Origin of the sequence: Nocardioides sp. zg-DK7169 (assembly GCF_013155365.1) — a bacterium.
Lineage (GTDB): Bacteria > Actinomycetota > Actinomycetes > Propionibacteriales > Nocardioidaceae > Nocardioides.
In genome coordinates, this window is record NZ_JABJRA010000013.1 from 55,696 (window position 1) to 109,796 (window position 54,101).

General features: G+C 73.6%; 56 protein-coding genes (2 of these 56 only partly in view). 16 read left to right on the top strand and 40 right to left on the bottom strand.

The genetic code is table 11. From position 1 onward, the window contains the following. On the top strand, positions 1-257 hold the 3' portion of the coding sequence (locus tag HOQ23_RS18020) for a cyclopropane-fatty-acyl-phospholipid synthase family protein (RefSeq protein ID WP_172216451.1). It extends 490 nt beyond the left edge of the window; only the last 257 of its 747 coding nucleotides appear in the window; its start codon lies off the left edge, out of view; it ends in the stop codon at positions 255-257. Positions 258-516: 259 nt separating this feature from the next. On the opposite strand, the gene HOQ23_RS18025 is transcribed toward HOQ23_RS18020, so the two are convergent. From HOQ23_RS18025 to HOQ23_RS18035, 3 genes are read right to left on the bottom strand one after another with little or no spacing between them, the layout of a single operon-like run. Next, the gene (locus HOQ23_RS18025) at positions 517-1,983 is read right to left on the bottom strand and encodes an MFS transporter (RefSeq protein WP_172216453.1); all 1,467 of its coding nucleotides are present in this window, start codon (positions 1,981-1,983) and stop codon (positions 517-519) included. 7 nt (positions 1,984-1,990) lie between these two features. After that, on the bottom strand, positions 1,991-2,617 hold the full coding sequence (locus HOQ23_RS18030) for a PaaI family thioesterase (RefSeq protein ID WP_172216454.1): 627 nt from the start codon (positions 2,615-2,617) through the stop codon (positions 1,991-1,993). A gap of 1 nt (position 2,618) precedes the next feature. Next, positions 2,619-3,491: a MaoC/PaaZ C-terminal domain-containing protein gene (locus HOQ23_RS18035; protein ID WP_172216455.1), complete on the bottom strand. Its 873-nt coding sequence runs from the start codon at positions 3,489-3,491 to the stop codon at positions 2,619-2,621. Positions 3,492-3,736: 245 nt separating this feature from the next. Here HOQ23_RS18035 and HOQ23_RS18040 point away from each other — a divergent pair, with 245 nt between their 5' ends. Further along, positions 3,737-4,660 (top strand): SDR family NAD(P)-dependent oxidoreductase, encoded by a 924-nt coding sequence (locus tag HOQ23_RS18040; RefSeq protein WP_172216456.1) that lies wholly within the window; start codon positions 3,737-3,739, stop codon positions 4,658-4,660. A 31-nt stretch (positions 4,661-4,691) separates the two neighbouring features. Here HOQ23_RS18040 and HOQ23_RS21340 read toward each other — a convergent pair whose 3' ends face one another. Further along, positions 4,692-5,288, bottom strand: a complete 597-nt coding sequence (locus tag HOQ23_RS21340; RefSeq protein WP_172216457.1) for a TetR family transcriptional regulator — start codon at positions 5,286-5,288, stop codon at positions 4,692-4,694. Positions 5,289-5,546: 258 nt separating this feature from the next. On the opposite strand from HOQ23_RS21340, the gene HOQ23_RS18050 reads away from it, so the two are divergent. From HOQ23_RS18050 to HOQ23_RS18060, 3 genes are read left to right on the top strand one after another with little or no spacing between them, the layout of a single operon-like run. Beyond that, the gene (locus tag HOQ23_RS18050) at positions 5,547-6,710 is read left to right on the top strand and encodes a Rieske 2Fe-2S domain-containing protein (RefSeq protein ID WP_172216458.1); all 1,164 of its coding nucleotides are present in this window, start codon (positions 5,547-5,549) and stop codon (positions 6,708-6,710) included. After that, a complete protein-coding gene (locus HOQ23_RS18055; RefSeq protein WP_172216459.1) occupies positions 6,710-7,027 on the top strand; it encodes a ferredoxin in 318 nt (105 codons plus the stop codon). Before HOQ23_RS18050 ends, HOQ23_RS18055 begins: the two co-directional genes overlap by 1 nt. Beyond that, complete coding sequence (locus HOQ23_RS18060) at positions 7,024-7,821, top strand: SDR family oxidoreductase (RefSeq protein ID WP_172216460.1); 798 nt, start codon at positions 7,024-7,026, stop codon at positions 7,819-7,821. Before HOQ23_RS18055 ends, HOQ23_RS18060 begins: the two co-directional genes overlap by 4 nt. Before the next feature lie 287 nt (positions 7,822-8,108). Here the strand turns inward: HOQ23_RS18060 and HOQ23_RS18065 are convergent, their stop codons facing one another. The 6 genes from HOQ23_RS18065 to HOQ23_RS18090 form a co-directional block, all read right to left on the bottom strand. Further along, positions 8,109-9,560 (bottom strand): FAD-dependent oxidoreductase, encoded by a 1,452-nt coding sequence (locus HOQ23_RS18065; protein ID WP_172216461.1) that lies wholly within the window; start codon positions 9,558-9,560, stop codon positions 8,109-8,111. After that, positions 9,557-10,477: a VOC family protein gene (locus HOQ23_RS18070; RefSeq protein WP_172216462.1), complete on the bottom strand. Its 921-nt coding sequence runs from the start codon at positions 10,475-10,477 to the stop codon at positions 9,557-9,559. Before HOQ23_RS18070 ends, HOQ23_RS18065 begins: the two co-directional genes overlap by 4 nt. Before the next feature lie 98 nt (positions 10,478-10,575). After that, a complete protein-coding gene (locus tag HOQ23_RS18075) occupies positions 10,576-11,760 on the bottom strand; it encodes an acyl-CoA dehydrogenase family protein (RefSeq protein WP_172216464.1) in 1,185 nt (394 codons plus the stop codon). Between the two features lie 136 nt (positions 11,761-11,896). After that, positions 11,897-12,922, bottom strand: coding sequence for a ferredoxin--NADP reductase (locus tag HOQ23_RS18080; RefSeq protein ID WP_172216466.1), 1,026 nt, complete (start codon positions 12,920-12,922; stop codon positions 11,897-11,899). A gap of 6 nt (positions 12,923-12,928) precedes the next feature. Further along, positions 12,929-14,647, bottom strand: coding sequence for an FAD-binding protein (locus tag HOQ23_RS18085; protein WP_172216468.1), 1,719 nt, complete (start codon positions 14,645-14,647; stop codon positions 12,929-12,931). Beyond that, positions 14,644-15,513: an alpha/beta fold hydrolase gene (locus HOQ23_RS18090; protein WP_172216470.1), complete on the bottom strand. Its 870-nt coding sequence runs from the start codon at positions 15,511-15,513 to the stop codon at positions 14,644-14,646. The genes HOQ23_RS18085 and HOQ23_RS18090 overlap by 4 nt, the downstream gene beginning before the upstream one ends. A gap of 245 nt (positions 15,514-15,758) precedes the next feature. Between HOQ23_RS18090 and HOQ23_RS18095 the strand changes: the two genes are divergently transcribed. Then, positions 15,759-16,301 carry a flavin reductase family protein gene (locus HOQ23_RS18095; protein ID WP_216654400.1) on the top strand — a complete coding sequence of 181 codons (543 nt, stop codon included), beginning with the start codon at positions 15,759-15,761 and terminating at the stop codon, positions 16,299-16,301. Between the two features lie 125 nt (positions 16,302-16,426). Here the strand turns inward: HOQ23_RS18095 and HOQ23_RS18100 are convergent, their stop codons facing one another. Further along, on the bottom strand, positions 16,427-17,314 hold the full coding sequence (locus tag HOQ23_RS18100) for an IclR family transcriptional regulator (protein WP_216654401.1): 888 nt from the start codon (positions 17,312-17,314) through the stop codon (positions 16,427-16,429). Between the two features lie 202 nt (positions 17,315-17,516). Here HOQ23_RS18100 and HOQ23_RS18105 point away from each other — a divergent pair, with 202 nt between their 5' ends. From HOQ23_RS18105 to HOQ23_RS18115, 3 genes are all read left to right on the top strand, one after another. Further along, positions 17,517-18,374 carry a TIGR03619 family F420-dependent LLM class oxidoreductase gene (locus HOQ23_RS18105; RefSeq protein WP_172216472.1) on the top strand — a complete coding sequence of 286 codons (858 nt, stop codon included), beginning with the start codon at positions 17,517-17,519 and terminating at the stop codon, positions 18,372-18,374. 63 nt (positions 18,375-18,437) lie between these two features. Beyond that, the gene (locus HOQ23_RS18110; protein ID WP_172216474.1) at positions 18,438-18,932 is read left to right on the top strand and encodes a nuclear transport factor 2 family protein; all 495 of its coding nucleotides are present in this window, start codon (positions 18,438-18,440) and stop codon (positions 18,930-18,932) included. Continuing rightward, positions 18,929-19,720: an SDR family NAD(P)-dependent oxidoreductase gene (locus tag HOQ23_RS18115; RefSeq protein ID WP_172216476.1), complete on the top strand. Its 792-nt coding sequence runs from the start codon at positions 18,929-18,931 to the stop codon at positions 19,718-19,720. Before HOQ23_RS18110 ends, HOQ23_RS18115 begins: the two co-directional genes overlap by 4 nt. An 88-nt stretch (positions 19,721-19,808) precedes the next feature. Here the strand turns inward: HOQ23_RS18115 and HOQ23_RS18120 are convergent, their stop codons facing one another. From HOQ23_RS18120 to HOQ23_RS18130, 3 genes are all read right to left on the bottom strand, one after another. Further along, entirely contained in the window at positions 19,809-21,476 is a 1,668-nt protein-coding gene (locus HOQ23_RS18120; protein WP_172216478.1) for an AMP-binding protein, read from the bottom strand. A 71-nt stretch (positions 21,477-21,547) separates the two neighbouring features. Beyond that, complete coding sequence (locus HOQ23_RS18125) at positions 21,548-22,981, bottom strand: MFS transporter (protein WP_172216480.1); 1,434 nt, start codon at positions 22,979-22,981, stop codon at positions 21,548-21,550. A gap of 106 nt (positions 22,982-23,087) precedes the next feature. Continuing rightward, the gene (locus HOQ23_RS18130; RefSeq protein ID WP_216654402.1) at positions 23,088-24,683 is read right to left on the bottom strand and encodes an ABC transporter substrate-binding protein; all 1,596 of its coding nucleotides are present in this window, start codon (positions 24,681-24,683) and stop codon (positions 23,088-23,090) included. A gap of 68 nt (positions 24,684-24,751) precedes the next feature. Between HOQ23_RS18130 and HOQ23_RS18135 the strand changes: the two genes are divergently transcribed. Next, positions 24,752-25,768, top strand: a complete 1,017-nt coding sequence (locus HOQ23_RS18135) for an alpha/beta hydrolase (RefSeq protein WP_172216482.1) — start codon at positions 24,752-24,754, stop codon at positions 25,766-25,768. Positions 25,769-25,793: 25 nt separating this feature from the next. Here HOQ23_RS18135 and HOQ23_RS18140 read toward each other — a convergent pair whose 3' ends face one another. The 12 genes from HOQ23_RS18140 to HOQ23_RS18195 are packed head-to-tail and all read right to left on the bottom strand — an operon-like array spanning position 25,794 to position 37,675. Further along, positions 25,794-26,618, bottom strand: coding sequence for an SDR family NAD(P)-dependent oxidoreductase (locus HOQ23_RS18140; protein WP_172216484.1), 825 nt, complete (start codon positions 26,616-26,618; stop codon positions 25,794-25,796). Continuing rightward, positions 26,615-27,220 carry a PaaI family thioesterase gene (locus HOQ23_RS18145; RefSeq protein WP_172216486.1) on the bottom strand — a complete coding sequence of 202 codons (606 nt, stop codon included), beginning with the start codon at positions 27,218-27,220 and terminating at the stop codon, positions 26,615-26,617. The genes HOQ23_RS18140 and HOQ23_RS18145 overlap by 4 nt, the downstream gene beginning before the upstream one ends. 1 nt (position 27,221) lies before the next feature. Continuing rightward, complete coding sequence (locus tag HOQ23_RS18150; protein ID WP_172216497.1) at positions 27,222-28,361, bottom strand: steroid 3-ketoacyl-CoA thiolase; 1,140 nt, start codon at positions 28,359-28,361, stop codon at positions 27,222-27,224. Next, on the bottom strand, positions 28,358-29,488 hold the full coding sequence (locus HOQ23_RS18155; protein WP_172216499.1) for an acyl-CoA dehydrogenase family protein: 1,131 nt from the start codon (positions 29,486-29,488) through the stop codon (positions 28,358-28,360). The genes HOQ23_RS18150 and HOQ23_RS18155 overlap by 4 nt, the downstream gene beginning before the upstream one ends. Before the next feature lies 1 nt (position 29,489). After that, on the bottom strand, positions 29,490-30,743 hold the full coding sequence (locus HOQ23_RS18160; protein ID WP_172216501.1) for an acyl-CoA dehydrogenase family protein: 1,254 nt from the start codon (positions 30,741-30,743) through the stop codon (positions 29,490-29,492). A gap of 51 nt (positions 30,744-30,794) precedes the next feature. Beyond that, positions 30,795-33,056, bottom strand: a complete 2,262-nt coding sequence (locus HOQ23_RS18165) for an acyl-CoA dehydrogenase (protein WP_172216503.1) — start codon at positions 33,054-33,056, stop codon at positions 30,795-30,797. Between the two features lie 47 nt (positions 33,057-33,103). Continuing rightward, entirely contained in the window at positions 33,104-34,243 is a 1,140-nt protein-coding gene (locus HOQ23_RS18170) for a steroid 3-ketoacyl-CoA thiolase (RefSeq protein ID WP_172216513.1), read from the bottom strand. Continuing rightward, the gene (locus HOQ23_RS18175; protein WP_172216515.1) at positions 34,240-35,091 is read right to left on the bottom strand and encodes an SDR family oxidoreductase; all 852 of its coding nucleotides are present in this window, start codon (positions 35,089-35,091) and stop codon (positions 34,240-34,242) included. Before HOQ23_RS18175 ends, HOQ23_RS18170 begins: the two co-directional genes overlap by 4 nt. Before the next feature lie 16 nt (positions 35,092-35,107). After that, positions 35,108-36,289 (bottom strand): lipid-transfer protein, encoded by a 1,182-nt coding sequence (locus tag HOQ23_RS18180; RefSeq protein WP_172216517.1) that lies wholly within the window; start codon positions 36,287-36,289, stop codon positions 35,108-35,110. Further along, positions 36,286-36,705: a MaoC/PaaZ C-terminal domain-containing protein gene (locus HOQ23_RS18185; RefSeq protein WP_172216519.1), complete on the bottom strand. Its 420-nt coding sequence runs from the start codon at positions 36,703-36,705 to the stop codon at positions 36,286-36,288. The genes HOQ23_RS18180 and HOQ23_RS18185 overlap by 4 nt, the downstream gene beginning before the upstream one ends. Further along, complete coding sequence (locus HOQ23_RS18190; RefSeq protein ID WP_172216521.1) at positions 36,702-37,124, bottom strand: Zn-ribbon domain-containing OB-fold protein; 423 nt, start codon at positions 37,122-37,124, stop codon at positions 36,702-36,704. The genes HOQ23_RS18185 and HOQ23_RS18190 overlap by 4 nt, the downstream gene beginning before the upstream one ends. After that, positions 37,121-37,675, bottom strand: coding sequence for a MaoC family dehydratase N-terminal domain-containing protein (locus HOQ23_RS18195; RefSeq protein ID WP_172216523.1), 555 nt, complete (start codon positions 37,673-37,675; stop codon positions 37,121-37,123). Before HOQ23_RS18195 ends, HOQ23_RS18190 begins: the two co-directional genes overlap by 4 nt. A gap of 306 nt (positions 37,676-37,981) precedes the next feature. Between HOQ23_RS18195 and HOQ23_RS18200 the strand changes: the two genes are divergently transcribed. Beyond that, a complete protein-coding gene (locus tag HOQ23_RS18200) occupies positions 37,982-38,566 on the top strand; it encodes a TetR/AcrR family transcriptional regulator (protein WP_172216525.1) in 585 nt (194 codons plus the stop codon). 48 nt (positions 38,567-38,614) lie between these two features. On the opposite strand, the gene HOQ23_RS18205 is transcribed toward HOQ23_RS18200, so the two are convergent. Further along, positions 38,615-39,400: a hypothetical protein gene (locus HOQ23_RS18205; protein WP_172216527.1), complete on the bottom strand. Its 786-nt coding sequence runs from the start codon at positions 39,398-39,400 to the stop codon at positions 38,615-38,617. Between the two features lie 187 nt (positions 39,401-39,587). Between HOQ23_RS18205 and hsaA the strand changes: the two genes are divergently transcribed. After that, positions 39,588-40,754 (top strand): 3-hydroxy-9,10-secoandrosta-1,3,5(10)-triene-9,17-dione monooxygenase oxygenase subunit, encoded by a 1,167-nt coding sequence (gene hsaA / locus HOQ23_RS18210; RefSeq protein WP_172216529.1) that lies wholly within the window; start codon positions 39,588-39,590, stop codon positions 40,752-40,754. Between the two features lie 81 nt (positions 40,755-40,835). Here the strand turns inward: hsaA and HOQ23_RS18215 are convergent, their stop codons facing one another. Beyond that, positions 40,836-41,720 (bottom strand): IclR family transcriptional regulator, encoded by an 885-nt coding sequence (locus tag HOQ23_RS18215; RefSeq protein ID WP_216654403.1) that lies wholly within the window; start codon positions 41,718-41,720, stop codon positions 40,836-40,838. A 142-nt stretch (positions 41,721-41,862) separates the two neighbouring features. Here HOQ23_RS18215 and HOQ23_RS18220 point away from each other — a divergent pair, with 142 nt between their 5' ends. Together HOQ23_RS18220 and HOQ23_RS18225 are read left to right on the top strand one after the other, a co-directional pair. Continuing rightward, positions 41,863-42,756 (top strand): CoA transferase subunit A, encoded by an 894-nt coding sequence (locus tag HOQ23_RS18220; protein ID WP_367650570.1) that lies wholly within the window; start codon positions 41,863-41,865, stop codon positions 42,754-42,756. Beyond that, positions 42,753-43,526, top strand: a complete 774-nt coding sequence (locus tag HOQ23_RS18225) for a CoA-transferase subunit beta (RefSeq protein ID WP_172216531.1) — start codon at positions 42,753-42,755, stop codon at positions 43,524-43,526. The genes HOQ23_RS18220 and HOQ23_RS18225 overlap by 4 nt, the downstream gene beginning before the upstream one ends. Positions 43,527-43,638: 112 nt before the next feature. Here HOQ23_RS18225 and HOQ23_RS18230 read toward each other — a convergent pair whose 3' ends face one another. The 3 genes from HOQ23_RS18230 to HOQ23_RS18240 form a co-directional block, all read right to left on the bottom strand. Next, a complete protein-coding gene (locus tag HOQ23_RS18230; protein WP_216654404.1) occupies positions 43,639-44,409 on the bottom strand; it encodes an SDR family oxidoreductase in 771 nt (256 codons plus the stop codon). A gap of 68 nt (positions 44,410-44,477) precedes the next feature. After that, on the bottom strand, positions 44,478-44,912 hold the full coding sequence (locus HOQ23_RS18235) for a ribonuclease H (RefSeq protein WP_172216533.1): 435 nt from the start codon (positions 44,910-44,912) through the stop codon (positions 44,478-44,480). Between the two features lie 81 nt (positions 44,913-44,993). After that, a complete protein-coding gene (locus HOQ23_RS18240; protein ID WP_172216535.1) occupies positions 44,994-45,494 on the bottom strand; it encodes a pyridoxamine 5'-phosphate oxidase family protein in 501 nt (166 codons plus the stop codon). 42 nt (positions 45,495-45,536) lie between these two features. Between HOQ23_RS18240 and HOQ23_RS18245 the strand changes: the two genes are divergently transcribed. Continuing rightward, positions 45,537-46,142, top strand: a complete 606-nt coding sequence (locus tag HOQ23_RS18245; RefSeq protein ID WP_172216537.1) for a TetR/AcrR family transcriptional regulator — start codon at positions 45,537-45,539, stop codon at positions 46,140-46,142. A gap of 16 nt (positions 46,143-46,158) precedes the next feature. Here HOQ23_RS18245 and HOQ23_RS18250 read toward each other — a convergent pair whose 3' ends face one another. The 9 genes from HOQ23_RS18250 to HOQ23_RS18290 all read right to left on the bottom strand — a co-directional run bounded on the left by HOQ23_RS18250 (position 46,159) and on the right by HOQ23_RS18290 (position 53,744). Then, on the bottom strand, positions 46,159-47,127 hold the full coding sequence (locus HOQ23_RS18250; protein WP_172216539.1) for an aldo/keto reductase: 969 nt from the start codon (positions 47,125-47,127) through the stop codon (positions 46,159-46,161). Between the two features lie 20 nt (positions 47,128-47,147). Next, positions 47,148-48,017: a fumarylacetoacetate hydrolase family protein gene (locus tag HOQ23_RS18255; RefSeq protein WP_172216541.1), complete on the bottom strand. Its 870-nt coding sequence runs from the start codon at positions 48,015-48,017 to the stop codon at positions 47,148-47,150. Between the two features lie 103 nt (positions 48,018-48,120). Beyond that, positions 48,121-49,182 carry a 1,2-phenylacetyl-CoA epoxidase subunit PaaE gene (gene paaE / locus HOQ23_RS18260; protein ID WP_172216543.1) on the bottom strand — a complete coding sequence of 354 codons (1,062 nt, stop codon included), beginning with the start codon at positions 49,180-49,182 and terminating at the stop codon, positions 48,121-48,123. Next, the gene (gene paaD / locus HOQ23_RS18265) at positions 49,182-49,679 is read right to left on the bottom strand and encodes a 1,2-phenylacetyl-CoA epoxidase subunit PaaD (RefSeq protein WP_172216630.1); all 498 of its coding nucleotides are present in this window, start codon (positions 49,677-49,679) and stop codon (positions 49,182-49,184) included. Before paaD ends, paaE begins: the two co-directional genes overlap by 1 nt. A 5-nt stretch (positions 49,680-49,684) precedes the next feature. Continuing rightward, positions 49,685-50,557: a 1,2-phenylacetyl-CoA epoxidase subunit PaaC gene (paaC, locus tag HOQ23_RS18270; protein ID WP_172216545.1), complete on the bottom strand. Its 873-nt coding sequence runs from the start codon at positions 50,555-50,557 to the stop codon at positions 49,685-49,687. After that, a complete protein-coding gene (paaB, locus tag HOQ23_RS18275) occupies positions 50,541-50,828 on the bottom strand; it encodes a 1,2-phenylacetyl-CoA epoxidase subunit PaaB (protein ID WP_172216547.1) in 288 nt (95 codons plus the stop codon). The genes paaC and paaB overlap by 17 nt, the downstream gene beginning before the upstream one ends. Then, on the bottom strand, positions 50,825-51,739 hold the full coding sequence (gene paaA / locus HOQ23_RS18280; RefSeq protein ID WP_172216550.1) for a 1,2-phenylacetyl-CoA epoxidase subunit PaaA: 915 nt from the start codon (positions 51,737-51,739) through the stop codon (positions 50,825-50,827). The genes paaB and paaA overlap by 4 nt, the downstream gene beginning before the upstream one ends. A gap of 168 nt (positions 51,740-51,907) precedes the next feature. Further along, a complete protein-coding gene (locus HOQ23_RS18285) occupies positions 51,908-52,456 on the bottom strand; it encodes a hypothetical protein (protein WP_172216552.1) in 549 nt (182 codons plus the stop codon). A 118-nt stretch (positions 52,457-52,574) separates the two neighbouring features. Next, complete coding sequence (locus tag HOQ23_RS18290; RefSeq protein WP_172216554.1) at positions 52,575-53,744, bottom strand: DUF4185 domain-containing protein; 1,170 nt, start codon at positions 53,742-53,744, stop codon at positions 52,575-52,577. A gap of 37 nt (positions 53,745-53,781) precedes the next feature. Here HOQ23_RS18290 and HOQ23_RS18295 point away from each other — a divergent pair, with 37 nt between their 5' ends. Further along, positions 53,782-54,101: the 5' portion of a hypothetical protein gene (locus tag HOQ23_RS18295; RefSeq protein WP_172216556.1), read on the top strand. The gene runs 682 nt beyond the window's last position; the window shows 320 of its 1,002 coding nt (coding positions 1-320); it begins with the start codon at positions 53,782-53,784; the stop codon falls past the right edge of the window.

Here is a 54,101-nt window from a genome sequence, read left to right on the forward strand (position 1 = left end):
TCTCGCCCCTGCACGGGCTCATCGAGCAGTTCGGCGCCCTCGGCTACGACGTGGTCGAGATGGTGCTGGCCAACCAGGACGACTGGGACCGATACACCGCGGCCCAGTGGCTCACGATGCGGCGATGGCTCGACCAGAACCCCGACGACGAGCTGGCAACGGAGGTACGGGCCGAACTCACGAGCGAGCCCGCCCGCTACACCCGCTACCTGCGTGAATACCTCGGGTGGGGAGTCTTCGCCCTCATGAAGCGCTGACAGCGACGACACCACCAGAGCCGTCAGGGGCCATGGGTCGCTCTCCAGGGCGCCCCGTCGGGTTCCAGGCGCCGCCACGTCGCTGCTCAGCGGCTTCGTCCACGTCACTCGCGGCTGCTGCGATGGGCGCGTCGACTGCCGCTTCGTCCAGGTCTGAAGGGTCCCCCAGGGAGCGGCCAAGGCCGAGGTCGACGCGCCCGGGGTGCAGCGCGTCGAGCACGAGGATCTGCTCGGGGACCAGGAGAGCCTCGCCCCGGGCTCAACGCCCCGCCGCACCCGCCACCACCGCGCCGGCGCGCGGCACCCGCCAGGCGCAGACGACGACCAGGAGGGCGGCGAGCAGGGTGACCCCGTAGCTCAGCTGGAGCGAGGACAGCGAGGGGTACGTCGCGCCTCCGGCCTCGACCGTGGAGGTGGCCAGCACGATGCTCACCACCGCACCCGAGACCGCGAGGCCCAGGGAGCGCATCAGGGCGTTGACGCCGTTCGCGGCGCCGCTCTCCCCGACCGGGACCGCGGACATCACCAGCTGCGGCAGCGCGCCCATCCCGAACGCCAGGCCGCCGCACATCACGATGCTGGCGAGCGCGAAGTGCCACGGCTCGTCGTGCCAGACCAGCGGCAGCGCGTAGGACAGCGCGGCGAGGCAGCCGGCGACGGCGAGGCTCGCCCGCGCGCCGCGTACGACGATGAAGCGGGCCGCGAGCGGGGCCATCAGCAGCATCGTCAGCCCGCCGGTGCCGATCACGAGGCCGGCGACGACCATGTCGACGCCGAGGCCGTAGCCGGTCGAGGTCGGTGCGTTGAGCATCTGGGGGAAGGCCAGGCCCTGGGGGTACATCGCGAAGCCCAGCGCGAGGGCGGCGAGGTTGGCCCACACCATCGTCGGGCGGGCCGAGACCCGCAGGTCGACCAGCGCGTCGCGGGTGCGCAGCTCGAAGCGGACCCACCAGCCGAGCACCACGACGACGGTCACCGCGAGCCCCACGATGCGCGCGCTCCCCCAGCCCCACTCCGAGCCCCGGGTGACCACGAGGAGCAGCGAGACCAGGACCACCGCGAGCCCGAGCGCGCCCACGAGGTCGAAGCGGCCGGGGGTGGTGACCCGGGAGGGCGGCACCACGAGGAGCACCGCGAGCGCGCACACCGCGCCGAGCGCGCCGACCAGCAGGAACATCATCTGCCAGGAGGCGACCGCGAGGACGAGCGCGCTGAGCGGCATGCCGATCGACCCGCCGATGCCCATCGTCGCGCTCATCACCGCGATGCCGGTGGCCATCTGCCGGGCGGTCAGCTCCTCGCGCATGATGCTGATGCCCAGCGGGATGGTGCCCATCGCCAGGCCCTGGAGCGCCCGGCCGGCGACCATCGGCAGCAGGCTCGAGGACGCCGCGCACAGCAGCGAGCCGAGGACGAGGAAGCCGAGGTTCGCCAGCACGACGCGGCGCTTGCCGACCATGTCGCCGAGCCGCCCGCTCACCGGCGTCGCGACCGCGGCGGCCATCAGCGTCGCGCTCACCACCCAGGTCGCGTCGGCGGCGCTGGTGTCCAGCATCCCGGGCAGCGAGGGCACCAGCGGGAAGATCATCGCCTGCACCAGCGCCACGCAGATCCCGGCCGCGCACAGCACGGTGATCATCGCCCACGGCGCCGGCGCGCGCCGTACCCCTGAAGCGGTGCCGCCCGACGCCCGTCGGGCGCGGGGGCGGGCGCTGCTGGTGCTCACTCCCGGCTCACCGGGGGCGCGGCATCAGGGCGTCGATGAACAGCCCCTCGGTGCTGACCAGCACCTCTCCGTCGCGCTCGATGGTGCCGACGGTCCAGATCTTGCGCCCCTCGACCCGCTCCTGGCGCCCGCGGACGACGAGGTCCTCGTGCAGCGGCACGGGGGCGTGGTAGCGGACGGTGAGGGTGCCGGTCATGCCGGCGGCACCCGCCCAGGCGTTCGCGACGCCGAGGGTGTGGTCGAGCAGCAGCGCGCTGACGCCGCCGTGGACGCAGCCGGGCGGGCCCTGGTAGAGCACCCCGAGCCGGACCGTGCCCGACACCGAGCCGTCCTCCTGGCCGACGAGGTGCAGCGGGGGTGCGAGGGCGTTCTCGGGACCGGTGACCGGGTCGTGGCGGGTGGCGCCCTCGCCGGACCACATGTCCACCATCCGGGTGTCCAGCGCCGGGGTGTGCTGCTCGACCTCCTCGCTCAGCGCGTCGATGCGGCGCGCGACGTCGTCGAGGTCGACCGCGGTGCCGCCCCCGGTGCGCAGCAGCGCCTCCGCGAGACGTCGTACGGCGGCGACGGCGGCGTCCACGCCCTCGTCGAGCGAGGCCGCCGAGCACTCGCGGAAGTCCTCCCCGGCGACCACGTCAGCGCACCCGGGCGGTGGCGTGGGTCAGGACCGGCTGGTCGTCGCGCTCGGGGCAGGTCGCGGAGAGCAGGAGCTCCTGGCCCTCGCGCCACACGGCGGTGCGGATCGTCTCCCCCGGGTGGAGGGAGCCCGAGAAGCGCACCGAGATCGACTCCAGACGGGCGGCGTCCCCGTCGAGGAGGCCGTCGACGATCGCCTTGGCGACGATGCCGTAGGAGGCCAGGCCGTGCAGGATCGGGCGCTCGAACCCGGCGCTCTGCGCGAACGCGGGGTCGATGTGCAGGGGGTTGAGGTCACCGTTGAGCCGGTAGAGCAGCGCCTGGTCGGGGCGGGTCGCGGACTCCAGGACGTGGTCCGGCTCGCGCTCGGGCGCGGCCCAACGGGTCTCCGGTCCGGGCTCTCCGCCGAAGCCGCCCTCGCCGCGGGCGAAGATCTGCATGCGGGTGGTCCACAACGGCTGGTCCTGCTCGTCGCGGGCGTCGTGCTCGAGCACGATGACCGCGGCCTTGCCCTTGTCCCAGACCTCGGCGACCCGGGTGAACTGGCGCGCGCTGCCCTCGGCGGGCAGCGGGCGGTGGACCGTGAGCGCCTGGCCGCCGTGCAGGATCCGGCGCAGGTCGATGTCCATGCCGGGCAGCCGCAGCTCGGGCGCGCTGGCCTCGTCACCGGCGGAGACCCCCTTGCCTGCGACCATCGCGAAGGTGGGCAGCACCTGCAGCCCACGCTCGAAGGTGTAGGCCAGCTCGGGGTCGCTCGCGGCGTCGCGGCCGGCACCCAGCGAGAGGTGGTAGAGCAGCACGTCGCGGGGGGTCCAGGAGATCTCCCGGACCGTGGGCTCCGCGCCCAGCGCGGTCGCGAGGTCGATGGGCACGGCTCAGCCCTCCGCGCGCGCGGAGGAGGCGGCCCCGGCCTCGAGCAGGGGCGCGAGGTTCGGCGTCATGGGGCTACGGCACCACCCCGGGGGCGGCCGGGTCGACCGGTGGTCCCACTGACTGGACCCGCGGCCCGCTCAGCGGGATCGTCCCCGGGGCGCGTGCACCGCTCACTCCTAGGGTCGCCACGACCCGGGGGCCGGGCAGCGCCCGCCCCGACGAGCATCAGAACAGGAGTGTGTCGATGGGCAACACCGACCTCACGGGGCGCACCGCCGTCGTGACCGGAGCGGGTGCCGGGCTGGGCCGCGCCGAGGCACTTGCCCTCGCGGCACGCGGCGCCGACGTCGTCGTCAACGACATGGGCGACGCCGCCGACGACGTGGTCCGCGAGATCGAGGAGCTCGGGTCGCGCGCGCTCGCCGTCAAGGGCGACATCGGCACCTGGGAGATGGGCCAGCAGCTCGTCGACGCCGCCGTCGACACCTTCGGCGGCCTCGACATCGTGGTGAACAACGCCGGCATCACCCGCGACACGATGCTGTTCAACATGTCCGAGCAGCAGTGGGACGACGTCATCCGGGTGCACCTGAAGGGCCACGCCTCGCTGTCCCGAGCGGCCTCCGTGCACTTCCGCGCCGCCTCCAAGGCCGCCGGCGGCCCGGTCTACGGCCGGATCATCAACACCGCCTCCGAGGCGTTCCTCTTCGGTGCACCGGGCCAGTCGAACTACGCCGCCGCCAAGGCCGGCATCGTCGCCCTCACCCTCTCGACCTCGCGCGGGATGGCCCGCTACGGCGTCACCGCCAACGCGATCTGCCCGCGGGCGCGCACCGAGATGACCTCCCGCGTCTTCGCCGAGGACCCGGAGAGCCGCGAGCTCGACATCCTCGCCCCCGAGCGCATCGGCACGTTCGTCTCCTACCTCGCCTCCGAGGCCGCGGCCCGGATCAGCGGCCAGGTCTTCGTGGCGTACGGCGACTTCGTGGCGCTGATGGCGGCCCCGACGGTGGAGCAGAAGTTCACCGCGGCGGACGGCACCTTCTCCGTCGAGGAGCTCGACGAGCAGCTCACGTCGTACTTCGCCGACCGCTCCGAGCACCAGACGTACGCCGCGTACAGCGTGGCGAAGCTGGACACCACCGGCGTGGAGAGCCTCAACGGCTGACGCCGGCGACCCCGGGGGCGGCTCCGGACGGTCAGCGGTCTGCGAACAACAGGCCCGCGGCCATCCGGATGTCGCCCTCGGCCTCGTCCATGCCCATGCGGCCGTTGAGGACCGACACCAGCACGCCGTACCAGCAGTGCACGATCAGGCGCACCCGTCGCTCGTTCTCCTCGGACTCGTCGGCCAGGCCGGCCGTGTCGGCCACGACCTTCTGGAACACCGCGTCGTTGATCGCGGCGGCCGGGGCCGCCGCCATCTGGGCCTGGTTGTTGGCCTGGATCATCGCCAGCGAGAGCTTCGGGCGCCGTGCCATCTCGTGGGTCATCTGCACCAGCAGCGACTCCACCGCCTGGGCCGGCGACGCGCCCTCGGGCAGCGAACCGGTCAGGGAGAACCGCTCGACCTGGTAGTTCATCACCGAGGCGAACAGGTGCGTCTTGGACGGGAAGTAGCGGTAGAGCGTCGCGATGGCGACCCCGGCGGCCTTGGCCACATCGTGCATCTGGACCTGCTCGAGGCCGTGCTCGGCCCCGAGGCGGGACGCGGCTCGCAGGATGCGCCGGTGGCGCTCCTTCTGCTCCGCGGAGCTCGGCTCGGCGGCCGGACGACTCTCTGCGATGCGCGGCACGGGTCCTCTTCCTTCTGCGTCTGGGGCCGACGTGACGGTCGTGGCCGGCGTCCCCGGTCCCACCGATGCTCGGCTGTTGCCGTCGGCAACCGGGTTCGAGGTTACCGGTGAGTGGGACGAGCGCCCTGCGGGCGGCAACCTGTCGCAGCGTTTCGATGAGTGGGACTTCGCCGCGAACCCCGGTGTGGCTGCAACCACACTCGGAGGTCCTCAGATCTGCCGCTCGTGCGGCTCGACACATGAGAACGGAGAAGCGCAATGACCGCAGTCGAGGACGAGGTTCGCCACATCGAGACGGGCCCGGCTCCCACCCGCTACGCCCGAGGCTGGCACTGCCTGGGTCTCATCCGGGACTTCACCGACGGCAAGCCTCACCAGATCAAGGCCTTCGGCCAGAAGCTGGTCGTGTTCGCGGGTGAGGACGGCAACGTCAACGTCCTCGACGCCTACTGCCGCCACATGGGCGGCGACCTGTCCCAGGGCGAGGTCAAGGGCAACGAGATCGCGTGCCCCTTCCACGACTGGCGCTGGGGCGGCGACGGCCGCTGCAAGTCCATCCCCTACGCCCGCCGCGTCCCGCTGCGTGCCCGCACCGCCGCGTGGCCGACGATGGTCCAGGACGGCATGCTCTTCGTGTGGAACGACCCGGAGGGCAACCCGCCGCCGGCCGACGCCGCGATCCCGAAGATCGCCGGCTACGAGGACCCCGAGTGGACCGACTGGGTCTGGTACACCACGACGATCGAGGGCGCGAACTGCCGCGAGATCGTCGACAACGTGGTCGACATGGCGCACTTCTTCTACGTGCACTACTCGTTCCCGACGTACTTCAAGAACATCTTCGAGGGCCACGTCGCCACGCAGATCATGAACGGTGTCGGCCGTGAGGACGTCGCCCGCCCGCAGGCCGCCGGCAGCGACGCCCCCAAGAACAAGGGCACCAGCTCCACCGCGAGCTACTACGGCCCGTCGTTCATGATCGACGACCTGACCTACCACTACGAGGACGGCAACGACGTCCCGTCGGTCCTGATCAACTGCCACTACCCGATCGACGAGAACTCCTTCGTCCTCCAGTACGGCGTGATGGTCAAGAAGCTGCCGGGTCTCGACGACGAGGCCGCGACCGGGATGGCGCGCAAGATGGGCGACTTCATCCGCCTCGGCTTCGAGCAGGACGTCGAGATCTGGCGCAACAAGGCCCGCATCGAGAACCCGCTGCTGTGCGAGGAGGACGGGCCGGTCTACCAGCTGCGTCGCTGGTACGAGCAGTTCTACGTCGACGTCGGCGAGGTGCAGGCCGAGATGACCGACCGCTTCGAGTTCGAGATCGACACCACCAAGCCGAACGCCGCCTGGCGTCGCGAGGTGGAGGAGAACATCGCTCGTCGCAACGCGGCCCAGCAGGAGCAGCCGGTCTGATGGCGGTGCGCCCCGACGTCCGCCTGGACGACGCCCCGATGCAGCCGGTGTCCTGCACCAGCTGCGGGGTGAGCGTCCAGGCCCGCAAGAGCAGCTGGGACCAGACCACGCTGCAGTGGAACGACGCGGCGCTCGAGGCGTGCGTCGAGCGTCGTGCCAGCGTGCCGCGCCCGGGACCGAACGGCGCGACCTTCGTCGGCTGCTTCGCCCTGCGCGACTCGGTGCGCGCTGCCGCCGTCCGTGGTGACCTCGACGTCCTCTCCGACGAACCGCTGCCGTCCAACCCGGCGGCCCTGAACGAAGTGAGCAACGCATGATCGACCCGTCCCGCTACGGCCCGTGGGCCGTCATCGCCGGCGGCTCGGAGGGGGTGGGCGCCTCCTTCGCGCACCAGCTCGCCGACGCCGGGCTCAACCTCGTGCTCCTGGCCCGCAAGCCGGGCCCGCTCGAGGAGACCGCCGAGGCGGTCCGGGCCAAGGGAGTCGAGGTGCGCACCCTCGCGGTCGACCTCATCGACCCCGACTCGGTGAAGCGGATCCAGGAGGCGACCTCGGACATCGAGGTCGGCCTGCTGGTCTACAACGCCGGCGCGAACAGCTACGGCCACGAGTTCGTCACCGGCGAGCTGGACCGGTTCCAGAACGTCATCGACCTCAACATCACCGCCCAGATGGCGCTCGTGCAGCTCTTCGGCGCGCCCATGAAGGAGCGTCGCCGCGGCGGCCTCCTGCTCGTCGGCTCGCTGGCCGGCTTCATGGGCTCCTCGCAGATCAGCGTCTACTCGGCGGTCAAGGCGTTCTGCCGGGTCTTCGCCGAGGGCCTGTGGCTGGAGATGACCGAGTACGACGTGGACGTGCTCGAGTTCATCCTCGGCGTCACCCGCACCCCCGCCATGCAGCGCGCCGGGCTGAACTTCGACATCCCGGGCATGCACGTCTCCGAGCCCGACGACGTCGCCCGCCAGGCGCTGTCGCAGCTCTCGGAGGGCCCCGTGCAGGTCGCCGCCGGCAACGAGCGCCTCGTCGAGATCCGCAGCGGCCACGACCGCTCGGCCCTCCTGCGCGGCGCGCTCGAGCAGTCCCGCAAGCTCCTCCCGCCCCCGACCGAGTAGTCCCCGGGCACCCGCAGCAACCGCGAGCCGGCCATCCCCCAGGGGGTGGCCGGCTCTCGTCGTACTGGTCGAGTCGAGACTTCTGACGCTCGAGTCGAGGGTTGTGACGCTCGAGTCGAGACTTCTGGACCGGTACGCCGCCACGAGCGCCGACTCGGCGCACCACAAGGGCCGACTCGACGCACCACAAGCGCCGACTCGGCGAGAAGCACGAGAGCCGGCCCGCGCGAAGGGTGCGCGGGCCGGCTCTGGTGGTGCGTGGTGCGTGGTGCTGGGGTGCGGGGGGCTCAGGTGGCGGCGGCGCTGCGGCCGGCGCGGCGGCCGAAGAACGTGCCGTCGCCCAGGGAGGTGCCGGAGACGTAGCCGCCGCCGTGGACGCCGGAGGTGGCGCGCCCCGCGGCGTACAGGCCGGGGACCGGCTCACCCGCCACGGACAGGACCTGGCCGTCGACGTCGGTGTGCAGGCCGCCGAGGGTGAAGCCGCGGAAGCCGGTGTTCTCCTGACCGGTGGTGGTGCCGAAGCCCGCCCGCGGGTCGACCGCGGCGAACGGCCCGGTGAGCGGGCGCAGCCAGCGCGCGTTCTTGTGGAAGTACGGGTCCTCCCCGCGCGCGGCGTGCTCGTTGTACGCCGCGACCGTGTCGCGCAGCGAGCCCGGCGGCATGCCGAGCTCCTCCTCGAGCTCCTCGAGGGTCTCCGCGGCGTGCGAGGGGCGCACCCCCCACAGGTCGTGCGCGGGGATGGACTCCAGGCCCTCCTCGTCGATGATCACCCAGCACGGACCCGGCTGGTGCAGGGCCGCGTGGCTGTAGACGCCGGGGTAGACGTCCTCGTTGACGAAGCGCCGGCCGAGGGCGTTGACGAGCATGCCGCGCACCGCCATCACCGGCAGCGCCGTGTAGGCGACCTCGACGGCGCCCATCCGGCGCGTCGCGGCGCCGAGCGCGGCGGCCATCTCGATCCCGCTGCCGTCGTCCAGGCCGTCGCTGACCTTGTCGTGACCGATCAGCTCGGGGGCGTGCTGCTCCAGCATCCGCTCGTTGTCCACGAACCCGCCGGTGCTCAGCACGACGCCGCGCCGGGCCAGGTAGGTGACGTCCTCACCGAAGCGGCGAGCGGTGACGCCCACGACCCGGCCGCTGTCGTCGACCACCAGCGCGGTCGCGCGGTTGTCGGTGTGGGTCTCCACTCCCGCCTCCGCGCAGGTGGCGGTGAGCCGCTCCATCAGCAGCCAGCCGCCGAAGCCCTCGGCCGAGGGCCGGTGGCCGCGCGGCACCGGGCGGGCGACCTGGTCGTAGGGCCAGGCGTTCTCCCCCAGCCACATCAGCCCGTCCCGCGTCGGCGGCATCCAGCTCGGGACCTGGTAGAGGCTCTCCTCGAAGGTGATGCCGAGGGAGCAGAACCAGTCGTAGTGCTCGAGGCTGCCGTCGCAGTACAGCCGCAGCTTCTCCTCGTCGGCGTGCGGGCCGAGCGCGGCGCGCAGGTAGGCGAACATGTTGTCCGCGTCGTCGTCGAACCCGACGGCCTTCTGCACCGGGGTGCCGCCGCCGAGGTAGAGCTCGCCGCCGGACTGCGCCGAGGAGCCGCCCGCGCCGCTGGCGCGCTCGAGGACGACCACCTCGGCACCGGTACGCCGCGCCTCCAGCGCCGCGGCCCCGCCCGCGCAGCCGAAGCCGACGACCAGGATGTCGGTCTCGTGGTCGACCTGGGGGAGGTCGGCGAGACGCACCGGAGCGGTCATGCCGGCGGAGGGGTGAAGGCGGCGAGCGGCTCGGAGCCGGCCCAGTCGTGGCCCCAGTAGCTGTCCGCGGTGATCTCCTCCGCGGTGTAGTGGTCCTCGTCGACCAGCATGCCCTCGCAGCCGTACTCGAGGTCCCAGCCACCGGGCGCCCGCACGTAGAACGACACCATCTTGTCGTTGGTGTGGCGGCCCAGCGTGGAGGAGACCGAGAAGCCGTGCTTGTTGACCTTGTCCAGGGCACGGCCGACGGCGTCGAGGTCGCTGACCTCCATCATCAGGTGCACCAGGCCGGGCGCCTCGCCGTGCGGGGCGGGGCAGACGGCCAGGCTGTGGTGGCGCTGGTTGACGCCCATGAAGCGCACCCGGCGCGCCGGCGAGACACCGGGCGGGGTCACGCGGATCGCGCCGCGCGGCAGGAAGCCGAGCACCTCGGTGTAGAACGCGACGGTCTCGTCGGGGTTGGTCGTCGGCAGCACGACGTGGCCCATGCCCTGCGCGCCGGTGACGAAGGTGTTGCCGTGCGAGGTGAGCACCGGGCTGTGGTCGAGCACCGGGCCGAAGAACACCTCGGTCGGGGTGCCGGCGGGGTCGTCGAAGCGGATGCCGGCCTCGAAGCGGCGCAGCTCGCACTCCTCCTGGGAGAGGACCTTGACCGCGGTGCCGGCGGCCTCGACGGCGCGGCCGACGGCGGCGAGCGCGAACTGGTCGCGGACCTCCCAGCCGACGGCGAGCACGCGGTCGGTGTCACCGGGCACGACGACGAGGCGCGCGGCGCGCTCGTCCATGCGCAGGTGGAGCCCGTCCGCCTCGGGGCCGGTGGTCTCCTGGAGGCCGAGGCACTCCACGGTCAGCTCGCGCCACCGCGGGATGTCCTGGCTCTGCACCTTCAGGTAGCCGAGTCCTCGGATCTGCGTCATCTCTCCTCTTTCCTGGCTGGCTTCGGGGCCGGGCGGCGTACGCCGGGCCGGTGCGGCCGGGCCGGTGGCCCGGCCGCACGGGTGGGACCGCGGGTCCCTCAGATCATCGACAGCATCGGGCCGGGCGGCGGCGTGACGTCGAGCGACGTCAGCGACGACACGTGGAACACCGAGCCGGGGACGTGGATCGCGTGCGCGAGACCCATGTGGCCGTCGCGCCAGAAGCGCTGGATCGGGTTGTCCATGCGCATGCCGTTGCCGCCGGAGCGGGCCACGATCTCGTCCATCGCACGCGCGGCGCGCCACGCGGCCGACACCTGGGTACGACGCGACTGGGCGCGCTCGGCCAGGGACACCGGCTCGCCGCGCTGGGCCTTGTCGTAGAAGGAGCGCACGTTGTCGAGCATGGTCACCCGGGAGGCGTGGATCTCCGCCGCGGCCTCGCCGATGGCGTAGAGCACGTGGGCGTCGTCCTTGATCCGCGTGCCGGTGATCTGCACGCGCTGCTTCTGGTAGGCCAGGTGCGCGGCGAGCGCACCCTCGGCGATGCCGATGACCGCCGAGCTGATGCCCATCGGGAAGGCCGTGGTGAACGGGATGTGGTACGTCGGGCTGGTCAGGCCGGCCTCGCGGGGCTGGCTGCCGTCCATGAACTTGGAGAACTCCACGACCCGGTAGTCGGGCACGAAGGCGTCCTTGACCAGGATGTCCTTGGAGCCGGTGCCGCGCAGGCCCACGACGTCCCAGGAGTCCTCGACGATGGTGTAGTCCGCGCGCGGCAGGATCACGTGGTAGACCTGCGGCGGGCTGACCGGGTTGCCCTCGGCGTCACCGAGGAACGCGCCCAGGAAGATCCAGTCGCAGTGGTCGGTGCCCGACGAGAACTGCCAGTGGCCGTTGAACACGTAGCCGCCGTCGACCGGGCGCAGGACGCCCATCGGGGCGTACGGCGAGGCGATCCAGGTGTCGTGGTCGGAGCCCCAGATCTCCTCCTGCACGCGGGCGTCGCACATCGCCATCTCCCACGGGTGGACGCCGACGATGCCGGCGACCCAGCCGGTCGAGCCGTCCAGGCTCGCCAAGCGCATCACGGCCTCGGCGAAGTCCGCGGGGTGCGCCTCGGCGCCGCCGTACTTGGCGGGCTGCAGCATCTTGATCACGCCGGTCTCCCGGAGGATCTCGGCGGCCCGGTCGTCGAGGCGGCCCAGCTTCTCGTTGCTGGGGCCCAGCGCGGCGATCTCCTCGGCGTGGGCCTCGATCTTGGCCAGCACTTCGTTGGTCATGAGTCCTTCACTTCCTCACCCGGACGCGGTGTCCGCAGTCACACCGTGGCACCGCTGAATTGGTCGTCTTGGCGGCGTTCCCGCTGATCGGGACCGCCGTCTCGGAGGCCTGTCGGACCCCCGGCCGAGCGTGGCGTCAGCCGTCGTAGGACAGCCGGATCCGCGGGCTGCGCGGGCGCGCCTGACAGCCCAGCACGAGGCCGTCGGCGAGGTCGGCGTCGTCGAGGACCTCGTTGCGGTCCATGCTCACCTCGCCGTCCAGGACGATGCAGGCGCAGGCGCTGCACGCGCCCTCGCGGCACGAGTACGGCGCTTCCATCCCCGCGGCGAGCATCACGTCGACGAGGTTGTTGCTCTCGGGCCAGGCCAGCACCCGGGTCTCCCCGTTGAGGGTGACCTCGACCTCGCTGGCCGGTCCGGCGTCGTCGATCGCGGCGGGCGCCGCGAACGGGTCCCCCTCGAGGGAGGTGAACCGCTCCATGTGCACCCGGCGCTCCGGGACACCGAGCCCGAGGAGGGTCCTCTCGGCCAGGTCCATGAACGGCGCGGGGCCGCACACGAACGCCTCGGGCGCGGTGGCGTCGTGGTCCCAGAACCCGCGCAGGAGCGCGCCCAGCGAGGCCTGCGACGGCAGGCCCTGGACCGTCTCCAGCCAGTGCACCACCCGCAGCCGCTCGGGGAAGCGGGCCACCAGCTCGCGCAGCTGCTCGGCGAAGATCACCGAGTGCTCGTCGCGGTTGCCGTAGAGCAGGACCGCGGACCCGGTGCCGGAGTGCAGCAGCGTCTTGAGGATCGACATCACCGGGGTGATGCCGCTGCCGCCGGCGAGCAGCAGCAGGTCCTCGTCGAGGGAGGCGGGGGTGAAGATCCCCGAGGGGGCCAGCACCTCCAGCTCGGTCCCGACGCCGGCGTGGTCGCACAGCCAGTTGGAGGCGTAGCCCCCGTCGGTCCGCTTGACCGTGACCGCCGGGAACTCGTCGTGCCCGGGAGCGGTGCACAGGGAGTAGCAGCGCGCCGCGCCCTCCGGCCGGTCGCTGGGGATCCGGATGGTGAGGAACTGGCCCGGGACGTAGTCCACCCGCTCCCCCTCACCCGACTCGAGCACCAGGGTGTGGGCGTCGGAGGTCTCCTTGACCACCTCGCGCACGCGGACGATCGGCATCGCGCCCTACCCTTCCCGCGCCGCGTGGCGCGCGGAGGAGACCGAAGCGCCGGCCGCCCCGGAGCCCGCCGCACCGATGCCCGCGGCGTGGCGCGCGGCCAGGTAGCCGAAGACGATCGAGGGACCGATGGTGGCGCCCGGGCCGGCGTACTCGTGGCCCATGACCGAGGCGGAGGCGTTGCCGGTGGCGTAGAGGCCGTTGATGACCGAGCCGTCCTCGCGCAGCACGCGGGAGGACTCGTCGCAGACCAGGCCGCCCTTGGTGCCGAGGTCGCCGACCTGGATCCGCACCGCGTAGAACGGCGCCTTGTCGATCAGGTCCAGGTTGGGGTTCGGCAGCGTCGGGTCGCCGTAGTAGCGGTCGTGGGCGCTCTCGCCACGGTGGAAGTCCAGGTCACGGCCGCCGCGGACGAAGCCGTTGAACCGCTCCAGGGTCTCCTGGAGCGCCTCGGCGGGGAGACCGGTCGAGGTGGCCAGCTCGGCCAGGGTGTCGGCGCGGTGCACCAGGCCGGAGTCGTAGAACGACTTCGGGAACGGCGCGCCGGGCAGGATCTGGGCGAACGGGTAGCGCGAGCGGGCGCGCGAGTCCATCACGAACCAGGCGACGTGGTGGCCGCCGGAGAGCTGGTCGTGGACGAAGTTGACGTACGGCGCGGCCTCGTTGGTGAAGCGTCGCCCGTCCTCGCCGACGATCACCTGACCGGGGATCGCGCGCTCGGAGACCAGCGGGATGGTCGCGCCGGTCGGGTGCTCCACCGAGGGCATCCACCAGGCGTCGTCCATGAAGTCGAGCGCGGCGCCGAGGCCCTGGCCGGCGAGGATGCCGTCACCGGTGTTCTCGACCGCGCCCAGGGTGTGGTTGGCCTTGCCGCCCTCGGGCAGGTACGTCGAGCGCATCTGCTGGTTGTGGTCGAAGCCGCCGCTGGCGAGCAGCACGCCGCGGCGGGCGTGGATGCGCACCGGGGCGCCCTCGCGGGTGGCGAGCACGCCGACCACGCGGTCGCCCTCGGTGACCAGCTCGGTCATCGGGGTCTGCAGCCACAGCGGGATGCCGGCGTCCTTGAGCGCCATCCGCATCCGCGCGACGAGCGCGCGGCCGCCGGTGGCCATGTGGCGTCGGCGGATCACGTTGGAGCTGACCCGCCAGGCGGCGGTGAGCGAGGCCCGGCGTCCCTGCCAGGTCCGCTTGACCATGGCCAGGTCGTGGTAGTCCTTGCTGGTGATCCACAGGCCCAGCGGGCCCTTCATGCTGTTGGGGCGCTGGAAGGCCTCGTCCTCGCGGAGCTTGCGGGTGTCGAACGGCTTGGGCTCGATGGAGCGGCCGCGCGGTCGCCCGCCCTCCATCTCCGGGTGGTAGTCGGCGTAGCCCTTGGTCCACACGAACTTCATCCACTTGGACCGCTCGAGCAGCTCCATCGCGGCCGGGCCGTGGTCGACGTACGCCTCGAGGCGGGCGCGGGGCACCCGGCCCTCGGTGAGGCCCTCGAGGTAGGTCAGGACCGACTCGCGGGAGTCGTCGTGGCCGGCGCGACGCAGCGTCGGGTTGTTGGGGACCCAGATGCCGCCGCCGGAGATGCCGGTGGAGCCGCCGAACTTCTTGCCCTTCTCCAGGACGACGACGCTCAGGCCGGCGTCGACGGCTGCCAGCGCGGCGGCCATGCCGCCTCCGCCGGAGCCGACGACGACCAGGTCGTAGGTGTGGTCCCACCCGGTCGCGGTGCTCATGCCTGGTCCTCGGCGAGGAGGAACGCCTCGACGGTGCTCTCCCAGGCGGCCTTCTGCTCGATCATCGCCCAGTGCCCGCACTGGGAGAAGATGTGCACCTGCACGTCGGGGATCGTGCGCATCGGGATCAGCATCTGGTCCATCGGGCTGACGCGGTCGTCGCGGCCCCAGGTGATGAGGGTCTTGGCGCGGATCTGGTCGAACTGCGCCCAGCCGGGGGTGCCGTGGGTGGAGTCGTCGGTGCGCGCGAAGGTCGCCTCGATCGCGGCGCGGCTGTACATCCGGCGGGCGACCTCGAGGGTCTCCGGCTCGGTCGCCTGCTGCCAGCGCTGCTCGATGAGCTCCTCGGTGACCATCGACTGGTCGAAGACCATGGAGCGCAGCCAGGAGATCAGCCGGTCGCGGGTGGGGTTCTCGGTGAAGTCGACGAGCAGCTTGATGCCCTCGCCCGGGGCCGGGCTCAGGATGTTGCGCCCGATGCCGCCGACGGTCACCATGCGGCGCACGCGCTGGGGCTGCTCGATCGCGAAGCGTGCCGCCACGCTGCCGCCCATCGAGTTGCCGATGATGTCGACCTGGTCGAGGCCGAGCCCGTCGAGGAACTCCCCGACCGCCGGCAGGGCCGCCATCATCGGGTGCTTGTCGGTGGTGTCGCTGACCCCGAAGCCGGGGAACTCCAGCACCAGGCAGCGGAAGTTCTTGGCGAACCGGGCCAGGTTGTCGCCGAAGTTGCGCCACCCGGTGACGCCGGGGCCGGAGCCGTGCAGCATCAGCAGCGGCGGCCCGTCACCCGCCTCGTGGTAGCGCAGGACGCCGGAGGCGGTGGTCAGCTCGCGGAGCGTGGATTCATGCGTCAGGTCACTCACCCCGCCACGGTAGGAACGGCGTCGGGCCCCGTCCCGTGGAGATCCCGGTCACTGGGAGGTGGCCGGGTGCGCGTCTCGGCGGCGGCGGGGCGGCCGGGCGTCGCAGGGACCGGGGCCACTCAACGAGACCCCCGCCGGCGCGCTGGTACGGCGGGCGTACGTTGGCGCCATTGAGCAGGCAACAGCCCGGCCCGGACGAGGACCAGCAGGTCGACGCGGGCACCGGGTCAGGAAGGAGCGAGGCCATGACGAGCACCCAGATCACCGGACCGTCACCACTGGAGATGCGTCGGGCGATGGGGTCCTTCGCCACCGGTGTCACCGTCGTGACCGGCTACGACGGCGAGGAGCCGGTCGGCTTCGCCTGCCAGTCCTTCGCCTCGGTGTCCCTCGAGCCCCCGCTCGTGCTCTTCTGCGCCGACCACCGCGGTCGCGCCTGGCCGCGGATCCGCACCAGCGGCCGGTTCACGGTCAACGTCCTCGGCGAGGACCAGACCGACCTGTGCAACCGCTTCGGATCCAGCCGCGGCGCCAAGTTCGAGGGCCTGGACTTCGACACCTCCGCGATCGGGACCCCAAGCCTGCCGGGCGTGCTGATGCGCGTGCACGCCGAGGTGAGCGAGGTCCACGTCGCCGGCGACCACGACGTCGTCATCGGCCGCGTCCTCGACCTCGAGACCCCTGCCGCCGACCGCCCGATGCTCTTCTTCCGCGGCAAGTTCGGCGTCGAGGACCAGCACGAGTACACCGCCCCCGACCTGTGGGGCTGGGGCGACCACTGGGGCTGAGGCCCCTGCGTGTCTTTCCGCGCGCACCCCGCGCGCAGCCCCCGGCACCGACCTACACATGTCAGCAGGCCCCCGTTCCATCGGAACGGGGGCCTGCTGACGTGTGCGGGATGATCGCCGGGCGATCAGATCCAGTCGCCGCCCTCGCTGGCCGCGACCAGCCGGCTCATCGTCTCGGTGGACCAGGCGCCCTCCGGGCGCACGACGCTACGACGGGTGACGCGGGCGCGCTGGATCTCCAGGCCGGGGAACAGCGCCACGGAGACCGCGCGGCCGGCCTTGAGGACCAGCGGGGCGAGCCGCTCGACCGGGGCGCTCGTGTCGCCGACGAGCGAGATCGCGCCGAGCGGGCCCTCGGGGCCGCGGACGGCCACGGCCACGCAGGCGATGTCGGGGAAGCTCTCCCCGCGCTCGAAGGCCAGGCCGTTGCGGCCGCGGATGCGGTGCAGCTCGTGGTGGAGCGTGGGCAGGTCGCCGATGGTGCGGCCGGTGAACCGGCTGAGGCCGGCCTCGAGCCGCTCGTCGACCTCCTCGGGGGAGAGCCAGGCGAGCATCGCCTTGCCGAGCGCCGTGGAGTGGGCGGGGGCGCGGCCGCCGACCCGCGAGGGGACGGAGGCGGCGAAGCGCCCGCCCATCTTGTCCAGGTAGTGCACCTCGGCGCCCTCGAGCACCGCGAGGTGGGCGACCATGCCGGTGCGCACCTGGAGCTCGTGCAGCACCGTGGAGGCCTCGGCGCGCAGATCGCCGTGGGCCTTGTCTCCACCGCCGAGCTCGAGCGCCCGCTGACCCAGCGCGTAGCCGAAGCTGGTGTGCGTCAGCCAGTGCAGCCGCACCAGCTGGTCGAGGATCCGGTGGGTCGTCGATCGGGGCAGGTGGGTCGCCCGGGCGACCTCCTCCAGGGTCAGTCGCACCGACGGGCTCGTGAACGCCTCGAGGATGAGCGACATGCGCTCCACCATCGACGGCGGCAGCTGCCTCGGTTCGACGACCGGCTCCACACCCTGTGCGCTCATGACGTCCTCCCCACACCCCAAAACTGAAATTCATTCTGCCTACGTGGCGACCGTAACAAGACCCCGGCTGAAAAGGAAGCGAAACGCCGCGACCCGACCCTCCGGCCGGGGCCCGGGGCACACCCGCTCATCGGGAGCGCGAGGGGTGGTCGGCGCTGCCCGATGCTTGGATGAGCCGCAATTCCCCCGGCGAAGGAGACCCATGCAGATCGGCATCACCAGTCCCGTGCTCACGGCCAACCCGGGGGCGCACGCCGCCTGGGAGGCCGACGCCGGCATCGAGGAGCTCGCCCAGATCGCCCGCACGGCGGACACCCTGGGCCTGCACCACATGACCTGCAGCGAGCACGTCGCGGTCCCCGTCGAGGTCGCCGAGCAGCGCGGCGCGACGTACTGGGACCCGCTGGCGACCTTCGGCTACCTGGCCGCGCAGACCACGCAGCTGCGACTGATGACCCAGGTGCTCGTCATCGGCTACCACCACCCGCTGGCCATCGCGAAGCGCTACGGCACCCTGGACCGGATCAGCAACGGACGCCTGATCCTCGGCATCGGCGTCGGCTCGCTGGAGGAGGAGTTCGACCTCCTCGACGCCACCTTCGAGGGCCGCGGCGCGATCGCCGACGACGCGCTCGCCGCCCTGCGCGCCAGCCTCGGCCGCTCCCAGCCCGAGTACGACGGCACCCACTACCGCTTCTCCGGCTTCGTCGTCGAGCCGCACGCGGTGCAGGAGCGGGTCCCGCTGGTGATCGGCGGGCGCACGGCCCGCTCGCTGCGCCGCGCCGTCGAGCTCGGCGACGGGTGGGTGCCCTTCGGCCTCTCCCTGGAGCAGCTCTCCGGGATGCTCTCGGCCCGCGAGCTGCCCGAGGACTTCCAGGTCTACTTCTCCCCCGGCCGCATGCTCGACCCGATCGGCGACCCCGAGGACACCGCGACCCGGCTGCGCCGGGTACGCGAGGCCGGCGCCACGGTCGTCACCACGAGCGTCGAGGCCACCGGCGCCGCGCACTACTGCGACCAGCTCGAGGCGCTCGCGGCCATCGCCACGCAGATCGACTGACGCCCCCCGGCCGTCCGGCCGGACCCCCGCCGTACCGACCCGTCACACCACGAGGAGCCACCCATGACCGACGACCGGATCGCCGCGCTCGAGAAGCGCCTGCAGACCCTCGAGGACGAGCGCGAGATCGTCCAGCTGCTCGCCGGGTACGGCGCCCTCGCGGACTCCGGCAGCGCCGAGGAGCTCGCCGCCATCTGGGAGCCCGACGGCGTCTACGACAACGACGAGATCTCCATGGTCGGCAACGCCGAGCTGGTCGCGATGGTGAGGTCCTCGCGCCACCAGGGCTGGATCGGCAACGGCGCGGCCCACTTCAACGGCCCCGTCAAGGTCACCGTCGACGGCGACACCGCCGTCGCGGTCAACCACTCGCTGATGGTCATCCACGAGGACGGCCGCTTCGTCGTACGACGTGCCACGGCCAACCACTGGGAGCTGAGCCGTGGCGCCGAGGGCTGGCGGGTCACCGTGCGCACCGGCCGGCTGCTCGACGGCCGCCCGGAGGCCCGCGACCTGCTGGCCGCCGGCGCCCGCGGCCAGCGCCTCGAGCGGGCATGAGCGGCCGGCTCGAGGGCCGCGTCGCGGTCGTCACGGGCGCCGGTGACGGGATCGGCGCGGGCGTCGCGCGGCTGTTCGCCGCCGAGGGTGCGCGCGTGCTGGTCGCCGAGATCGACGAGGAGAAGGGCCGCGCGGTCGCCGAGGAGATCGGCGGGCTGTTCGTGCGCGTCGACGTCACCGACCGCGAGCAGGTCGAGGGCATGGTCGCCACCGCCGTCGACACCTGGGGCCGCATCGACGTCCTGGTCAACAACGCCTGGGGCTCGGTCGGCCACCTCGGCCGGGTCGAGCACAAGAGCGACGAGACCCTCGAGCGCGGCTTCACGATGGGCTACTTCGGGCCGTTCTGGGCGATGCGCGCCGCGTTCCCGCACATGTTGGCTGCCGGCTGGGGCCGGGTGATCAACATGGTCAGCCTCAACGGTGTCAACGCCCACATCGGGTCGCTGGAGTACAACAGCGCCAAGGAGGCGCTGCGCACCCTCACCCGCACCGCCGCGCGCGAGTGGGCGCCCACCGGTGTCGTGGTCAACGCGATCGCCCCCGGCGCCAAGACCGCCGCGCTGAACCGCCGGATCGCGCAGAACCCCGACATCGCGGCCGCCGTGGACTCGGCCAACCCGATGGGCCGCCTCGGCGACCCGCTGACCGACATCGCCCCGGTGGCGCTGTTCCTGGCCAGCGAGGACAGCCGCTACGTCACCGGCAACACGATCTTCGCCGACGGCGGCGGTCACATCAACGGCGTCGCGTGGGCCCCGGAGCTCCCCGACGAGCCCGCCGGCTGAGCGCAGCCTCCCCCGAACGCGCGACGGGCCGGGACCCCACCTCGGTGGGATCCCGGCCCGTCGTCGTACGCCGGGGCTCGGGCCAGGATCAGGAGAGCGAAGCCGGCAGGTGCGCGGCGCGGCCGTGCTCGATGAACTCCTGCTCGAGCTCCTTGCGGGCCACGTCGTCGAGGGCGACGTACTCGGCCGTGCGGCCGACCCGCACGAAGACCGGGTCGGTGGTCTGCCAGGCGGCGTGGCGCAGCGGCGCCTTGTTGATCTTGCCGCTGCCGGTCAGCGGCATCGCGTCGATGATCCGCACGAACGAGGGCCACCACTTGGCGCCCATGTCGGGCTGTGCGGCGAGGTACTCGCCGAAGGCCACCGGGTCGAAGACGGCGCCGGGCTCGAGCTCGAGGACCGTCATCACCCGGTCGCCGGTGCGCGGGTCGGGCACCGCGAAGACCGGCGCGATCGCGACGCCCTCGGCGCGCGCCAGGATCCGCTCGACCGGCGCGGCGGAGAAGTTCTCGCTGTCCACGCGCAGCCAGTCCGAGGAGCGGCCGGCGAAGTAGAAGAACCCGTCGGCGTCGCGGTAGCCCAGGTCGCCGGACCAGAAGTCCTCGCCCTTGACCCGGTCGGCCATCGCCTCGGGGTTCTTGTAGTAGCCCTCGAAGGTGTGGGCGAGACCCACCGCGACGATCTGCCCGACCGCGGCGGGGTCGACCAGGCGGCCGGCCTCGTCGAAGCGGGCCCGCGGGCACTCCTCGCCGGTCGCCTCGTCGAGGATCCGCACGTCCAGGTCGCCGGCCGGGCGCCCCAGCGCTCCGCTCGGGGTGTCCGGGGTCCGGTTGATCCGGAAGACGCCCTCGCTGAGGCCGTAGCCCTCCATGACCTCGCAGCCGAAGCGCTCGGCGAAGCGTGCCACGTCGGCCTCCGAGGCCTCGGTGCCGTAGGCCAGCTGCAGGGTGCTGGTGCGGTCGCGCGGGTCCTCGGGACGGGTCAGCGCGTAGGACAGCGCGCGGCCCACGTAGTTGACGTAGGTCGCCCCCGCCCGGTGGATGTCGTCGGCGAAGGCGCTGGCGGAGAACTTGCGGGTCATCGAGACCGTCGCGCCGATCACCATCGCGGGTGCCAGGTTCATCATCACGGCGTTGCCGTGGAACAGCGGCATGCACAGGTAGGTGACCGAGGAGCGCTCCAGGCGCACGCGCCCGACGATCGCCTCGACGAGGCGGGCCAGGCGGCCCTGCCCGACGATGACCGCCTTCGGCGCGCCGGTGGAGCCGGAGCTGAACAGCAGCATCGCGATGTCCTCGGGCGCCGGCGTGACGTCGGGCAGCGCCGCGCCCCGGTGCGGCGCGAGGAACTCGGCGTACTCGGGAGTGTCCACGTCGTACACCCGCTCGCGGGGCACGCCGTGCTCGGTGCCCTCGACCAGGTGGCGCAGGCGCGACTCGGTGACGATCACGTCGACGTCCGCGTGCCGCACGTCCTGGGCGATCTCCGGGGCGCTGCGGCTGGCGTTGATGCCGATGACGACCGCACCGGCCAGGGCGCCGCCGCCGATCCAGAAGACGAAGTCCGGGACGTTCTCCAGCAGCACGCCGACGTGGATCTGGCGGCCCTCGGGGGCCGGCACCGACGCCGTCAGGGCCGCCGCGCGCGTGGCGGACTCGGCGACGACCTCGTCCCAGGTCCACTGGCGGTCCTCGAAGCGCAGCCCGACGGCGTCGTCACCGACGCGGCTGCGCACGATCTCTGCGAATGTCTGCATATCTCATTCCTCCGGGGGTCGGACGCGCCGATGCAAGCAGCCTCGGCACGGGCAGGGCAGGGTTCTCCCGCTCATCGGAAGCGACGTGGCCGGCCCAGGAGCAGCGACAGCACCGCTGCGACCAGGGAGAGGCCGAATCCGCTCAGTCCGCCGACGACGAAGCCGATGTGGCTCGTCTGCAGACCGTCCTCGGCGAGGACGTCGAGGATGGCGAGCGCGACCGCGCTGCCGATCGACATGCCGAGGAACCGGAGCACGAGGTTGAGGCTGAGGGCGCTGCTGGTCTCGGCAGCCGGGACGTGCCGCATCATCAGCCAAGGCATCGAGTTGAAGGTCATGCCGCTGCCGAGGCCGCCGATGAGCAGCACCAGCATCACCTGCCACAGCTCCTGGTGCCAGCGCGCCAGCACCAGGTTGGCCAGGGCGAAGGACAGGCAGCCCAGGGGCAGCAACAGGTCCGGGCGGATCACGTTGCCCAGCCGCAGCGCCAGGCGCGAGCCCACCACGCTCGCGGCGGCGTACGGCGTGAGCATCAGCCCGGCGACCGCCACCGACCGGCCCAGGCCGTAGCCGTGGTCGGAGTCGGTCTGCACCAGGATCATGACCAGCGAGAGCATCACGTACATCCCGCAGCCGGCGAGCAGCCCGGCCACGTTGGCGGCCGCGACGCCGCGGCGTACCGCGATGCGCACGTCGACCAGCGGGTTGCGGGCTCGCAGCAGCCAGATCACGCAGACCGCGTAGAGCACGAGCCCGCCGCCGACGACCGCCGCGGTGAGCGGCGAGGCGTAGCCCCAGCCGTCGGCCTGGCTGACGCCGAGCAGCAGGGCGAAGGTGGCGCAGCTGAGCAGGACCGCACCGACCCAGTCGACGCCGGGCGGCGCCGGCTCGGCGCTGCGCGGCACGAGCAGCAGCGCCACGACGAAGGCGAGGGCGCACATCGCGAAGGCGAACCAGAAGGCGCCGCGGATGCCGCCGACGGTGGCGACCAGGGCGGTCACCGGGAAGCCGAGGCCTGCCGCGGTGACGTTCGCGACCGAGATCGCGGACACCGCCGGACGGATCCGGTGCTCGGCCAGCTCGGTGCGGGCCACCGACATCAGGAGGGGCACGATCGCGAAGGCCATGCCGGTGAGCGTGCGGCCCGCCAGGAGCGCCTCGAAGCCGAGCGGCAGCGCCCCGAGGAGCGTCCCGAGCGCGGCGAGCGCCACGCAGGTGAGCAGGACCGGCCGGCGCCGCCGCCCCGCCCCCAGGCGTCCCACGACGGGGGTGGCCACCGCGCCGGTGATGAGCGTGACCGTGAGCGTCCACTGGGCCGCGACCAGCGAGACGCCCTCGGCGCGGGCGATGCCCGGCACGAGGGGCGAGCCGAGGCTGCCCACGATCCCGGTCACCGTGGTGACGAACAGGATCCCGGGCAGCAGCCAGCGCCGGCGCCGGGCGCTGAGGCCGCCGTCCGTGGCGGCACGCGCGCCGGTGCTCGCGGGAGGCGCTGGTCGCCGCACGGTGGGCCTTCGCTTTCCTGGCGCCGTGGCGCCGGGTCGTTCACTGGCGGGGTGGACCGGCCCTCGCCGGTCCACCCCGGTCCTGCGGGCCGGGTGGGGCCGGAGGTCAGCCCACCCAGGCGTCGGCGAGGTGGATCATCGAGGCCGCGCCGCCGACCACGCCGTGGACGTCCTCGTCCCAGGCGTTGTACTCCGAGAACGGGCCCCAGTTGAGGTAGGGCACGTCGGTGTTGACCAGCTGCTGGATGCGGTCCATGGCCGCGACCCGCTCGGCCGGCTCGGCCGCGGCCTGGAGCTCCTCGAGCGCCGCGTCCATCTCCTTGCTGGTGTACATGTCGTAGACCTGCGTGCCGTCGCTGTGCATCGTGGCGAACATCTTCGAGAAGGGGTCCGCCTCGCGGTAGTTCAGGCCCCACGCGGCGACGTCGTAGTCACGGTCCACCACGATGGTCGAGATCTGCTCGGCGATGGTGCGCATCGGGCGGGTGGTGACGGTGAAGCCGACGGCCTCCAGCGAGCCCTTGACGGCCTGCATGGTGGCGCGCGAGGCGGGGTCGGTGGCGTCGAGGTACTCGATCGTGCCGTCCCAGCCGTCGGCCTTGGCCTCCTCGACGAGCACGCGGGCCCGGTCCTGGTCCAGCTCCAGCCCGGCGGTCTCGGTGTGCCAGGCGGAGTAGTCCTGGAAGAGCGTGGAGTCCGACAGCCCGGACCCGCCGTACGCCCGCTCGGCGATCAGGTCGGGGCCGATGGCGAGCGCCATGGCCTGGCGGATCCGCACGTCGGCGCCGGGGCGCCCCTCGGAGGCGTTGATGAGGGCGGTGTTGGAGGCCGCGACCATGTTGACGTAGCCGGGCCACTCCTCCTCGAGGACCTCGTCGACGATGTCGGGGTCACGCACGAGCACCGCGTCGACGCCGTCGGAGCGCAGCGACTCCAGGCCGGCGCGCTGGTCGTTGAGGTAGACGAAGCGGACCTTGTCCAGGTGCGGCGCGCCGTCCCAGTAGTCCTCGCGGGCCGTGAGGGCGAGCTCCTCGCTCTGCGCCCAGCGCTCGAGGGTGAACGCGCCGGCGCCGACGGGGGTGAACTTGCCGTCCTTGTCGACCGCGCTCTTGGCCACGATCATGCCGGGACCGGTGCTGAGGATGCTGGGGAAGCCGGGCCACGGCTTGTTGAGCTCGTAGACGACCGTGCGCTCGTCCTCCACGACGACCTCGGTGACGTTGCCGTTCCACAGCGCCGCCTCCGGGGCGGGCATGGAGGCGTAGCGGTCCTGGCTCCACTTGACCGCCGCCGCGGCGAGCGGGGTGCCGTCCGAGAACGTCACGCCCTCGCGCAGGGTCAGGGTCCAGGTGTCGTGGTCCTTGTCGGGCTCGAGCCCCTCGGCCAGGCGCGGCTCGAACTCCTGGGCGTCGGCGTCGAAGTTCATCAGGGTGTCGTAGAGGTTGATCATCTCGGCACCACCGGTGGTGACCGCCGCGATGGTGACGGCCGGGTCGAGCGACGCCGGCTCGGCGTACGCCGCGTAGGTGAAGGTGCCGCCGTCGACGGGCTCGCCGCCGTCGGAGACGCCGCGCATCCCCTCGCTGAGGGCGACGCCCTCCTCGCCGGTGGAGTCCTCGTCGCTGGACGACGCGCAGCCGGCGGCAAGGACCGCCACGGCGACGGCGGCGCCGACACGATGGAACAGGGGGTGACGCTTCACAGGGGGCCTCCTCAGGGACGCTGCCGAATTATCTAGCAAGCGCTTGGTCGTGTGACTAGAGTCGCACCATGTCCGACGACCTCGCCACCGATGTCCCACTGGCTGCCGAGCAGGCCGGAATCACCCTCGAGGCGCGCTTCGTGCCCGCTCCGACCTCGGTGAGCCCCGCCGCCCGGGCGCGGCTCTCCACTCCCGCGCCCGCGAAGGGGCCGCTCCCCGCGCTCGACGACGCCGCCGGCTGGCGCGCCCACGTCGAGGCGGTCAACGGCGCCTTCGCCGCGATGATGCGCGAACCCATGCACCGGCTTCCGGCGACGGTGCGCACCGAGACGATCGGGGGCGTCGTCGTCCACGTCGCCGAGCCCCACGACGTCCCGGAGGAGAACCGCGACAAGGCCCTCGTCTACCTCCACGGCGGTGCCCTGGTGCTGCTCGGCGGCGAGTGCACCGAGCTCTTCGCCCGCCAGGAGGCGGCGTCCAACCGCGTGCGGGTGTACGCCGTGGACTACCGCACCCCGCCGGACCACCCCTACCCCGCGGCGCTCGAGGACTGCGTGGCGGTCTACCGCGCGCTGCTGGAGACGCACGGCGCCGAGCGGGTCGTGGTCTCGGGCGCCTCCGGCGGGGCGAACCTCGCCGCCGCGCTGCCGCTGCGCCTGCGCGAGCTGGGCCTGCCGCTCCCGTCGGCGGTCGCGCTCCTCACCCCCGAGGTCGACCTGACCGAGAGCGGCGACACCTTCGTCACCAACCGCGAGCTCGACGTCGTCCTGCCGCGGGGCCTGCCCGAGATGAACCGGCTCTACGCCGCCGGCGCGGACCTCACCGACCCGCTCGTCTCACCGCTGTTCGGCGACTTCGCGCCGGGCTACCCCCCGACGTACCTCCAGACCGGCACGCGGGACCTGTTCTTGTCCAACACCGTGCGCATGCACCGCGCCCTGCGCCGGGCGGGCCAGGTGGCCGAGCTCCACGTGTGGGAGGCGATGCCGCACGGCGGGTTCGGTGGAGCCCCGGAGGACCGGGAGCGCTACGACGAGCTCGCGCACTTCCTCGCCCGCCACGCCGGCTGGGCCCCGCCCGCCTGACCCGCCGCGGGTGCCGGGTCGGGGCTCAGCGCACGGTCAGCTGGCCCCCGTCGACGTTCCAGGACTGCCCGGTCACCCAGCCGGCCTGGTCGCTGGCCAGGAACACCGCGGTCGCGGCGACCTCCTGGGGCGTGCCGGCCCGGCCCAGCGGCAGGTTGGCGGCGACGTAGGCCTGCCAGGTGTCGGTGTCCTGGTCGTCGAGGCGGCTGGTCTCGGTGACCCCCGGGCAGATGGCGTTGACCCGGATCCGGTGACGGCCCAGCTCCTTGGCCGCCGAGGAGGTCAGCGACTGCACCCCTGCCTTCGAGGCGCTGTACGCCGCGGTGCCGGGCCCGCTCAGCTTGCCGCCGATCGAGGAGATGTTGACGATGCTGCCGCCCTCGCCCTGCTCGACCAGCCGGCGGCCGAAGGCGCGCGTCATCAAGAAGGTGCCGCGCAGGTTCACCGCCATCACCCGGTCCCACGCCTCGACCGGCACCTCGAGCACGGGGAGCCGGTCCGGGCCGCGGGAGGCGGCGGCGTTGTTGACCACCACGTCGACGCGGCCGAGCTCGTCGACCACCCGCGCCAGCAGCGCGTCGACGGAGGCCTCGTCGGAGACGTCGCAGACCACCGGCAGTGCCCGGCGGCCCAGCGCGCGGACCTCCTCGGCGACCGACTCGATGTCGCGCCAGTCGGCCTCGACCTCGTCGGCGGGACGGTGCTCCAGCCCGCGGCCGGTGCCGGTCACGACCACGTCGCAGCCCGCCCGGGCGAGCTCGACGGCGATCGCGCGACCGATCGAGCGCATCCGGCCCGCGCCGGTGACGACGGCGACGCGGTCCTGAAGTCCGGTCAGCGGGTAGCTCACGACGGGGTCCCCGCGATCTCGATGAACAGGCCGGTGGCCTCGACGGTGCGGGTGCCCTCGTGCTCCACCCAGCCCTCGGCGCGCAGCCGGCGACCGCTGCGCTCGAGGATCCGCGCGTGCAGGTCCAGCGGCACGTCCAGCGGCGTGCGGTGCAGGTAGCGCAGGTCGAGAGTCGCGGTCACCGCGAGCAGGCCCTGGGACTGCACGAGGGTGCCGAGCATGCAGTCGAGCAGGTGGGCGAGGTAGCCGCCGTGCACCGAGTCGCGCGGCCCCTCGTACAGCGCGTCGCCCATCGTGCGGGCGTGGGCGGTCCCGTCGCCGAAGGAGATGTCGAGCGGCAGCGCCTGCGGGCTGTAGCGGAAGATCGACCACGGCTCGCCGGCCGCGCGCGCCCGCGCCGGGCCGTCCAGCGGCGCGCGGAGCACCCGGTCGCGGGGGTCCTGCGCGAGCCGGGCGGTGAGCCGCTCGACCTCGGCGCGGGCCGCGCGCAGCCCCTCGGCGCCCAGGCCGGTGGTGGCGACCGCGCGCATCAGGTCGCGGGTGGCGCTCACCAGCTCGGCGGTCTCCTGCTCGACCTCGGTGGTCTCGTAGACGACGGGCATGTCAGATCCTCTCGATGATGGCGCCGGTGACCTGGGCGCCGCCCGCGCAGATCGCGACCAGGCCGGTGGTCAGGTCGCGACGCTCGAGCTCGTCGACGACCGAGGCGATCAGCCGGATGCCGGTCGAGCCGACCGGATGGCCGACGGCGATCGCGCCGCCGTTGACGTTGAGCCGCTCGGGGTCCACGCCGTGCACCCGCGCGAAGGACATCGGGACGGCGGCGAACGCCTCGTTGACCTCGAACAGGTCGATGTCGCCGATGCTCATGCCGGTGCGCTCGAGCAGCCGCGTCCCGGCGGCCACGGGGCCGTCGAGGAGGTACTCCGGCTCGGCACCGAGCAGGCACTGGGCCACGATCCGGGCCCGCGGCCGCAGCCCGTGGGCTCGCGCGACGTCGGCGTCCATGAGCAGCGCCGCGGAGGCGCCGTCGGAGATCTGCGAGGCGGTGCCGGCGGTGTGCAGGCCGCCCTCGCGGATCGGCCTCAGCCCGGCGAGCGCCTCGGCGCTGGTCTCGCGCAGCCCCTGGTCGCGGGTCATCACGCTGCCGTCGGCGCGGGTCACCTCGATGACCTGCCGGTCGAGGTGGCCGGCGTCCCAGGCGGCCCGGGCGCGCTGCTGCGAGGCCAGGCCGAAGGCGTCGAGGTCCTCACGGCTCAACCCGCGACGCGCGGCGATCCGGTCGGCCGCCTCGTACTGCGCCGGCAGGTCGATGGTCCAGTCGTCCGCACGCGGCCTGCCCACGCCGTCGCCGAGGTTGGCCAGCAGCGGCACGCGCGACATCGCCTCCACCCCGCAGGCCATGCCGACGTCGACCAGGCCCGCGGCGATCTGGGCGGCGACCAGGTGGACGGCCTGCTGGGCCGAGCCGCACTGGGCGTCGATGGTCGTGGACCCGACCTGCTGGGGCAGGCCGGCGTGCAGCCACGCGAAGCGCACCACGTTGCCGGACTGCTCGCCGGCCTGGGTCACGCAGCCGCCGATCACCTCCCCCACCTCCGCGGGGTCGACGCCGGTGCGCTCGAGGATCCCGCGCTGGGCGAGGCCGAGCAGCTCGGTGGCGTGCAGGTGCGAGAGGTCGCCGCCGCGGCGCCCGTACGGCGTGCGCGCGGCGTCGATCAGGACGGGGGTGCCGGTGCTCACGCGGGGGCTCCGATCGCCGGGGCGGTCTCGAGCACGTCGCCGAGCTCGGCGGCGACCGCGGCCGCGCTGCCCAGGGAGAAGGCGACCTGCCGGCCCCACAGGAAGTAGCGGTGGATCGGGTAGTCGACGTCCGCGCCGATGCCGCCGTGCAGGTGCTGGGTGGCGTGGACGGCGCGCAGCCCGCCCGTCGAGGCCCACCACTTCGCCACCAGCGTCGCCGCGCCGGCGTCCTGCTCGCGGCCATCGTCGAGCAGCCAGGCCGCCCGGTAGGTGGTCACCCGGATCGCCTCGGTGTCGATGTGGGCGTCGGCGGCGCGCAGCGCGACCGCCTGGTTGGTCGACAGCGGCCGGCCGAACTGCATCCTCTCGCTGGTGTACGCCGCGGTGACCCGCAGCGCCTCCGCGCAGACGCCGAGCTGGACCGCGGCCAGCGCGACCCGGATCCGGTTGCGGACCCACTCGACCTGCTGGGCGCCGTCCCCGGGCAGCACGTCCTCGGCGTCCAGCTCGACGCCGTCGAAGCGGACGGCGGCGGCGTTCTCGCGGCTGGTCGGGGCCACCGGGGTGAGCGAGACGCCCGCCCGGTCGGTGGGCACCACGGCGACGACGAGGTCGCCGTCCTCCAGCTCGACCGGCACCACGAGCGCGGCGGCCAGGCCGGCGGCAGGCACCTGGGCGATCTCGCCGTCCACCGTGATCGCCGCACCCGTGCGGCGTCCGGTGAGCGAGGCCCTGCGGCCCGGCAGCGCGTCGAACCCGCCGGTCACCAGGCGCGTGCCGTCGAGCAGGCCGGGCAGCCAGCGCTCGGCCTGGGCCGGCGAGGCGAACTCGGCGATCGGCAGCGCGGCCCCCGCGACCACCGACCACAGCGGCACCGGGGCGACCCGGCGGCCCTGCTGCTCGAGCAGCGCCACCAGGCCCAGCATGCCCAGGCCGGCGCCGCCGGCGGGCTCGGGCACGGCGATGCCGATCATCCCCGAGTCGGCGAGGGTCGACCACAGCCGGCGGTCGAAGGAGTCCTCCTCCTTCTCGACCTGCACGACGCGCTCGGTGCTCGCCAGGTCGGCGAAGATCTTGGCGGCGAGGTCGCGGACCTCGACGTGGTCTCCGGTCAGCTCGAACTCCATGTCAGCTCCTCGCGCTCTCGCCGGTGGTGGGGGTGGTGCCGAGGGTCGGCGCAGCGGCCGGGGCCGCGGGGGCCTCCCGACGACGCGAGCCCATGGTCATGCCGAGGGTCTTGGCCGCGACGATCTCGCGCATGACCTCGTTGGTGCCGCCGCCGAAGGTGTTGTTCTGGGCGCGGCGCCCGAGGTTCTCCACGCGGCCCTGGATCGCGGCGCCCGGGGTGCCGGGGCGCAGCAGGCCGGTCGCGCCGAGCACCTGCTGGAGCTGGCCGTAGGCGGTCACGACGGCTTCGGTGCCGAACACCTTCGCCGCGGCGGACTCCCCGCCGCCGAGGGTGTTGGCCGCGACGTCCGCGACCAGGCGCAGGCTGACCAGGTCGGCCGCGCTGAGCAGGGCGTAGACCTCGGCCAAGGTGCTGCGCACCCACGGCACGTCGTACACCCGGCGCTCGCCGATCCGCTCGGTGAGCGACCAGCGCAGCACCTCGTCGTACAGCTCGTTGGCGATGCCGCCGCGGGCGGCCAGCGCGACCCGCTCGTGGTTGAGCTGGTTGGTGATCAGGCCCCAACCCTCGTTCAGCCCGCCCACCAGGTGGGTGAGCGGCACCCGGACGTCCTCGTAGTACGTCGCGGCGGTGCTGATCCCGCCGACGGTGTGGATCTCGGTCGCGGAGAAGCCGGGGTCGGTGGTCGGCACCAGCACGACGGAGATGCCGCGGTGGCGCACGGCGTCGGGGTCGGTGCGGACCGCGAGCCACACCCAGTCGGCGAAGACGCCGGCGCTGGTGAAGATCTTGTTGCCGTTGATGACCAGCTCGTCGCCCTCGACGCGACCGCGGGTCTGCAGCGACGCGAGGTCGGTGCCGGCGCCGGGCTCGGTGTAGCCGATCGCGAACATCAGCTCGCCGCTGAGGATCCGGGGCAGGAAGTAGTCCTTCTGCTCCTGGGTGCCGGCCTTCATCAGGGCGGGGGCGACGGTGTTGAGCGTGACCAGGGACAGCGGCGCGTTGGCGCGGATGACCTCGTCGTAGAAGACGTAGAGCGCCTCGGGGTCCTCCCCGCGGCCGCCGTACTCCTCCGGCCAGCCGAGGCCGAGCCAGCCGTCTGCGCCCATCTGGCGGTAGAGACGCTCGAAGGTCGGGCCGCCCTCGGTCTGGTCGACCAGGTCGCGGCGGTCCTCCTCGGTGATCAGCTCGGCGAAGTAGGCCCGCAGCTCGGCACGGAGCTGCTTGGACTTCTCGGAGAGATCAGGATGCATGGTGCGCCACCTCTCGTGTGGTCAGGAGTTCGGGGTGTTGCGGCGCGCCGGTCACCGGGGCAGGCGCAGCACGCGGCGGGCGATGACGTTGAGCTGGATCTCGATCGTGCCGCCGCCGAAGAGCACCGAGGGCAGGCCGAGGTGGTCGATGACGGGGTCGATCCGGCTGTCCGTCGAGGGGTCGCCGTGCCCGCCGTCCGGCGGTACGGCGACCAGGCCACGCGGGCCGAGGACCGTGAGCAGGTCGCGGGAGTTGTCGCGCTGCGCGACGGCGTTGAAGACCTTCTGCACGCTGATCTCCGCGCCCAGGTCGAGCTGGGAGATCCGGGCCAGCACGCTGCGCAGGTTGAGCGCGGACAGCGACATCTCGCGCCCGACGCAGCGGCCGAGCACGCGGACGACCTCGGCGCGCGGCGCCGGGTGCGCGGGGTCGGCGAGCAGGTCGCGCACCCGGTCGCTGGAGCCGTGGCTCAGGTGCGCGCCCATGCTGAGCCGCTCGTTGGCCAGGGTGGTGACCGCGAGCCGCCAGCCCTCCCCGGGGGCGGCGACCAGGCACTCGTCGGGCACGAAGACGTCGTCGAGGAAGACCTCGTTGAACTCCGACATCCCGGTGGCCTGCCGCAGCGGGCGCACGTCGACGCCCGCGGAGCGCATGTCGACGAGGAAGTAGGAGATCCCCTCGTGCTTGGGGGCCTCGGTGTCGGTGCGGGCCAGGCAGACGCCCCAGTCGGCCTCGTGGGCCATGGAGTTCCACACCTTCTGCCCCGAGAGCACCCAGCCGCCCTCGACCTTGCGGGCGCGGGTGGAGAGGCCGGCGAGGTCGGAGCCGGCGCCGGGCTCGCTGAAGAGCTGGCACCAGAAGATCTCGCCACGCAGCGTCGGCTCGGCGAAGCGCTGCTGCTGCTCGGCGGTCCCGTGGACCAGCAGCGTCGGCAGCACCCACTCCCCGATCACCGTGGACGGCGCGGCCTGTCCCGCGCGGGCGAACTCGTGGGCGATCACCGCCTGCTCCTGCGGGCCGGCGTCGCGGCCCCAGGGCCGGGGGTAGTGCGGGGCGACCAGGCCGGCCTCGGCCAGCCGGGCCTGCCGGGCGCCGCCGCGGGCCGGCGCCCAGCCGAGGGCGGGCCGGCCGTCCTCGGCCAGCTCGGCGACCTCGGCGAGGATGCCGGCGACCTCGGCGCGCAGCTCGGGCATCGCGTCGGGGTCGACGAAGGAGAAGTCGCGAGTGGCGCCCAGGGCGGCCTCGCCGAGCGCCGTCTCCCAGCGGGCCTGCTCGCCGCCTGCGGAGGCGAGGCTGACGGCGCGCCGCCAGTACAGGTGGGCGTCGTGCTCCCAGGTGAAGCCGATGCCGCCGAGCAGCGAGATGCACTCCACCGCGGTGTCGACCACGGCCGGCAGCGCGCTCGCGCCGGCCTGCGCCGCGGCGAGGCGCTGCTGGTCGGCGTCGTGGTGCTCGGCGCGGGCGGCGTCCCAGGCGGCGGCACAGATGATCTCGGCGCGCACCAGCATCATCGCCGCCTTGTGCTGCACGGCCTGGAAGCTGCCGATCGGGCGGTCGAACTGCTTGCGGGTGCGGACGTGGTCCACGGCCGTGTCCAGGCACCAGCGCGCGACGCCGCTGGCCTCCGCTGCGAGCAGGGTGGTCACGACCAGGTCGACGCGGGCCGCGTCGACGCCGGTCACCTCGTCGGCGGCGGGGACCCGGTGGGCGCTCAGCTCCAGGCGCCCGACCGAGCGGGTCAGGTCGGTGGGGTCGTCGCGGTGGACGAGCGCCGTCGTACCGGCCCTCGTGTCGGCACGGACGGTGAACCAGCGCTCGCCGTCCTCCGCCAGGGCACGGACCAGGAGGAGATCGGCGCCCGGCACCCCGAGGGCGGGCGCGCTGGTGCCGTCCAGCACCCAGCCGCCGGTCTCGTCGGCACGGGCGCGCAGGCCTGGCCCGGCCACCAGGGCCGCGGTCGCGCCCTCGGCGAGCTCCTCGAGCAGGCGCGGGAGCGAGCCCTGCGCGGTGGCGGCGCCCAGCACCGCGCTGGTCGTCACGGTCGGCAGCCAGGGGCCGGGGTGCAGCTCGGTGGCCAGCTGCTCGGCGACGACGGCCAGCTCCTCGAGACCGGCACCCGCGCCGCCGTGCTCCTCGGGGAGGTGGAGCGCGTGCAGCCCCTGCTGGACCAGGCCGGGCCAGGACGCGGGGCGCTCGCCGGCGCCGAGCCCGGCGAGGTGGGCCCGGGTGGTCTCGACCGGCGCCGCGCGGCGGCTCCAGGCCGCCACGGATCCCGCCAGGTCGCGGTGCTCGTCGGAGAGGGCGAGGGGCATGGTCTTCTTCCTCGGTCGGGAGTGGTGCCGGGGTGGCGCGGGGGCGCTCAGAGACGCTCGAGCACCAGGCAGGTGGTGGCCGCGGAGGCGCAGATGGCGACCATCGCGAGCTGGGCGTCGCGGCGCTCCAGCTCCTCGATGGCGGTGGCGATCAGCCGGATGCCGGTGGCGCCCGCCGGGTGGCCGAGCGCGATCGCGCCGCCGAGCGGGTTGAGCAGCTCCTCGGGCACGCCGTGGACGCGGGCGAAGGACATCGGGACCGACGCGAAGGCCTCGTTGACCTCGAAGTGGTCGATGTCGGCGATGCTCAGCCCGGTGCGGGACAGCACCCGCTCGGCGGCCGCGATCGGCCCGTCGAGGAGGTACGTCGTGTCGCCGCCGACGACCGCCTGGCCGACGATCCGGGCGCGGGGGCGGTGGCCGAGCTCGCGGGCCCGGTCCTCGGCCATCAGCAGGGCCGCGCTCGCGCCGTCGGAGACCTGCGAGGAGGTGCCGGCGGTGTGCAGGCCGCCCTCCTTCACCGGCGCCAGCCGGGCGAGCGCCTCCATGCTGGTCTCGCGCAGCCCCTGGTCGCGGGTCACGACGCGCGAGCCGCCGTCCTCGTCGACCACGGTGACGGGGACGATCTGGGCGTCGAAGCGGTGGGTGTCCCAGGCCGCCGCGGCGCGCTGCTGCGAGCGCAGGCCGTAGGCGTCGAGGTCGGTGCGGGTGAGGCCGCGGTTCGCGGCGATCCGGTCGGCGCCGGTGTACTGGTCCGGGCTGTCGATCGACCAGGACGCGGGGCGCGGGGTGCCGAGCCCGGTGCCGACCTTGTAGGTCAGCGGGACGTGGGACATCATCTCGACGCCGCAGGCCATGCCGACGTCCACGGCGCCCATCGCGATCTGCCCGGCGAGCAGCGCGGTCGCCTGGGCGGCGGTGCCACATTGGGCGTCGATGGTCGTGGCCCCGGTCAGGGACGGCAGCCCGGCGTGCATCCAGGCGGTGCGGGTGACGTTGCCGAACTGCTCGGCCAGCGGGGTCACGCAGCCGCCGATGACCTGCTCGACCAGGTCGGGGTCCAGACCGGTGCGCGCGAGCACGCCGCGCTGGGCGTGGCCGAGGAGCTCGACGGCGTGCACGGTGTCCAGCCAGCCGGCGCGCCTGCCGAACGGCGTCCGCGCGGCGTCCACGATCACGGGCCTCATGAGCCGGCCCCCTCGCCGGCGGTGGCCGCCAGCGGCCGGCCGTCCAGGCCGTGCACGGTGAGGCCCCAGTCGCGGATCAGGTCCAGGCTGACCGTGACCTGCCCGGTGACGTCGGGCGGGCAGTCGCACAGCGCGACGGCGCCCTCGACCATCTCCTCGAGCGACTCCACCTGGTCGGGGCGGATGGTGGCGCCGACCAGCCGGGCGGCGCCCTCGCTGAGCACGGCGGCCCGCGGCTGGACGGTGTTGACCCGGATCCCGGTGCCGTGGAGCTCGGCGCCGAGGCCGTGGGTGATCCGGTCGAGGGCCGCCTTCGACGCGCCGTACACCGCCATCGCGGTGCCGGGCTCGACGAGCTCGAACGGCGGACCGGGCTGGTGGCGGGCGGTCGCGCTGGAGAGGTTCACGATCCAGCCCGACCCCAGCTCGCGCATCCCGGGCAGCGCCGCCTGGATCAGGTCCAGGGGCGCGTGCACGTTGACCTCGAAGGTCAGCCGGCGGCGCTTGAGGGGGTAGTCGGCGAGCGGCTGGTAGATCGCCGCCGCCGCGTTGTTGACCAGGACGTCGACGTGGCCGCCGAGCAGCTCCGCGGCCCGCGGGAGGATCCGGGCCCGGCCCTCCTCGTCGCTGAGGTCGGCCGCGACCACGCCGACCCGGGTGCCGTGCCGGGCGAGCCGGTCCGCGGTCTCGCGCAGGCTGCCGCCGAGCGGGTGCCCGTCGGGCTCCACGGTGCGCGCCACGAGCACCACGTCGGCGCCCTCGGCCGCGAGCCGCTCGGCGATGCCGGCACCGATGCCTCGGCTGGCACCGGTGACCACCGCGCGGCGGCCCGCGAACCTCCCGGTCAAGGCGATCCCCCTCGTCTCAGCGGTCGGCCGTGAGGACGATCGCGCTGTGCGGGACCGGCGAGCCGCCGGTGACCAGCACGTTGTCGAGCGTCTTGGCCGGCTGGTTGACCGAGGTGCCGCGGATCAGCCGGACGCCCTCGGCGATGCCGTTGACGCCGTGGATGTAGCCCTCGCCGAGCTGGCCGCCGTGGGTGTTGATCGGCAGCCGGCCGTCGAGCTCGAGGTTGCCGTCGGCGATGAAGTGACGTGCCTCGCCGCGGCCGCAGAAGCCGTACTCCTCCAGCTGGAGCAGCACCATCGGGGTGAAGGCGTCGTAGAGGATCGCCGCGTCGATGTCGTCCGGGCCGATGCCGGCCTGGCTCCACAGCTGGCGCGCGACGAGCTCGACCTCGGGCATCGCGTCGATGTCCTCGCGGTAGTAGCTGCTCATCGAGATCTGCTGGGGGCCGACGCCCTGGGCGGCACCGGTGATCAGCGCGGGCGGGTGCGGCAGGTCGCGCGCCCGCTCGGCGCTGACGATGACCAGCGCCTGGCCGCCGTCGCTCTCCTGGCAGCAGTCGAGCAGCCGCAGCGGGTCGGCGATCATCCGCGAGGCCTGGTGCTCCTCGATCGTGATCGGGCGGCCGTGGAACCAGGCCTTCGGGTTGTTCGCCGCGTGCTTACGCGAGAGCACCGAGATCGCACCGAAGTCCGCGCTGGTGGCGCCGTAGCGCTCCATGTAGACCCGCGCGAGGAACGCCTCCTGCTGGGCCGGCGTGAGCAGCCCGTAGGGGTTGATCCAGTTGCGGTACTCCTGGTCGGTGTTCTGGTTGTAGGCGAACGGCGGCGGGCCGGCGCCGAAGCGGTGGCCCGAGCGCTCGTTGAAGGCGCGGTAGACGACCACGACGTCCGCGACGCCGGAGGTGACCGCGAGCGCCGCCTGCTGCACCGGCGCGCACGCGCCGCCGCCGCCGTGCGGGATGCGGCTGAAGAACTTCAGCTCCGGGATGCCGAGCGCGCGGGCGACGGCGATCTCGGGGTTGGTCTCCATGGTGAACAGCGCGAAGCCGTCCACCTCCTCGACGCCGATCTGGGCGTCCTCGAGCGCGGCCAGCACCGACTCGCAGGCCAGCTGCCACTCGCTGCGCCCGGAGTTCTTGGAGAACTCGGTGGCGCCGATGCCGGCGATCGCGGCGCCGCCGGAGAAGCCCTTGCTCACTTCGCAGCCTCCTGGCTCGGGGTGATCGTGACGGTCGCGGTGACGTGGGCACCGCGGGCGTTGCGCCCGACGACCTTGAGGGTGACGTCGTCGCCGGCGACCTGGGTCACCTCACCGGAGAAGGTCATGGTGTCGCCGGGGAAGTTCGGGACGCCGAGGCGCAGCGAGACCTTCTTGAACCGCGTAGTCGGCCCGAAGACGTCGGTGACGTAGCGGTCCAGGAACCCGTTGGTCGAGTTGATGCTCATGAAGATGTCCGGCGTGCCGCGGTCGTTGGCCTTGCTCGGGTCGTGGTGCACGTCCTCGAAGTCCTGCGAGGCGATGGCCGCGGCCACGATCGTCGTCCGGTCCAGCGGGAGCGCGAGCTCGGGCAGCGTGTCGCCGACGGCGCGGCCGCGGATGTCCAGCGTGCTCATGCCTGCCCCCCGACCGGGCGCAGCTGCGGCAGCACCTCGCCGTGGGCGTGCTCGGAGAAGCCGACCTCGAGCTCCATGCCGATCTTCAGGTCGTCGTGGTCGACGCCGCTGATGTCGGCGACGAGGCGGGTGCCCTCCTCGAGGTCCACCAGGCCCACCGCGAGCGGGTAGGTGAACGCCGGGTCCTGCGGGTGGTGGATGACCGTCCAGCTGTGCAGCGTGCAGCGCCGGGTCGACTCCACCGTGTCCCACTCGAAGGAGCGGCACGACGGGCAGGCCGGGGCCGGCGGGTGGCGCAGCGTCTCGCACGAGGTGCAGCGCTGGATCTCCAGGCGGCCCTCGCGCGCGGCGTCGAAGAAGAACTGGTTGTCCTGGGTGACGGTCAGGCCGGGGACGCTGGTCCGGGGGGCCTCGCTCATGCCACATCCTCCTGGGTGCGCGGGTCGAAGCGGAGCATGACGAAGCGCTCGTCGACGAGCAGCTCGCCGTGCTGGTCCTCGTAGCGCTTGTTGAGGGTGATGAAGCAGCCCAGCCCGAGACCGGTCCGCTTCACCGGCGAGATCGACTCGATGGTGAAGTGGCAGGTCACGTGGTCGCCGGGCTGGAGCTCGCGGAGGTACTCCTGCTCCTGGCTGGTCGCCACGACCGAGGTGAAGCCGTGCTCGGCCAGCAGCGCGAGCAGGCGGAAGTAGGCGTGGTCCTCCACGACCCCCGTCTGCTGCTGGCGCTGCACGGCCCGCCAGCGGCGGTAGCCCTGCATGACCCAGGTGGTGACCATGGCCGGCGGGCAGATCACCCCGCTGCGACCGGTGGCGCGAGCGGCCTCCGCGTCGACGTAGACGGGGTTGAGATCGTCGTGGGCCTCGACCCAGTTGCGGATCATCGCCTCGTTGACCGCGTAGCGGGCAACGCGTGGCGGCTCGGCAACCTGACCGACGAACTGCTCGAACTGTGCCTCGAGCTCCTTCATCACACCTCCGTAGCAAGCGCTTGGTTTTGCACCGTAGCACCCGGTCCCGCCGTACGCCGCCCATCGATCCCACTGATCGCGACCACCCGGAGCGGGGGCCTGCTGCGAACGCTCGCCCCGCCCGCCGATCGGGACCACACGATCTCCCACCCACCGGGAAGGCGCCGCGCGCCCGGAGGCCCGCACCCACCACCCTCTGTGCTGGCCGCGTGCGGTGCGCCCGCTTGTACGCTGCGCTCGCCCACGTGCCCCGGCCGCCGGGCCGCGCGCCCCGCACCGACCCACTCGCCCCGCGGAAGGACCACGATGAGCAAGGGATCGGACCGCCGAGCCACCATCAGGGACGTCTCGGCCGCGCTCTTCGCGACCCACGGCGTCGCGGCGACCACGGTCCGCGACATCGGTGAGGCGGCAGGGGTGCTCTCCGGCAGCCTGTACCACTACTTCCCCTCGAAGAACGCGATCCTGGCCGAGGTCCTGGTCGAGTTCATGAGCGACATCCACGCCGCGTTCCGCGAGGTGGTCGCGCGCGGGGAGTCCCCCGCCCGGACTGTGCGCGGCATGATCCACGCGACGCTGCGGGTGATCGAGACGCACCCGCACGCCACCGCGATCTACCAGAACGACCGCGCCTACCTGCGCGACCACGACCTGCTCGCCGAGGTCGATGCCCAGGCGCGGCTGATCCGCGAGCACTGGATGGCCGCGATCACCGCCGGCGTGCAGGACGGCACCTTCCGCGCCGACATCCCGGTCGAGATCTTCTACCGCTCGCTGCGCGACGCCCTGTGGGCCTCGATGCACTGGCCGAGCCGGGACTCCCACACCACCGAGGAGCTCGGCGACCTGCTCGCGGCGCTGTTCCTCGAGGGGTTCACGCCCCGCGGCTGAGGCCGCCAGGTCTGCGGCGGACCGCCGCGGTCGCCGACTGCCGGTCGCTCAGTCGAACCAGGACCACTCGCCCGGCGTGATCGTGCGCAGCGGCGTGCGCAGCACCGTGCGCAGGCCGGGCTCCTCGACCACCGCGGGCAGGGTGGCGGCCACCTCGACGGGGTCGGCCTCGCACCAGTGCAGCACCACCGTCAGGCGACCACGGTCGGTCTCGCGGCGCACCTCCCCGACGCCGGGGCCCTCGCGCAGGGTGACGTCGCGGCTGGCGAAGCTCCAGGTCCCCAGGACCCCGGGGAGCGCCAGCACGGCGGGCAGGTGCGCGCGGCGCAGCACCCCGAACCCCGCCTCGGCGGCGACGCTCGAGGGCTCCTCGGCGCGCAGGACCTCCAGCACGACGCCGCGGTGCGGGCGGTGCGGCAGCGCCTCGGCCGAGATCTCCACCCCGGGGGCGACCCGGCCGCCGAGCGGGCGGAAGAACCCGTTGAGGCGTCGTCGCGTCCAGTCGAGCTCGGGGCGCCGGCCCTGCTCCAGGGTCGTCTGGCCGAGCTCGGCCCACTCCTCGATGGCGGGCCCTGCGGGCTCGGCGAACCAGTACATCGCGACGTACTGCGCGGCGGAGAGGACCGGGTCGGCGTCGACCGCGGACGCGGCGCGGCACTCGGGCGAGCGCACCCAGCGGTCGCCGTGCAGGACGCCGGGCAGGGCGAGGTTCTCGGGGCGGTGGTCGAGCTGGTGCCAGGCGTTGTAGTCGCGGTGGCGCGCGGGATCGGTGACCTCGGGGAAGGAGAAGAAGACGCGGGTGCTGCGCGACAGCGCATGCGAGCCTCGGGACACGAGGGCCTCCTGGTGGCGCGACGGGTCGGGCGGGTCCGCCCGGACCGATGGTGGCCGCACCGCCACGCCCGCCGGTGCGACGTTCGACTCAGCGGGACGACGCTCCGGGCGCGCCGGGACCACCGCCGCGCGGCCACCGGCGTCGTGACATCCTGCCCAGCGCCAGCACTGGGGGAAGAGGAACACGATGAGCACTGAGGTCTTCGAGGCGGTCACCGACCTCCTCCCGACCCTGGCCGAGCGCGCCGACCAGGCCGAGGCCGACCGCCGGATCAGCGCCGAGACGATGGCCGACCTCGCCGCGACCGGCGTGTTCCGGATGCTCCAGCCGCGACGCTTCGGGGGCATGGAGTCCGACCCGTCGGACTTCTACCGCGCGGTCCGCACGATCTCGACCGCCTGCGGCTCGACCGGCTGGGTGAGCGCCGTCGTGGGCTGCCACCCCTGGCAGATCGCGCTGTTCCCCGACCAGGCCCAGCGCGAGGTCTGGGGCGAGGACCCCGGCAGGCTCATCGCCTCCTCCTACGCACCGGTCGGGCGCCTGACGCCGGCCGGGGACGGGTTCCGGCTCAGCGGACGCTGGAGCTTCGCCTCGGGCTGCGACCACGCCGCCTGGCTCACCCTCGGCGCCCTGGTCGTCGGCACCGACGGGCGGCCGGTGGACTTCCTGACCGTGCTGGTGCCGCGCGAGGACGCCGAGATCCTCGACGTCTGGGACTCCGTGGGTCTCACCGGCACCGGGAGCAACGACGTGGTCGTGGACGACGTGCAGGTGCCCGCGCACCGGGTGCTGCGCAACTACGACGTCTCGCACATGCGCGCCCCGGGCCTGGCGGTCAACCCCGGTCCGCTGTACCGGATGCCGTTCGGCACGATCTTCACCACCGCCGTCACGACGCCGGTGGTCGGCACCGTCGAGGGCGCGTACGAGGCCTACCTGACCGCGATGCGCGACCGGATGCGGCTCAGCTTCGGCGGCGGGCGCTTCGCCGAGGACGCGCACGCGCAGGTCGCCGTGGCACGCGCCGCCTCGGAGATCGACGCGGCGATCCTCCAGCTCGAGCGCAACGTGCGCGAGATGTACGAGGCGGCGGTCGCCGGGACCGAGATCCCGATGCACATGCGCTTCCGCGCGCGCCGCGACCAGGTGCGCGCCACCGAGCGCGCGCTCGGCGCGGTCGACGTGCTCTTCAAGACCGCCGGCGGGGCCTCGCTGCGCCGCGGCAACCGCATCGAGCGCGCCTGGCGCGACGCCCATGCCGGCAGCGTGCACGTCGCCAACGACGTCGAGCGGGCGCTGGCGATGTACGGCAAGTTCACCTTCGGCCTCCAGGTCGAGGACAACCTCGTCTGAGGCCCGGGTCTGGCGTGGCTCGGACTCGGCCTGGGCGGGTGGGTGCGGGTGCTCCCGCGCGCGGGGTTCAGCGCGTGAGACTCAGAGCCAACCCTCGGACCCGACAGCGACCAGCCGGTCGAGGGTGTCGCTGGACCAGCCGCTCGAGGACGGCGAGTCGGCGTGCCGCGAGCGCGAGGAGCGCCGACGGTCCATCCGCGAGGAGATCCCCCGCGCGACGCTGAGCACCAGCGGCACCAGCCGCTCGAAGTTCACCGACGGGTCCCCCACCAGCGAGACCGCGCCGAGCGGGCCGTCGGCGCCGGGGACGGCGGCGGCGACGCAGCCGAGCTCCAGGTGGCACTCGCCACGGTCGAGCGCGGCACCGCGGCGGGCGCGCACGCGGGTCAGCTCCTGGTGCAGCAGACCGACGTCGCCGATGCTGTGGCGCGTCATCCGGCGCAGCTGGCCGCCCAGCAGGCCGTCGACGTCCTCCGCCGGGACGGTCGCGAGCATCGCCTTGCCCAGCCCGGTGCAGTGCGCCGGTCGCCGGTCACCGACCCGGGTCGGCACCTTGCTGGCGTAGCGTCCGCCGACCTTGTCCAGGTAGCGCACGTCGGAGCCGTCGAGGACCGCGAGGTGCACGACGAGCCCGGTCTGCAGGTGCAGCTCGCGCAGGTCCTCGGCCGCCGCCTCGCGCAGCTCGGTGTGGGACGCGGCGCCCGTGCCGAGGCCGAGGGCGCGGGAGCCGAGGGAGTAGCCGGCCGGGGTGTGCTGGATCCAGTGCAGCCCGACCAGCTGGTTCATGATCCGGTGCGCGGTCGAGCGGGGCAGGCCGGTCACCCGCGCGACGTCCTCCAGGGACAGCCGCGCCGACGGTGAGGTGAAGGCCTCCATGATCGTGGTCATCCGCTCGACCATCGACTGCGGGACCTCTCGGCGCCCGGTCGTGCGCTGACCTGTCATCTCTGCGCGAAGCACACTCACGACATCCTCCTCAGCCTTGTTGCGGGGCGCTCTGCGGACACGTCCGCGGCCTCGTCGAGGCACGGCCGCCAGCCCACGCGCATGCTAACCTACCAAGCAATTGCTAGGTAGGTTACCAACACGAGGCGAGGCGGGTGGACGGGTGGACCCCAGACCGCGCGACAAGCAGATGAGCATCGACGAGGTCGTCGCCGAGCTCCGCGACGGGATGACGATCGGCATCGGCGGGTGGGGCCCGCGGCGCAAGCCCATGGCGCTGGTGCGCGCGATCCTGCGCTCGGACCTGCGCGACCTGACGGTGGTGAGCTGGGGCGGCGCCGACGTCGGCCTGCTCGCGCGCGCCGGCAAGATGCGCCGCGCCGTCTACGCGTTCGTGTCCCTGGACTCCGTGCCCCTCGAGCCGAGCTTCCAGCGGGCCCGCCAGAGCGGCGCGATCCCCGAGGTCATGGAGCTCGACGAGCAGATGTTCCTCACCGGCCTGCGCGCGGCGGCCCAGCGGGTGCCGTTCCTGCCGACCCGCGCCGGGCTCGGCTCCGACGTGCTGGTCCACAACCCCGAGATCCGCACCATCCGCAGCCCCTACCCCGGCCCCGACGGCGCCCACGACGACCTGGTCGCCATGCCCGCGCTGCGCCTGGACGCCGCGCTGGTCCACCTCAACCGCGCCGACGCGCACGGCAACGCGACGTACCTGGGGCCCGACCCGTACTTCGACGACCTGTTCTGCCTGGCCGCCGAGCGCTCCTACCTCTCGGTGGAGCGGGTGGTCCCGACCGCGGAGCTGAGCGACGGCGTGCCGGTGCAGCGGATGCTGCTGAACCGGCTGATGGTGAGCGGGGTCGTGGAGACCCCGAACGGCGCGCACTTCACCGCCTGCACCCCCGACTACGCCCGCGACGAGGTCTTCCAGCAGCTCTACGCCCGCGCGGCGCGGGGCAGCGAGGAGGAGTGGGAGGCGTTCCGCTCGCGGTTCCTCGACGGCGACGAGGCCGCCTACCAGCACGCCGTACGGACTTGGACGGAGGAGCAGCGATGAGCGCGAGCGCGCAGGGCCCGGCGACGCGCGCGGAGGTGTGCGCGGCCGCGGTCGCCGACGCCTTCGCCGAGGACGGCGAGACGCTGGCCAGCCCGATCGGGCTGATCCCGATGCTGGGCGCCCGGCTGGCGCGCCGCACCGTCAACCCCGACCTGGTGCTGAGCGACGGCGTGTCGCTGTTCATGGCCGACGACCCGCCGCTGGGCTCGACCGGGCAGGAGGTGGAGGGCTGGTTCCCGCACCCCCGGGTCTTCGACATGCTCACCTTCGGCAAGCGCCACGTGATGATGGGCGCCCCGCAGCTGGACCGCCACGGCAACCAGAACCTCTCCGCGATCGGCGACTTCGATCGGCCCGACCGCCAGCTCCTCGGCACCCGCGCGGCGCCGGCGAACACCGTCAACCACCGCACGTCGTACTGGATCCCGCGGCACTCGCCGCGGGCGCTGGTCGAGCGCGTCGACGTCGTGTGCGGCGTCGGGGCCGCGGCGGCACGGGCGGCCGGCAGCGGGGCGACCCGCTTCCACGACCTGCACCGCGTCGTCACCGACCTCGCGGTCCTCGACTTCACCGGCCCCGACGGCACCCTGCGCGTGCGCAGCGTGCACCCCGGGGTGGGGGCCGACGAGCTGCGCGCCGCCACCGGCTTCGCCCTCGACCTGCCCGACCCGCTCCCCCGCACCCGCCTGCCCAGCTCGGAGGAGCTGCGCCTGATCCGCGAGGTGCTCGACCCGCGTGGGTTGCGCGAGCGGGAGGTGCCGGCGCGCTAGCCCGGCCGGGGACGGATAGTCCGCCACACAGGTGTCGGGAATCGGGCCCGGACCGACACCTGTGTGGCGGACTATCGCTCGCCCCGCACGATCTCGGCCGGTCCCGGGGTGATCAGCGCCCGAAGACCGTGCCGCCGTTGAGGTGGATCACCTGGCCGTTGGTGTAGCCGCCGGGCTCGGAGGCTAGCCACAGCACCGCGGCACCGGCGTCGGCGCCGGTCCCGAGCCGTCGTACCGGCACGGAGTCGATCATCCGGCGCACCCGCGGCTCGTCGGCGCGCCCGAGGCCCTCCATCAGGCCGAGGGCGAGGGAGTTGGCGGTGACGCCGTGCGGGCCGTACTCCACGGCGAGGTGGCGCATCAGCCCCTCGCCGCCCGCCTTGGCCGCGCCGTACGCCGCGACGCCGATCGGCAGGCCCTGGGCGGAGGCGCCGGAGGAGATCTGCACCAGGCGCCCCCAGCCCTGCTCGACCTGGTGCGGGAGCACCTGCTGGACCAGCAGCATCAGCGCCGCGAGGTTGAGGTCGAGCTGGGCGCGCCAGTCCGCGACCGGCATGTCGGCGAACCGGCTCGGCCGCCCGCCGCCGTCGAGGACACCGGCGTTGTGCACCAGCACGTCCACCCCTCCGGCCTGCTCGCGCAGCCGGGCGAGGGCGTCGGCGACCGACTGCTCGTCGGTGACGTCGAAGGCGAGCGGGAGCGCGGTCCCGTCCCGCGCGGTCGCCTCGGCGGCGACGGCGGCCGCGCGCTCGGCGTACAGGTCGTTGACCGCGACCCGGGCACCGGCGTCGGCGAGGGCCAGGGCGATCCCCCGGCCGACACCGCGGCCCGCGCCGGTGACCAGTGCGGTGCGCCCGCTCAGGGGCAGCTGCTCGGAGTCCACGGGGCGATGCTCGCGGCCCGCGGCCTCCGGCGCCAGGGGACGTCCCGATCAGGCCCCGGTCGGGCCGGTCAGGGCTGCTTGCTGGCCGCGACCGCGAGCCGGTCGACGAAGTCGTTCATCCGGTCCCCCGAGTGGCCCTTGACCCACCGGAAGGCGACGTCGCCGCGCGCCTCGACCGCGTCGACCAGCGGCTCCCACAGGTCGCGGTTGGCGACCGGCTTGCGGGCGGTGTTCACCCAGCCGCGGGTGCGCCAGCCGCGCCACCAGCCGTCGCGGAAGCAGTTCACGACGTACGTCGAGTCGCTGACGACCAGCAGCGGGCCGTCCAGGGAGCGCACCGCCTCGAGGGCCGCGCGGATCTCCATGCGCTGGTTGGTCGAGGGCGCCTCGCGACCCGAGGCCCACACGGCCTTGTCGACCGCCCAGGCCCAGCCGCCGGGGCCGGGGTTGCCGGCGCAGGCGCCGTCGGTGAAGACCTCGCGCGCGCCAAGAGGCACGGGCATGGCGGGCGGAGTGGGGCGGCGGGTCCGGGGAGGCACGACCGGCAACCTTGGCACAGCCGCCGGGGCGGGCCCACCCCGGGATCACTCGTCCAGGTCGACGGTCTCGTTGGTGCCCGGGAACTTCTCGGGGTCCCCGCTGACCACGGCCCGCGCGGCCCCGACGAGGCGCTTGACCCGCGAGGCCGGGCTGTCCCAGTACTCCGCGCTGTGCGCCTGCACCCGCAGCAGCACCAGGCCGGGGGTCGCCGGGCCGTCGGGGAACCAGACCTTCAGCGGCGCCGACCAGAGCTCCGCCATGCGGTCCCGGTCGCGCACCACCTCGGCGGTGCCGGCGATCGAGGTCCAGGCGGTGTTGCGGTGGTCGGCGAAGGAGACGCCCACGTCCGGGCGGGCGCGCACCTGGGCGACCGCGGAGGAATCCTCGTGGGTGAAGAACCACAGGTCGCCGTCGAACTCGGCCTCCTGCAGCGCCATCGGCCGGCTGACCAGGCGACCGTCGTCGGTCTGAGTGGTGAGCATGCACAGGTGCGCGGCACTCACCAGGTCGGCGACGCGCTGGGCGGGGTCGGGGCTGTCGGTCATGGCGGCCCGGTACCCGCCTGGGCGCTGTGGGATCCTGCCGCCATGACCCGGCCCCGCCGCGGGCGACCCGGCCACGACCAGGCCGTGGTCCTGCAGACCGCGATCGAGCTGTTCAACCGCCACGGCTACGAGGGCACCAGCATGGGCGACCTCGCCGCCGCGCTCGGCGTCACCAAGGCGGCCATCTACCACCACGTGCCGAGCAAGGAGCACCTGCTCGCCCAGGCCCTCGACGAGGCGCTCGACGAGCTCGACGCCCTCGTCACCGAGGCCGCCGGCGCCCCGGGCACGGCGTACGAGCGCCTGCGCGGGGTGGTCCGCGGCGCGGTGGACGTGCTGGTCGCGCACCAGCCGGCGGTCACGCTCCTGCTGCGCGTGCGCGGCAACAGCCCGGTCGAGCTCGACGCGCTGCGCCGGCGCCGCGAGGTCGACGCCCGGCTCGCGGACCTGGTGCGCGCCGCCGCGGCCGAGGGCTCCGTGCGCGACGACCTCGACCCCGAGCTGGTCAGCCGGCTGGTCTTCGGCACCGTGAACTCCCTCGTCGAGTGGCACCGTCCCGGCGGGGAGCTCACCCCGGACGCGCTGGCCGACGCCGTCACCGCAGTGGTGTTCGACGGGCTGGAGGCGCGCAGCGACCGCGAGCCGTGACGCGGGGCGGCGCCGCTCAGTGCCCGGCGACCGCGTGCGGGACGTAGCCCGCGGCGAGCTCGGCGAGGTCGTCGGCGGAGAGCTCCAGGTCGACGGCGGCGACGGCGTCGGTGAGGTGCTGCATCCTGGTGACGCCCACGATCGGGGAGGTCACCACCGGCTGGTGCAGCAGCCAGGCGAGGGCCACCTGGGCCCGGGGGACGCCGAGGCGCTCGGCGACGGCACCGACCGCGTCCACGACGGCGCGGTCGGACTCGGGATAGAGCTCGGCGCCGAACCGGTCGGACTCCAGGCGGCGGGTGGTCTCGTCCCACGGCCGGGCGAGGCGGCCGCGGGCCAGCGGGCTCCACGGCAGCACGCCGACGCCGGCGTCCGCGCAGAACGGGAGCATCTCCCGCTCCTCCTCGCGGTAGAGCAGGTTGTAGTGGTCCTGCATCGAGACGAAGCGCGTCCAGCCGTGCAGGTCGGCGGTGTACTGGGCCTTGGCGAACTGCCAGGCGTACATCGACGAGGCGCCCAGGTAGCGCGCCTTGCCGGCCTTCACCACGTCGTGGAGCGCCTCCATGGTCTCCTCGATCGGGGTGTGCGGGTCCCAGCGGTGGATCTGGTAGAGGTCCACGTGGTCCACCCCGAGGCGGCGCAGGCTGTGGTCGATCTCGGCCATGATCGCGCGCCGCGACAGCCCACCGCCGTTGGGACCGGGCCGCATGACGCCGTTCACCTTGGTCGCGATCACGACCTCGTCGCGGGTGGCGATCTCCTTCAGCAGCCGGCCGGTGACCTCCTCGCTGGTGCCCGCGGCGTACACGTTGGCGGTGTCGAAGACGTTGATGCCCGCCTCGAACGCCGCGCGCACGATCGGGCGGGCGGCGTCCTCGTCGAGGATCCACGGGTGCCAGCCCTGCGAGGAGTCGCCCCAGCTCATGCAGCCCAGGCTGACGACGGAGACCTCGAGACCGGTGTTGCCCAGGCGTGTGTAGCGCATGGAGCGAGGCTAGTCCGCGCTCAGCGCAGGGTGTGGACCATCTCGCCGATCCCCTCGACCCAGGTCCGCAGCGTCTCCCCGGAGCGCAGGAAGCGCTGCGGCTCGCGGCCGACGCCGACGCCGTCGGGCGTGCCGGTGAAGACGACGTCGCCGGGCAGCAGGGTGATCACCTCGGAGAGCGCGGCGATCGCGCGCGGGACCGAGAACAACAGCAGGCCGGTGCGCCCGTCCTGGACCACCTCCCCGTCGATGGCGCAGCCGAGCGCGAGGTCGTCGGGGTCGGCGAGCTCGTCGGGGGTGACCAGCCAGGGCCCCATCGGGCTGAAGCCGGGGTGGGACTTGGCCAGGCCGAACTGCGGGGCCGGCCCGGCGAACTGGCGGGTGCGCTCGGAGAGGTCCTGGCCCACGCAGAGCCCGGCGACGTGGTCCCAGGCCTGCGCGGGGGTGACCCGGCGGGCGGTGCGCCCGATCACGGCGACCACCTCCACCTCCCAGTCGGTGGTGCCGCCCTCGGGCAGGTCGACGATGCCGCGCGGGCCGGTGATGCTGCTGGCGAACTTGGGGAACACCGGCGGCAGCTCGGTGGGCGCCTCGAAGCCGGTCTCGCGAGCGTGCTCGGCGTAGTTGAACCCGAGCGCCAGGGCCTGCGGCGGACGCGGCGAGGGTGCGCCGAGCCGCTCGGGGTCGATGTCGAGGTCGGCGACCAGCCCGTCGGCCGCGGCGGCGTACCACGCGCGCAGGGCGTCCCAGCGCTCGTAGACGGTGGCCGGGTCCGGTCCGAGGGCGCCGTCGGAGGCGGCGTGCAGGTCGACGCCGCGGGCCCCGGTCCCGTCCGGGGCCCCGGGCTCGAGCACCAGGACCGCGCGTCCCTCCAGGTTGGCCAGGCGCATGCGGGTCTCCTCGGGTGCTCGGGGGTGATCAGGTGCGGGTCGCCGGACGATATCGCCGCGGCGCGGCTGCGGGCACCCGCGTCGTCCCGCGGAGCCGAACGTCTCAGGCGTCGAAGTCGACGACGACCGTGGGCGAGACCGGCTCGGCCTGGCAGGTGAGCACGAAGCCGGCCGCGACCTCGTCGGGCTCCAGCGCGTGGTTGCGGCGCATCTCCACCTCCCCCTCGACCACCCGGGCGCGGCAGGTGCCGCAGACCCCGCCCCGGCAGGCGAAGGGGAGGTCGGCGCGGACCGGCTGGGCGGCGTCGAGCAGCGTGGCGTCGCGGGGCGCGGTCACCACGGTGCTGCGCCCGTCGAGGACCAGGCGCACCTCGCTGGTCGCGCCGCTCGGCGCGGCCGGCGCGCGCCGCGGCGGGGGCGGTACGTCGTCCTCGTCGACGTGGAACAGCTCGACGTGCACCCGCTCGGGTGGCACCCCGAGCCCGGCGAGCACCTCCCGGGCCCCGCTCACCATCGCGAACGGCCCGCACAGCCACACGTGGTCGACGCCGAGCACGTCGAGCGGGACCAGGTCGGTGAGCAGGCGCCGCAGCCGGTCGGGGTCGAGGCGGCCGGTGAGGATCTCGGCGTCGCGGGCCTCGCGGCTGAGCACGTGGACCAGCTGCACCCGGGGACCGTGGCGGTCCTTGAGGTCGGCCAGCTCGTCGACGAACATCACCGTGCCGCTGGTGCGGTTGCCGTAGAGCAGCGCCACCTCGGTGCCGGGCTGCTCGAGCACGGTCGCGGCGATCGAGAGCACCGGTGTGATCCCGGACCCCGCGGCGATGCACAGGTGCCGCTCCCCCGGGCGCGGCTCGGCACGGAACCGCCCGCTCGGGGCGAGGACCTCGACCGGGGTGCCGGGCCGCACCTCGCGCACCAGCCAGCGCGAGAAGAGCCCGTCGGCGACCTCGCGGACCCCGATCCGCGGCGGCTGCCCGACCGGCGCGCAGAGCGAGTAGGAGCGGCGCTGCTCCACCCCGCCGACCTCGCGGCGCAGGGTGAGCGACTGCCCGGCGGCGAAGTCGAACTGGCGGCTCAGCGCGGGCGGCACCTCGAAGGTGATCGCCGCGGCGTCCTCGCACAGCGCCTCGACGGCCGCGACCCGCAGGGTGTGGAAGCCCATCAGACCTCCTTGACGTGCTCGAAGGGCTCCGCGCAGGCGCGGCAGCGGTGGATCGCGGTGCAGGCGGTCGGGCCGAACCGGGACAACAGCTCGACGCGGTCGGAGCCGCAGCGGGGGCAGCGCGCGGCGTACCGGGTGGGTGCGAGGCGCAGCGGCACCGCTGCGGGGCGTGCCGGGGCCGGGCCGGGAGGCGAGACGCCGGCCGCGGCGAGGGCCGCCCGGCCGGGCGGGGTGATGTCGTCGGTGCTCCACGGCGGCGAGAGCTCCAGGCACACCTGCACCCGCTCCCAGCCGGCGGCGCGCAGCGCGTGGTCGAGGTCGTCGCGCATGGTGGCGGTCGCCGGACAGCCGGAGTACGTCGGGGTGAGCGTCACCGTGACCCCGAGGCCGTCGTCGTCCTCGCCCACCGAGCGCAGCACCCCGAGGTCGGCCAGGGTGATCATCGGCAGCTCGGGGTCCACCACGCTCGCGGCGACGTCCCAGGCGCTCGGGTCCATCGTCCTCACCAGCTCCCTCGCGGGTGCGCACGGGCCACCGACTGCATCTCGGCCAGCAGGTCGGGCAGCTCGTCGCGCGGCACGCCGTCCTGCGCCTGGGGCACCTCCAGGCCGGCCCGGTCGAAGAGCTCCCCCACCACCTCGGCCACCTCGGCGCGCACGTGCGGGTGCCGGCCCAGCAGCTCGGCGTACGCCGGGGCGAGGGCGTCGACGGCCGTGAGCGTGCGCCGCCGCGACTCCTCGGTGCCGCGGGCCAGGGTGAGCACCCAGGCGGCGGCCCAGTCGCGGTGGTAGGCGACCTCGGGGACCCCGGCCGCGGCGATCGCGGCCAGCACCGGGTCTGCGTGGGAGCGGGCGCGGGCGAGCACCGCGAGCCGCACGCTCGCCCACCAGAACAGCCGGACCACCGCGTGCGCGAAGTCGGCGTCGGTGAGCGCCGCGGTCCGCGAGCTGCGGAACCGCTCCGGGCCGCGGAAGAACGCCAGCGCGTCCTCGGGGGCCACGGGCGCCCCCACCGCCGCCCCCTCCGGCAGCACGGGCAGCACGCCGGGGTCCGCGGCCGCCGCCCGGGCGAGCAGGCGCCGGGCCTGGCCGAGCAGGTCGAGGGCGACGTTGGCCAGCGCGATGTCCTCCTCCAGCTCCGGGGCCTTGCTGCACCACTCGGAGACCCGGTGGCCCAGGACCAGCGCGTCGTCGCCGAGCGCCAGGCACTCGCGGGCCAGCTCCGCGGCGTCGAGCCCGTCCGGCACGGAGGTGTCGAGCCCGGCGAGCGGGTCCTCCGCGCGGGAGCCGAAGGCCCAGTGCGCGGCGTCCGCGCCGGTGGCGTCGACCAGCCCGGCGTACACCGACTCCTCGCCGGGCTCAGATGTGCGGGACATCGTCGGGCAGCTCGTAGAAGGTGGGGTGGCGGTAGACCTTGTCGCCGCTGGGGGCGAAGAACGGGTCCTTCTCGTCGGGGCTGGAGGCGGTGACCGCGTCGGCGCGCACGACCCAGATGCTCACGCCCTCGCTGCGCCGGGTGTAGACGTCGCGCGCGTGGCGCAGCGCCATCGCGTCGTCGGCGGCGTGCAGCGAGCCGACGTGGACGTGGTTGAGGCCGCGGCGGCCCCGGACGAAGACCTCGTAGAGCGGCCAGTCGCGCGTGCTCATCGCGCCTCCTCCCGGGCGGCGTACGCCGTCGCGGCCTCGCGCACCCAGGCCCCCTCCGCGTGGGCGCGGCGCCGGTGCGCGAGCCGCTCGGCGTTGCAGGGCCCGTCGCCGGACACGACCCGGCGCAGCTCCTCCCAGTCGGGGGTGCCGAAGTCGTGCGCACCGCGCTCGGGGTTCCAGCGCAGCTCGGGGTCGGGGATCGTGACACCCAGGACCCGCGCCTGCGGGACGGTCATGTCGACGAACTTCTGGCGCAGCTCGTCGTTGGTGTTGCGCTTGACGCCCCACGCCATCGACTGCGCAGTGTTCGGGGAGTCGGTGTCGGGCGGGCCGAACATCATCAGCGAGGGCCACCAGAACCGGTCGACGGAGTCCTGCACCATCGCGCGCTGCTCCTCGGTCCCGCGCGACATCGCCAGCAGCAGCTCGAAGCCCTGGCGCTGGTGGAAGGACTCCTCCTTGCAGATGCGCACCATCGCGCGGCCGTAGGGGCCGTAGGAGGTGCGGCACAGCGGCACCTGGTTGCAGATCGCCGCGCCGTCGACCAGCCAGCCGATGGTGCCGACGTCGGCGTACGACGGGGTGGGGTAGTTGAAGATCGAGGAGTACTTCTGCGCCCCGCTCAGCAGCCGGTCCTCGAGCTCGGCGCGGCTGGTGCCGAGGGTCTCCGCGGCGGCGTAGAGGTAGAGCCCGTGGCCGGCCTCGTCCTGCACCTTCGCGAGCAGGATCGCCTTGCGGCGCAGCGTCGGGGCCCGGGTGATCCAGGCGCCCTCCGGCTGCATGCCGATCACCTCGGAGTGGGCGTGCTGGGCGATCTGGCGCACCAGGGTGGCCCGGTAGCCCTCCGGCATCTCGTCGCGCGGCTCGACCCGCTCGTGTCGCTGGAGCAGCTGCTCGAAGCTCGCGCCCATCGCGTCTCCCGGGTCTCGGCGCCATTAACTGACCGTTGGGTCGGTAATGATGCTCCCACGGGACACCGACGGCCTCAAGGGGCCGCGACGCGACACCGCGCCCCGAGCGCGCCGAAGGCGGCGACCCGTCGGGTCGCCGCCTTCGTCGGTTGCTCGGTCGAGACCGGATCAGTACTTGACGGTGCCGATCGTGTTCTTGCCCGAGGGCGTGCAGGAGCCGGACATCTCGAAGGCCGGCACGCTGAAGTCGAGCTTGGTGATCTTCACGACCGACTTCTTGGCCTTCTTGCCGACGTTGGCCTTGCCCTTCAGCGTGGGCACGGAGAGCTTGGACTTCACCTCGATGTTCGACTTGCCCGACGCCTTGGCGGTCTTGGCTCCGAACTTCAGCGTCGCGGTGGCCTGGAGCTCGGTGGTGATGCCCAGCCCGTCCGGGATGCCGGCGATCGTCATCGGCGCCATCTTGACGGTGACGTTCGCCTTGGCGGACTTCTTCGCCTTCTTCGCGGTCACCGTGACCTTGCCGGTGTGGTTGAAGTCGCCGAAGGCGGGCAGCGAGCACTTGAACGCGATCGACTTGCTGACCGACGCCTTCTTCTTCGCGACCGGCTCGGTGGCGTTCGCGGGCGCCATGCCGGCGAGCGGGGCGCCGATCATCAGCGCGCCGGCGGCGAGGACGGCGCCGAGACGGGCACGGGTGGAGGTGGAAGCGGTCATGTGGATGACTCCTGATCTGGGTTGCCCGGGACGGACCGCGCGCGACCGGGAGACCGCGGCGGTGGGGGCGAACGTATACGATCTATGAGCCCTCGTGAAGGGGTCGCCGCGTCCCGTTTCACCCAATTTGGACGCGCAGGAACGCGGGGCGGTAGCGGAACGGCTCGTCCCAGACGACCGACGGGTCGGCGTAGTTGCGGCTGTAGGACACCACCACGCTGCCCGGCCTCGGCAGCAGGTCCGGGTGCGCCAGCGGCATGTAGCGCAGCAGCCCGCTGTCAGGGTCCGAGGGCAGCGAGGCGACCGTGACCGGGGCCGAGAACGGCCCCTCGGGACGCGCCGAGCTCCAGACCGCCACGTCGGTGCCGAGCACCTCGTCGCGCTTGCTCAGGGCGTACCAGCGCCCCGCCTGCTCGAAGACGCTGAGCGTCTGCGACACCCCGCCGCGATGCTCGATCAGCACCTGCGCGGCACCGGCGTCCGGCTGCCACCGGGTGCCGTCCCAGTACTCCCAGCGCGCCTGCTCCAGCACGTCGTCGGGCCGGACCCGGGCGACGCGCAGGTCGTAGCCGAAGATCCCCTCGGTGTCCGGGCGCGAGGTGCCGTACAGGTGCAGCCAGCCGCGCGAGACCGCCGCGGCCGCGCCCCACATCGGCCTGGTGGTGTCGGGGTCGTCGGCCCCGAGGTCGCGTACGGCGAGCAGCTGCGGCGTACGCCCGCGCTCGACGACGAAGACCGCGACGGCGGGGCCGAGGGTCTCGAAGGCGAACACGCCGTCGGGCTCGTCGGTGGAGCGGACCCGCTGGCTGAACACGGTGACCAGGTCGTAGCCGGTCCGGTGGGCCGTGACCACCGACATCGGCCAGTAGCCGACCCCGTCGGGGCGGTCGGGGATCAGTGCTCCGTGGTCGGCGGGGAGCACCACCTGCACGCAGCGGCGGTCGAAGGCGAGCATCGAGTTGCGCACGAAGCGCTGGCCCTCGAAGTCGGCGCTGCGCAGGGTGTCGGCGAAGACCCACAGCCGGCGCCCGTCCTGGAGCACGGTGGAGGCGCCCACGTCGGCGCCGGCGAACTCGCCGCCGCCGCGGACCTCCTCGACGAACTCGTTGAGCTGCGCCACCGTGCGCGGGCGCTCGGTGCGCAGGCACTCGGTCTCGCTCGCCCCGCGCACCGGCGGCGTGGCGAGGTCGGCGTCGACGTCGGGGACCAGCAGGACGGCGCCGAGCGAGAGCGCGAGGATCGGCAGCACCACGGCGAAGACGCGCAGCCGCCAGGTCGCCAGGCTCATCGACCTGCCTCTCCGGGGATGGGTACGCTCACTCGCCATGGCGAGGCTACGGGAGGTCCTCCCCCGGCCCGTGCTGGTCCTCCTCGCCCTGGTGGTCGTGGTGCAGGCGGTGCTCCTCGCGCACCTGCTCGCCGGTCGCGCCGAGCCGCGCGACGTGCCGCTCGCCGTCGTGGCGCCGCCGATCCTCGCCCAGGAGCTGGCCGCCCGGGCCGCCGACCTCGAGGGCCGGCCGTTCGAGCCGGTCCCCACCGACGAGCGGGCCGCCGCCGTGGCGGCGGTGGCCGAGGGGCGGGTCGACGCCGCCGTGCTGGTCGACCTCACCCGCGACGCCGACACCCTCGTGGTGCGCACGACCCT

What these genes read in the sequence shown, in the direction of transcription:
- HOQ23_RS18115 (WP_172216476.1), top strand. Translation starts at nt 18,929, where the DNA reads ATGAGCGGCCGGCTCGAGGGCCGCGTCGCGGTCGTCACGGGCGCCGGT.
- HOQ23_RS18060 (WP_172216460.1), top strand. Translation starts at nt 7,024, where the DNA reads ATGATCGACCCGTCCCGCTACGGCCCGTGGGCCGTCATCGCCGGCGGC.
- HOQ23_RS18155 (WP_172216499.1), bottom strand. Translation starts at nt 29,488, where the DNA reads ATGGAGTTCGAGCTGACCGGAGACCACGTCGAGGTCCGCGACCTCGCC.
- HOQ23_RS18105 (WP_172216472.1), top strand. Translation starts at nt 17,517, where the DNA reads ATGCAGATCGGCATCACCAGTCCCGTGCTCACGGCCAACCCGGGGGCG.
- paaC (WP_172216545.1), bottom strand. Translation starts at nt 50,557, where the DNA reads ATGTCCCGCACATCTGAGCCCGGCGAGGAGTCGGTGTACGCCGGGCTG.
- hsaA (WP_172216529.1), top strand. Translation starts at nt 39,588, where the DNA reads ATGAGCACTGAGGTCTTCGAGGCGGTCACCGACCTCCTCCCGACCCTG.
- HOQ23_RS18250 (WP_172216539.1), bottom strand. Translation starts at nt 47,127, where the DNA reads ATGCGCTACACACGCCTGGGCAACACCGGTCTCGAGGTCTCCGTCGTC.
- paaA (WP_172216550.1), bottom strand. Translation starts at nt 51,739, where the DNA reads ATGGGCGCGAGCTTCGAGCAGCTGCTCCAGCGACACGAGCGGGTCGAG.
- HOQ23_RS18195 (WP_172216523.1), bottom strand. Translation starts at nt 37,675, where the DNA reads ATGAAGGAGCTCGAGGCACAGTTCGAGCAGTTCGTCGGTCAGGTTGCC.
- HOQ23_RS18055 (WP_172216459.1), top strand. Translation starts at nt 6,710, where the DNA reads ATGGCGGTGCGCCCCGACGTCCGCCTGGACGACGCCCCGATGCAGCCG.
- HOQ23_RS18255 (WP_172216541.1), bottom strand. Translation starts at nt 48,017, where the DNA reads ATGCGCCTGGCCAACCTGGAGGGACGCGCGGTCCTGGTGCTCGAGCCC.
- HOQ23_RS18110 (WP_172216474.1), top strand. Translation starts at nt 18,438, where the DNA reads ATGACCGACGACCGGATCGCCGCGCTCGAGAAGCGCCTGCAGACCCTC.
- HOQ23_RS18245 (WP_172216537.1), top strand. Translation starts at nt 45,537, where the DNA reads ATGACCCGGCCCCGCCGCGGGCGACCCGGCCACGACCAGGCCGTGGTC.
- HOQ23_RS18200 (WP_172216525.1), top strand. Translation starts at nt 37,982, where the DNA reads ATGAGCAAGGGATCGGACCGCCGAGCCACCATCAGGGACGTCTCGGCC.
- HOQ23_RS18240 (WP_172216535.1), bottom strand. Translation starts at nt 45,494, where the DNA reads ATGACCGACAGCCCCGACCCCGCCCAGCGCGTCGCCGACCTGGTGAGT.
- HOQ23_RS18190 (WP_172216521.1), bottom strand. Translation starts at nt 37,124, where the DNA reads ATGAGCGAGGCCCCCCGGACCAGCGTCCCCGGCCTGACCGTCACCCAG.
- HOQ23_RS18170 (WP_172216513.1), bottom strand. Translation starts at nt 34,243, where the DNA reads ATGAGGCCCGTGATCGTGGACGCCGCGCGGACGCCGTTCGGCAGGCGC.
- HOQ23_RS18085 (WP_172216468.1), bottom strand. Translation starts at nt 14,647, where the DNA reads ATGAGCACCGCGACCGGGTGGGACCACACCTACGACCTGGTCGTCGTC.
- paaB (WP_172216547.1), bottom strand. Translation starts at nt 50,828, where the DNA reads ATGAGCACGCGCGACTGGCCGCTCTACGAGGTCTTCGTCCGGGGCCGC.
- HOQ23_RS18160 (WP_172216501.1), bottom strand. Translation starts at nt 30,743, where the DNA reads ATGCATCCTGATCTCTCCGAGAAGTCCAAGCAGCTCCGTGCCGAGCTG.
- HOQ23_RS18165 (WP_172216503.1), bottom strand. Translation starts at nt 33,056, where the DNA reads ATGCCCCTCGCCCTCTCCGACGAGCACCGCGACCTGGCGGGATCCGTG.
- HOQ23_RS18050 (WP_172216458.1), top strand. Translation starts at nt 5,547, where the DNA reads ATGACCGCAGTCGAGGACGAGGTTCGCCACATCGAGACGGGCCCGGCT.
- HOQ23_RS18065 (WP_172216461.1), bottom strand. Translation starts at nt 9,560, where the DNA reads ATGACCGCTCCGGTGCGTCTCGCCGACCTCCCCCAGGTCGACCACGAG.
- HOQ23_RS18040 (WP_172216456.1), top strand. Translation starts at nt 3,737, where the DNA reads ATGGGCAACACCGACCTCACGGGGCGCACCGCCGTCGTGACCGGAGCG.
- HOQ23_RS18070 (WP_172216462.1), bottom strand. Translation starts at nt 10,477, where the DNA reads ATGACGCAGATCCGAGGACTCGGCTACCTGAAGGTGCAGAGCCAGGAC.
- HOQ23_RS18080 (WP_172216466.1), bottom strand. Translation starts at nt 12,922, where the DNA reads ATGCCGATCGTCCGCGTGCGCGAGGTGGTCAAGGAGACCTCCGACGCC.
- HOQ23_RS18185 (WP_172216519.1), bottom strand. Translation starts at nt 36,705, where the DNA reads ATGAGCACGCTGGACATCCGCGGCCGCGCCGTCGGCGACACGCTGCCC.
- HOQ23_RS18285 (WP_172216552.1), bottom strand. Translation starts at nt 52,456, where the DNA reads ATGACCGCTTCCACCTCCACCCGTGCCCGTCTCGGCGCCGTCCTCGCC.
- HOQ23_RS18290 (WP_172216554.1), bottom strand. Translation starts at nt 53,744, where the DNA reads ATGAGCCTGGCGACCTGGCGGCTGCGCGTCTTCGCCGTGGTGCTGCCG.
- HOQ23_RS18100 (WP_216654401.1), bottom strand. Translation starts at nt 17,314, where the DNA reads ATGAGCGCACAGGGTGTGGAGCCGGTCGTCGAACCGAGGCAGCTGCCG.
- HOQ23_RS18075 (WP_172216464.1), bottom strand. Translation starts at nt 11,760, where the DNA reads ATGACCAACGAAGTGCTGGCCAAGATCGAGGCCCACGCCGAGGAGATC.
- HOQ23_RS18225 (WP_172216531.1), top strand. Translation starts at nt 42,753, where the DNA reads ATGAGCGCGAGCGCGCAGGGCCCGGCGACGCGCGCGGAGGTGTGCGCG.
- HOQ23_RS18095 (WP_216654400.1), top strand. Translation starts at nt 15,759, where the DNA reads ATGACGAGCACCCAGATCACCGGACCGTCACCACTGGAGATGCGTCGG.
- HOQ23_RS18145 (WP_172216486.1), bottom strand. Translation starts at nt 27,220, where the DNA reads ATGCCCGTCGTCTACGAGACCACCGAGGTCGAGCAGGAGACCGCCGAG.
- HOQ23_RS18120 (WP_172216478.1), bottom strand. Translation starts at nt 21,476, where the DNA reads ATGCAGACATTCGCAGAGATCGTGCGCAGCCGCGTCGGTGACGACGCC.
- paaD (WP_172216630.1), bottom strand. Translation starts at nt 49,679, where the DNA reads ATGGACCCGAGCGCCTGGGACGTCGCCGCGAGCGTGGTGGACCCCGAG.
- HOQ23_RS18235 (WP_172216533.1), bottom strand. Translation starts at nt 44,912, where the DNA reads ATGCCCGTGCCTCTTGGCGCGCGCGAGGTCTTCACCGACGGCGCCTGC.
- HOQ23_RS18135 (WP_172216482.1), top strand. Translation starts at nt 24,752, where the DNA reads ATGTCCGACGACCTCGCCACCGATGTCCCACTGGCTGCCGAGCAGGCC.
- paaE (WP_172216543.1), bottom strand. Translation starts at nt 49,182, where the DNA reads ATGGGCTTCCACACCCTGCGGGTCGCGGCCGTCGAGGCGCTGTGCGAG.